The organism is Enterococcus sp. C65, from assembly GCF_040887165.1.
In the GTDB taxonomy this organism is placed as follows: domain Bacteria; phylum Bacillota; class Bacilli; order Lactobacillales; family Enterococcaceae; genus Enterococcus_B; species Enterococcus_B hirae.
Genome location: NZ_JBFOFG010000001.1, coordinates 346,029 through 403,699 on the forward strand (window position 1 = coordinate 346,029; position 57,671 = coordinate 403,699).

General features: G+C 36.9%; 50 protein-coding genes, 1 pseudogene and 1 CRISPR repeat array (1 of these 52 only partly in view). Of the genes and pseudogenes, 15 read left to right on the forward strand and 36 right to left on the reverse strand.

The genetic code is table 11. The features are described from left to right. The first annotated feature begins 124 nt into the window (after positions 1 to 124). Positions 125 to 1,774, forward strand: coding sequence for an alpha-glucosidase (locus AB3I12_RS01480; RefSeq protein WP_063627114.1), 1,650 nt, complete (start codon positions 125 to 127; stop codon positions 1,772 to 1,774). Positions 1,775 to 1,942: 168 nt separating this feature from the next. Here the strand turns inward: AB3I12_RS01480 and AB3I12_RS01485 are convergent, their stop codons facing one another. From AB3I12_RS01485 to AB3I12_RS01505, 5 genes are all read right to left on the reverse strand, one after another. Continuing rightward, complete coding sequence (locus AB3I12_RS01485; protein ID WP_063627113.1) at positions 1,943 to 2,497, reverse strand: TIGR01440 family protein; 555 nt, start codon at positions 2,495 to 2,497, stop codon at positions 1,943 to 1,945. 16 nt (positions 2,498 to 2,513) lie between these two features. Beyond that, complete coding sequence (locus tag AB3I12_RS01490) at positions 2,514 to 3,002, reverse strand: ECF transporter S component (RefSeq protein WP_063627112.1); 489 nt, start codon at positions 3,000 to 3,002, stop codon at positions 2,514 to 2,516. A 3-nt stretch (positions 3,003 to 3,005) separates the two neighbouring features. Beyond that, positions 3,006 to 3,806 carry a hydroxymethylpyrimidine/phosphomethylpyrimidine kinase gene (locus AB3I12_RS01495; protein ID WP_063627111.1) on the reverse strand — a complete coding sequence of 267 codons (801 nt, stop codon included), beginning with the start codon at positions 3,804 to 3,806 and terminating at the stop codon, positions 3,006 to 3,008. Positions 3,807 to 4,143: 337 nt separating this feature from the next. Beyond that, entirely contained in the window at positions 4,144 to 5,664 is a 1,521-nt protein-coding gene (locus AB3I12_RS01500) for an acyl-CoA synthetase (protein WP_034866587.1), read from the reverse strand. Positions 5,665 to 5,823: 159 nt separating this feature from the next. Beyond that, a complete protein-coding gene (locus AB3I12_RS01505; protein ID WP_063627110.1) occupies positions 5,824 to 6,843 on the reverse strand; it encodes a tyrosine-type recombinase/integrase in 1,020 nt (339 codons plus the stop codon). Positions 6,844 to 7,147: 304 nt separating this feature from the next. Here AB3I12_RS01505 and AB3I12_RS01510 point away from each other — a divergent pair, with 304 nt between their 5' ends. The 4 genes from AB3I12_RS01510 to AB3I12_RS01525 all read left to right on the forward strand — a co-directional run bounded on the left by AB3I12_RS01510 (position 7,148) and on the right by AB3I12_RS01525 (position 10,308). Continuing rightward, on the forward strand, positions 7,148 to 8,221 hold the full coding sequence (locus AB3I12_RS01510; protein WP_063627109.1) for an ABC transporter permease: 1,074 nt from the start codon (positions 7,148 to 7,150) through the stop codon (positions 8,219 to 8,221). 3 nt (positions 8,222 to 8,224) lie between these two features. After that, the gene (locus AB3I12_RS01515; RefSeq protein WP_010737568.1) at positions 8,225 to 8,914 is read left to right on the forward strand and encodes an ABC transporter ATP-binding protein; all 690 of its coding nucleotides are present in this window, start codon (positions 8,225 to 8,227) and stop codon (positions 8,912 to 8,914) included. Continuing rightward, positions 8,907 to 9,521 carry a TetR/AcrR family transcriptional regulator gene (locus AB3I12_RS01520; RefSeq protein WP_010719171.1) on the forward strand — a complete coding sequence of 205 codons (615 nt, stop codon included), beginning with the start codon at positions 8,907 to 8,909 and terminating at the stop codon, positions 9,519 to 9,521. The genes AB3I12_RS01515 and AB3I12_RS01520 overlap by 8 nt, the downstream gene beginning before the upstream one ends. Before the next feature lie 208 nt (positions 9,522 to 9,729). Next, on the forward strand, positions 9,730 to 10,308 hold the full coding sequence (locus AB3I12_RS01525) for an SGNH/GDSL hydrolase family protein (RefSeq protein WP_063627108.1): 579 nt from the start codon (positions 9,730 to 9,732) through the stop codon (positions 10,306 to 10,308). Positions 10,309 to 10,435: 127 nt separating this feature from the next. Here the strand turns inward: AB3I12_RS01525 and AB3I12_RS01530 are convergent, their stop codons facing one another. Beyond that, positions 10,436 to 11,308, reverse strand: a complete 873-nt coding sequence (locus AB3I12_RS01530) for a MurR/RpiR family transcriptional regulator (RefSeq protein WP_025480187.1) — start codon at positions 11,306 to 11,308, stop codon at positions 10,436 to 10,438. 201 nt (positions 11,309 to 11,509) lie between these two features. On the opposite strand from AB3I12_RS01530, the gene AB3I12_RS01535 reads away from it, so the two are divergent. The 9 genes from AB3I12_RS01535 to AB3I12_RS01575 all read left to right on the forward strand — a co-directional run bounded on the left by AB3I12_RS01535 (position 11,510) and on the right by AB3I12_RS01575 (position 19,340). Next, on the forward strand, positions 11,510 to 12,547 hold the full coding sequence (locus tag AB3I12_RS01535) for a Gfo/Idh/MocA family oxidoreductase (protein ID WP_063627107.1): 1,038 nt from the start codon (positions 11,510 to 11,512) through the stop codon (positions 12,545 to 12,547). Positions 12,548 to 12,705: 158 nt separating this feature from the next. Then, positions 12,706 to 12,999 carry a hypothetical protein gene (locus tag AB3I12_RS01540; protein ID WP_034697939.1) on the forward strand — a complete coding sequence of 98 codons (294 nt, stop codon included), beginning with the start codon at positions 12,706 to 12,708 and terminating at the stop codon, positions 12,997 to 12,999. 171 nt (positions 13,000 to 13,170) lie between these two features. Next, positions 13,171 to 13,401, forward strand: coding sequence for a hypothetical protein (locus tag AB3I12_RS01545; protein WP_010719176.1), 231 nt, complete (start codon positions 13,171 to 13,173; stop codon positions 13,399 to 13,401). 170 nt (positions 13,402 to 13,571) lie between these two features. Further along, on the forward strand, positions 13,572 to 14,516 hold the full coding sequence (locus AB3I12_RS01550; protein ID WP_063627106.1) for an L-lactate dehydrogenase: 945 nt from the start codon (positions 13,572 to 13,574) through the stop codon (positions 14,514 to 14,516). A 272-nt stretch (positions 14,517 to 14,788) separates the two neighbouring features. After that, positions 14,789 to 15,271 carry a hypothetical protein gene (locus AB3I12_RS01555; protein ID WP_053766033.1) on the forward strand — a complete coding sequence of 161 codons (483 nt, stop codon included), beginning with the start codon at positions 14,789 to 14,791 and terminating at the stop codon, positions 15,269 to 15,271. A 301-nt stretch (positions 15,272 to 15,572) separates the two neighbouring features. After that, the gene (locus tag AB3I12_RS01560; protein ID WP_063627105.1) at positions 15,573 to 16,103 is read left to right on the forward strand and encodes a hypothetical protein; all 531 of its coding nucleotides are present in this window, start codon (positions 15,573 to 15,575) and stop codon (positions 16,101 to 16,103) included. 1,050 nt (positions 16,104 to 17,153) lie between these two features. Beyond that, a complete protein-coding gene (locus AB3I12_RS01565) occupies positions 17,154 to 17,675 on the forward strand; it encodes a hypothetical protein (RefSeq protein ID WP_063627103.1) in 522 nt (173 codons plus the stop codon). 545 nt (positions 17,676 to 18,220) lie between these two features. Continuing rightward, a complete protein-coding gene (locus tag AB3I12_RS01570) occupies positions 18,221 to 18,928 on the forward strand; it encodes a hypothetical protein (RefSeq protein WP_063627102.1) in 708 nt (235 codons plus the stop codon). Between the two features lie 214 nt (positions 18,929 to 19,142). Beyond that, complete coding sequence (locus AB3I12_RS01575; RefSeq protein ID WP_155727568.1) at positions 19,143 to 19,340, forward strand: hypothetical protein; 198 nt, start codon at positions 19,143 to 19,145, stop codon at positions 19,338 to 19,340. Between the two features lie 825 nt (positions 19,341 to 20,165). On the opposite strand, the gene AB3I12_RS01580 is transcribed toward AB3I12_RS01575, so the two are convergent. The 12 genes from AB3I12_RS01580 to AB3I12_RS01635 all read right to left on the reverse strand — a co-directional run bounded on the left by AB3I12_RS01580 (position 20,166) and on the right by AB3I12_RS01635 (position 36,535). Next, complete coding sequence (locus tag AB3I12_RS01580; RefSeq protein ID WP_063627100.1) at positions 20,166 to 21,182, reverse strand: hypothetical protein; 1,017 nt, start codon at positions 21,180 to 21,182, stop codon at positions 20,166 to 20,168. A 510-nt stretch (positions 21,183 to 21,692) separates the two neighbouring features. Then, entirely contained in the window at positions 21,693 to 23,423 is a 1,731-nt protein-coding gene (locus tag AB3I12_RS01585) for a hypothetical protein (protein WP_368015460.1), read from the reverse strand. Positions 23,424 to 23,511: 88 nt separating this feature from the next. After that, positions 23,512 to 25,185, reverse strand: coding sequence for a hypothetical protein (locus tag AB3I12_RS01590; protein ID WP_063627098.1), 1,674 nt, complete (start codon positions 25,183 to 25,185; stop codon positions 23,512 to 23,514). Positions 25,186 to 25,290: 105 nt separating this feature from the next. Then, positions 25,291 to 27,003, reverse strand: a complete 1,713-nt coding sequence (locus AB3I12_RS01595) for a hypothetical protein (protein ID WP_063627097.1) — start codon at positions 27,001 to 27,003, stop codon at positions 25,291 to 25,293. Between the two features lie 555 nt (positions 27,004 to 27,558). Further along, positions 27,559 to 27,843 carry a hypothetical protein gene (locus tag AB3I12_RS01600; RefSeq protein WP_174270245.1) on the reverse strand — a complete coding sequence of 95 codons (285 nt, stop codon included), beginning with the start codon at positions 27,841 to 27,843 and terminating at the stop codon, positions 27,559 to 27,561. 102 nt (positions 27,844 to 27,945) lie between these two features. Beyond that, the gene (topB, locus tag AB3I12_RS01605) at positions 27,946 to 30,135 is read right to left on the reverse strand and encodes a type IA DNA topoisomerase (protein WP_063627096.1); all 2,190 of its coding nucleotides are present in this window, start codon (positions 30,133 to 30,135) and stop codon (positions 27,946 to 27,948) included. Between the two features lie 264 nt (positions 30,136 to 30,399). Then, entirely contained in the window at positions 30,400 to 31,587 is a 1,188-nt protein-coding gene (locus tag AB3I12_RS01610; protein ID WP_063627094.1) for an LCP family protein, read from the reverse strand. Between the two features lie 127 nt (positions 31,588 to 31,714). Continuing rightward, positions 31,715 to 32,578 carry a shikimate dehydrogenase gene (locus AB3I12_RS01615; RefSeq protein WP_063627093.1) on the reverse strand — a complete coding sequence of 288 codons (864 nt, stop codon included), beginning with the start codon at positions 32,576 to 32,578 and terminating at the stop codon, positions 31,715 to 31,717. 265 nt (positions 32,579 to 32,843) lie between these two features. Further along, positions 32,844 to 33,614, reverse strand: a complete 771-nt coding sequence (locus AB3I12_RS01620; RefSeq protein ID WP_010719188.1) for an ABC transporter ATP-binding protein — start codon at positions 33,612 to 33,614, stop codon at positions 32,844 to 32,846. A gap of 2 nt (positions 33,615 to 33,616) precedes the next feature. Then, on the reverse strand, positions 33,617 to 34,498 hold the full coding sequence (locus AB3I12_RS01625; RefSeq protein ID WP_010737553.1) for an ABC transporter permease: 882 nt from the start codon (positions 34,496 to 34,498) through the stop codon (positions 33,617 to 33,619). Continuing rightward, a complete protein-coding gene (gene trpX, locus AB3I12_RS01630) occupies positions 34,495 to 35,535 on the reverse strand; it encodes a tryptophan ABC transporter substrate-binding protein (RefSeq protein ID WP_063627092.1) in 1,041 nt (346 codons plus the stop codon). The genes AB3I12_RS01625 and trpX overlap by 4 nt, the downstream gene beginning before the upstream one ends. A 355-nt stretch (positions 35,536 to 35,890) precedes the next feature. Then, positions 35,891 to 36,535, reverse strand: coding sequence for a hypothetical protein (locus tag AB3I12_RS01635; RefSeq protein WP_063627091.1), 645 nt, complete (start codon positions 36,533 to 36,535; stop codon positions 35,891 to 35,893). Between the two features lie 202 nt (positions 36,536 to 36,737). Here AB3I12_RS01635 and efbA point away from each other — a divergent pair, with 202 nt between their 5' ends. Beyond that, on the forward strand, positions 36,738 to 38,447 hold the full coding sequence (gene efbA, locus AB3I12_RS01640) for a fibronectin-binding protein EfbA (RefSeq protein ID WP_010737550.1): 1,710 nt from the start codon (positions 36,738 to 36,740) through the stop codon (positions 38,445 to 38,447). 296 nt (positions 38,448 to 38,743) lie between these two features. On the opposite strand, the gene AB3I12_RS01645 is transcribed toward efbA, so the two are convergent. The 18 genes and pseudogenes from AB3I12_RS01645 to AB3I12_RS01730 all read right to left on the reverse strand — a co-directional run. Next, complete coding sequence (locus AB3I12_RS01645) at positions 38,744 to 39,556, reverse strand: MetQ/NlpA family ABC transporter substrate-binding protein (protein WP_063627090.1); 813 nt, start codon at positions 39,554 to 39,556, stop codon at positions 38,744 to 38,746. A gap of 11 nt (positions 39,557 to 39,567) precedes the next feature. After that, positions 39,568 to 40,239 carry a methionine ABC transporter permease gene (locus AB3I12_RS01650; RefSeq protein WP_063627089.1) on the reverse strand — a complete coding sequence of 224 codons (672 nt, stop codon included), beginning with the start codon at positions 40,237 to 40,239 and terminating at the stop codon, positions 39,568 to 39,570. Further along, complete coding sequence (locus AB3I12_RS01655) at positions 40,236 to 40,958, reverse strand: ATP-binding cassette domain-containing protein (protein WP_063627088.1); 723 nt, start codon at positions 40,956 to 40,958, stop codon at positions 40,236 to 40,238. Before AB3I12_RS01655 ends, AB3I12_RS01650 begins: the two co-directional genes overlap by 4 nt. A gap of 405 nt (positions 40,959 to 41,363) precedes the next feature. Continuing rightward, positions 41,364 to 41,923: pseudogene (locus AB3I12_RS01660) on the reverse strand (transposase); the annotation flags it as partial. Positions 41,924 to 42,069: 146 nt separating this feature from the next. Further along, the gene (locus AB3I12_RS01665; protein ID WP_063627086.1) at positions 42,070 to 43,302 is read right to left on the reverse strand and encodes a hypothetical protein; all 1,233 of its coding nucleotides are present in this window, start codon (positions 43,300 to 43,302) and stop codon (positions 42,070 to 42,072) included. A 243-nt stretch (positions 43,303 to 43,545) separates the two neighbouring features. Continuing rightward, a complete protein-coding gene (locus AB3I12_RS01670; protein WP_179133717.1) occupies positions 43,546 to 43,719 on the reverse strand; it encodes a hypothetical protein in 174 nt (57 codons plus the stop codon). Positions 43,720 to 44,440: 721 nt separating this feature from the next. Then, positions 44,441 to 45,349, reverse strand: a complete 909-nt coding sequence (locus AB3I12_RS01675) for a LysR family transcriptional regulator (protein ID WP_063627085.1) — start codon at positions 45,347 to 45,349, stop codon at positions 44,441 to 44,443. After that, positions 45,346 to 46,050: a carbonic anhydrase family protein gene (locus AB3I12_RS01680; protein ID WP_063627084.1), complete on the reverse strand. Its 705-nt coding sequence runs from the start codon at positions 46,048 to 46,050 to the stop codon at positions 45,346 to 45,348. The genes AB3I12_RS01675 and AB3I12_RS01680 overlap by 4 nt, the downstream gene beginning before the upstream one ends. A gap of 31 nt (positions 46,051 to 46,081) precedes the next feature. Continuing rightward, complete coding sequence (locus tag AB3I12_RS01685) at positions 46,082 to 46,723, reverse strand: YfbR-like 5'-deoxynucleotidase (protein WP_010719207.1); 642 nt, start codon at positions 46,721 to 46,723, stop codon at positions 46,082 to 46,084. Between the two features lie 237 nt (positions 46,724 to 46,960). Beyond that, a CRISPR array of direct repeats spans positions 46,961 to 47,196; the repeat unit is 36 nt; unit sequence GTTTTGGAAGCATTCAAAACAACATAGCTCTAAAAC. Between the two features lie 184 nt (positions 47,197 to 47,380). Continuing rightward, a complete protein-coding gene (gene pyrE / locus AB3I12_RS01690; RefSeq protein WP_063627083.1) occupies positions 47,381 to 48,016 on the reverse strand; it encodes an orotate phosphoribosyltransferase in 636 nt (211 codons plus the stop codon). After that, complete coding sequence (gene pyrF, locus AB3I12_RS01695; protein WP_063627082.1) at positions 48,013 to 48,729, reverse strand: orotidine-5'-phosphate decarboxylase; 717 nt, start codon at positions 48,727 to 48,729, stop codon at positions 48,013 to 48,015. The genes pyrE and pyrF overlap by 4 nt, the downstream gene beginning before the upstream one ends. Continuing rightward, the gene (locus AB3I12_RS01700; protein WP_063627081.1) at positions 48,726 to 49,655 is read right to left on the reverse strand and encodes a dihydroorotate dehydrogenase; all 930 of its coding nucleotides are present in this window, start codon (positions 49,653 to 49,655) and stop codon (positions 48,726 to 48,728) included. The genes pyrF and AB3I12_RS01700 overlap by 4 nt, the downstream gene beginning before the upstream one ends. Further along, a complete protein-coding gene (locus AB3I12_RS01705; RefSeq protein WP_063627080.1) occupies positions 49,652 to 50,428 on the reverse strand; it encodes a dihydroorotate dehydrogenase electron transfer subunit in 777 nt (258 codons plus the stop codon). The genes AB3I12_RS01700 and AB3I12_RS01705 overlap by 4 nt, the downstream gene beginning before the upstream one ends. A gap of 178 nt (positions 50,429 to 50,606) precedes the next feature. After that, positions 50,607 to 53,792, reverse strand: coding sequence for a carbamoyl-phosphate synthase large subunit (gene carB / locus AB3I12_RS01710; protein ID WP_063627079.1), 3,186 nt, complete (start codon positions 53,790 to 53,792; stop codon positions 50,607 to 50,609). Between the two features lie 2 nt (positions 53,793 to 53,794). After that, a complete protein-coding gene (locus AB3I12_RS01715) occupies positions 53,795 to 54,871 on the reverse strand; it encodes a carbamoyl phosphate synthase small subunit (protein WP_034697869.1) in 1,077 nt (358 codons plus the stop codon). 5 nt (positions 54,872 to 54,876) lie between these two features. After that, on the reverse strand, positions 54,877 to 56,157 hold the full coding sequence (locus tag AB3I12_RS01720) for a dihydroorotase (RefSeq protein ID WP_063627078.1): 1,281 nt from the start codon (positions 56,155 to 56,157) through the stop codon (positions 54,877 to 54,879). 18 nt (positions 56,158 to 56,175) lie between these two features. Further along, positions 56,176 to 57,102, reverse strand: a complete 927-nt coding sequence (locus AB3I12_RS01725) for an aspartate carbamoyltransferase catalytic subunit (protein ID WP_010719215.1) — start codon at positions 57,100 to 57,102, stop codon at positions 56,176 to 56,178. Positions 57,103 to 57,114: 12 nt separating this feature from the next. Next, positions 57,115 to 57,671, reverse strand: the final stretch of a protein-coding gene (locus AB3I12_RS01730; RefSeq protein ID WP_010719216.1) for a solute carrier family 23 protein. Its footprint extends 727 nt past the window's final position; only the last 557 of its 1,284 coding nucleotides appear in the window; its start codon lies off the right edge, out of view — the gene reads right to left on this strand; its stop codon occupies positions 57,115 to 57,117.

Here is a 57,671-nt window from a genome sequence, read left to right on the forward strand (position 1 = left end):
ATTCTGCAAACCAGATAACGAAACAAAAAAGGAAACTGTTAAAGAGAAAACGATGTTATCGGTAACATCAACAAAAAATAGTGGCATTGTTTTATAATAGAGAAAAAGAGAAGGGAAGAAGACAATGACTCAAACAAAAGCTTGGTGGAAAGAAGCGGTCGGATACCAGATTTATCCTGCCAGTTTTATGGATAGTAATGGAGACGGCATTGGGGATCTCAATGGGATTCGTGAAAAGCTTTCTTATTTAAAACAATTAGGGATTGATTTTATTTGGATCAATCCAGTTTATTCTTCGCCTTTTATTGATAACGGTTACGATATTAGTGACTACCAAAATATTTTAGAAAAATTTGGAACAATGGCCGAATTTGATCAATTACTGGCAGAAGCACATCAACAAGGGATCAAAATCATTATGGATCTTGTGATCAATCATACCTCTGATCAACACGAATGGTTTATTGAATCAAAGAAATCACTGGATAATCCTTACCGAGATTACTATATCTGGGTAGATGGAACACCTGAAAACGCTCCGAATGACTGGCAATCGATTTTTGGTGGCTCAGCTTGGGCATATGATGAACAGACGAAACAATATTATCTGCATGTCTTTGCTAAAGAGCAACCTGATTTAAATTGGGAAAGCGACAAGTTAAAAAATGAACTTTTTTCTATGATTCGCTGGTGGTTAGATAAAGGGATCGATGGGTTTCGTTTAGATGCGATTTCCCATGTGAAAAAAGATGAATATTCTGTTAAAGCAACTGAAAACCCCTTTTCTCCTTTTCAAAATGTTTCCGGGATCGACGAACATTTAAATGAATTAAAAGATGTTTTTGATGACTATGACATTATGACTGTTGGCGAAGCTAGCGGGGTGTCGGCTGAAGAAGGTCCAGAATGGGTCGGCGCTGATGGTTATTTTGACATGATCTTTGAATTTGACCATATCTCGATTTGGAAGCACGAAAAAGAAGGAAAACTTGATGTTATCAATTTAAAAAGAGCGTTAAGTGCCTGGCAAACCGCTTTAGACGGTAAGGGTTGGAATGCACTTTATATGGAAAATCATGATACACCTCGTTCAGTTTCTGTTTTTGGTGATCCTGAACATTATTGGCAAAAATCAGCAAAAGCAGTCGCAATGATGTACTTTTTCCTGCAAGGAACGCCATTTATTTATCAAGGACAAGAAATCGGTATGACGAATATGCCGTTTACTGCCATCGAACAAATCGATGCCGTCGATTCAAGACGTCTTTATAACCAATTGCTAGAAGAAGGAAAATCTCCTGAGGAAGCTATAGATATCGTTGCTGATACAACAAGAGACAATAGCCGAACACCTATGCAGTGGGGATCAGAAAAATATGCCGGATTCTCAACAAACGAACCTTGGCTGATGGTAAATCCCAACTATCATACACTTAACGTAGAAGAACAAGAAAACGATCCTTCGTCGATCTTATCTTTCTACAAACAAATGATCCGCATCCGTCGTGAAAATCAAGGATTGATCTATGGTTCATTCAAAGAATATCTCGCTGAACACGACCAACTCTATGTTTATGAACGATCATTTACCGATAAAAACTATCTGATTATGGTCAATCTTACGAGTGAAGTAGCGGAATATTCATTACCGAATGAAGTTGATGTTCCTTGGGAATTACTTCTCACGAATCAAGAAGAACGTGTATTTAAACGAGTGGGTAAGCTTGATTCTTATGAAGCGAAATTATTTGTAAACAGTAAAAAAAGAAACTAAAAAAAGTTTGTCTTGAGCTTTCTAATGAAGTCCAAGGCAAACTTTTTTGACATACTGTATGAAGTTGGGTGACTGTACCTTTATAGAAATTAGATAATAAGTGAATATTTTATAATAAAGAATAACATTTACATAAATATTAGGTAGGTTATCAGTTAATTGATTCTTTTAAATCACTTCATACTCAGCTCGCGGACCACCAATGTATTTAGGACGTGAACGCAGAGCTGTAACATGCGCGGCTCCTAATGTTTGACTGCTTGGTCGAACAGGTACTTGAACGTGTTTGACATGCATACCGATGGAAGTATCACCGATATCGATCCCAGCTTGCGCTACCACATGTTCCACTTCTACTGGATCATCGAATTGGTCAAACGCTGCTACTGAACAAGCGCCACCAGCGTGTAAGGCTGGTACAACAGAAACAATTTCAAATTGTTTTTGCTCTGCTACGGAGCGTTCGACGACAAGGGCTCGATTAATGTGTTCACATCCTTGAACAGCTAAAGCGACTCCTAAAGGTTGCAATATTTCTCTAATCGTTTGGATAATCCACTGTCCAACTGAAGCACTTGAGTTTTTACCAATTTGTCCACCGACCACTTCACTGGTACTACATCCTAATACAAATAAATCGCCAGATTTTAAATTTGCTTCTGCTAATACCTCGTTGACCATTTTGGTTAATTCTTGTTTTAAAGATTCTTCTGTGATGCTCATTTTATTCTTCCTTTCATTACTTACTTTCTTTTTGTACTCTCGTTCGTTTTAGAGCTTGAGTGAGTGGTAAAGCCAATCCAACCCCTATAATATTTTGAAAAATATTTCCAGGAATAGAAGCTACCCCCGCAGGCCAATCATATAAAAACCAACCTGCTAAAAAATAGCCACTAATCATCAGACAACTACCGATAAAAAGACCGACAAATCGACCTTTGCTTGTTTTTTCGGCAAAATAGCCACTGACCAATCCTTGCAAACCATGGATCAATAATGAAAAAAGGGCCCATTGCGGATAACCTGACAGTAAATCGATGAATAAACCACTTGAGGCACCGACAACGAACCCACCAAATGGACCAAATAATAAAGCAGTGGTGTAGATGCCAGCTTCGCAGAGCGTGACAAAGCCGTTAGTTGCTGGTATTGGAACTAAAATTGTTAAAGATAATGCTACTGTTAAAGCGATCAGCATGGCATATATTGTTATTCGTTTCGTATTCAACGATTAAATCCCTCCTTTGATGTTACCGCCAGACCAGACACTGCCCGTTTGATCATTCATTTCAACACCGTTTAAAATACATTGATAAACGTAATTTTTACTTCGTTGAATGGCTTGTGGGAGCGTATAGCCATGGACGAGATTCGCTGTAATAGCAGAAGAAAAGGTACATCCTGCGCCATTCACCGTTGATCGTGTTAATTTTTCCATTGTAAAAGTGGTTAGTCCGTCATGACTATACAAAACATCGATTGCTTCATCGCCATGGATCCCAGAGCCACCTTTAACAACGACCGCTTTGCTTCCTAAAGTATGAATAAATTTGGTTGTCTCTATCACTTCATTGATGCTTGAAATTTTTTTCTTTCCAGAAAGGAGAGCCGCTTCTTTAAGATTGGGCGTGACAAGATCAACAAGGGGGAAGAGTTCTTTCACTAAGCACTCAATATACTGTTGATTCGCTAATGAAGTAGTTTCTTTAAAAGCTAAAACCGGATCAAGAACGGTTGGGATTTGAGGGTGCTTTTTTAAAAAATCTCGGACGATCATGATTGCTTCAAGAGAATGCAATAAGCCAATTTTGATACCCGCTAAGTCTGTCATCTTCTGGATCGAAGCAAGTTGCTGTTCCAACCACTTAGCAGGTAGATTTTCTAAGAGGAATGCGTTGTTTTCGTCTAACATGCCTACACAGGTGAGCGCGCTCATTCCAAAAAGTTGAAAATTCTCAAAAGTTTTCAAATCGGATTGAATTCCTCCACCGGCAAAAGGGTCAGAACCACCAATTGTAAGTATTTTTCTCATTGTTTTCCCTCCACGAAAAGAGTATAACGAAAGTTGTTAGAAAAGAAAACAGCCAATTGGCATATTTTTATGTCATCCAATTTTGCGTATTCTTTAGATCACCAAAATTTATCTATCATCTGAATGAAACAAGTACACTGTATTGTTGGCAACTTAACAGCTAGAAGAAAACATAAGCTATGCATACTCAAAAGAACAACTTCATTAGATATTATTATCAATAAATTGAATCTTTTTTTGTCATTCCTACAATTTTAACAACTGAAAAATGGTTAAACAAAAGAGAACACTGACGTTATACCTGCTAGGTAAGGGGATAACGTCAGTGTTCTGTTTATTATGCTTTTAGTTCTTTTTCAATTTGTAGTCGACGGACTTTCATTGTCGCAGTCCGTGGGATATCTTCATAATCTCTGATAATCGGCGTATTCAATCGAGGTAACTCATGCACTTGTTTCCACCAACGATCCCAATCCATTTCGTGATTAGGAGCAAGAGCGATCAATGGTTGTGGTGCATTGTTTTTATCACGAACGATGACCACTTCCGATAGAAATTCTAATGAGTCTAACAAGAAATCTTCGATCGCTAAATTGCTATTGATTGTATCGATCAAATCCACTTGACGATCCTTTAAGAACAAATGCCCCTGTTCATCCATGCTGCCGTAATCACCACTGTCCCACCAAGCACCATAAACATTTTCTTGGAAACGAGCATCTTCTTTATAATAAGTTAATGCACGACCTTTTGATAATAAATGGATGTGTCCATCTGTATTAGCAGGTAAGACGTTCCCATTTTCATCTGCGATCCGCGCTTTGGTTAAGTCGCCAAGTCCCACACCCATGTCTCTCGCATTACTCGTTTTTAAACTCTCTAATGTATGAGCTTTTAAAATCATCGGTCCGCATTCGCTTTGGCCATAAACTTGTAAGAAAACAGCTTCTTGATTAGGAGAAGTCCGTAAGAATGTTTCCATAGTAGAGTTGTTGATCGCATCAAAAGTGGAATGGTAATAACGAATACCAGCAAAAGCTTCTGGATATTCTTTCGCTGTAAAGCTCCACTGAACAAAGTTGTTTGGATGTGTTTCAAGTGCAATCGGTGGATTTTCTTTTAACATGGCCACAACGTTTTCCCCTTGAGCATCCGCTAACGGCATCATTGGAAAGCCCATCGCCATTAACGAAGAAATACCAATATTGAAGCGAGAATGAACAGGAGAGATATGGAAAGCCACAAGTTTTTTCTCTGCGATCTTAGTAAAGACAGTTTTTTGCCATTTGGTGCGCCAGCCCATTGAATGAGCAGAATGACAAATCAATTTAGGAATACCTGTGGTTCCTGAAGTATGGGTCATATAAGAAATTTCATCGTTCCCCAATTGATTTTGTGCCACTGGTTCTGCTGGTTGAGTCAATAGTTTAGAAACAGCAATTTGTTTTTCTTTTGATCCATTTGAAATGCCAGCCACTCGTTCAGCCGTTTCATCATCAAAAAGGATAAATGGATCTTCTAAACGGTCGACAAAGACTTCTAAAGTGGGGGTAGGGAAGTGATAAGAGATCATTGCTGGTACCGCCCCAAGATAAGCTGTTGCTACAGCTAATAAATAAGTATCAAAAGCTGAACTTTTGTAGATCATGACCTTATCACCAAGTCCGACACCCAAATGAGCTAATTGATAGGCACGAGTCAAAACGAGTTGACAAGTATCTTTGTAAGTGCTTTTAAAACCAAGTTCCGGAAAAGCTGCTAAGGGTTGGTCAAAGATGATTGGTACATCTGGTGTAGCATTCGCTGCTTCTTGAAAATTAGAAAAAAGATTTAGTGGGGAATAAGCGATTGTTTCCATAAGTCACACTCCGATTTCATTTAATAAACAAGTTGGTAAGCAAAGTAAGAAAAACTTGTGAATTAAATCATTTACTTTGCAAATTCAGCTATAATCTTAGCACAAACCCTAAATAAAAAACAGCTTTCTTTGTGAAAAAATGAATTATATTTCGTTATTTCATTTTTTGATACTTGTTATTTCCTTGTAAGAGAACTCTAACATCTTTTGATGGACTTCTTCAAATGAATGTTCATTGATATAACGATTACCATAAAGGAAATTGACGATATCCAGATCATCAAAATAAAGGGAAACGTAGTACCCGTAAGTTTTACGACATAATTCTGGCGAAATATTTTTATATACAGTGATTTTACTTAGTATTTGGCGAATCGTCCGTGGAGAGATTTGCTGGTCATGAGATGAACGAAAAGCAAAAGAATCAGGTCCTGTCCCAGTATCAGTTATTGCTAAATAGTTTTTAATGAATGGCAGTGCTTCATTGGGAATTGGCAACTGATTAAGACGATTTTTTTTACGGCTAAGATGAATGATTTGTTTATTTAAGTCAATATCTTTTCTTTTTAATTCAACGACTTCATGGATCTTTAACCCGCAATATAAAAGAATAGCTGCAATCGCTAAATTTCTTGGTCGGTTCCTTATTTCAAAGCGTGCTTCTCGTGAAGAGTTAAAGCCATTCATAGGAATAAACAGATGCTCAAAGTCTTGAAACAAAGAAGCGTCTATGAATCGAGGCGCTGCAGCAGTAGTTTCAGGGAGCGTTTTTCCTAATAGAGATATTTCTTCAGTCAATAACCCTTTTTGATACAAAAACCGTAGAAAATGATTTAACGAATATTGTTTTCGCGAAAGACCATAATAGCTATTTTTAAATAACTGGTTTGTTTGTTGATCAGCTGTGGTCTGAAACGAACGAGTATGCTGATAGACTTTATCTAAAAAATTTAAATAGTCTTGTTTTTCAAGACGAAGAATAACTTCATCCGTGATCTCTTGATCTAAAGCTTCGTGAAGATAATCCGTGAATAAATGAAAATCTTTTGCATATTCATAACGACTGCTTAATGAAAGCTTTTTTTGATTTTCTTTTAAAAATTCTTGGAAAATAGGAGGAAGCTGTGCGATGCGTTGTTTTAACTTTTCTTGAATGTGTTTTCGTGTTTTTTGATCCATAAAAGAACCTCCTTTTTGTTCAAACTGGTGTTCTATTTTATTATTGTAGCTTATTTTTCGTTTTTCTTCTATTTCCTTTTACTGATATCTATTTATACCAACGTTTATTTGCTCATGATTCATATATAGTAACATCGCCAACTATAAGAAAAACTGTAACCAATAAACGGAAAGACAATGATCTTGTAGTATTAGCGAATTGTTTCATGAGTTTTGTTGAGTGACATTTTGTCACTGTTGCGCTATACTTTTCTACAGTGACAAAATGTCACTATCGAAAAAGGAAAATGTAGGAGGGAAAGTAATGTTTTTAGCAATGAAAGAAATGAAATACGCAAAACTACGATACGGACTCATTATCGGTATCATGTTCTTGATTGCTTATGTCGTTTTCATGCTATCAGGTCTAGCAAGTGGATTAGCAGAAGAATTTAAAAAAGCGATTGATGATTGGGGTGCTCAAGAAATCGTTTTGTCCGAAGATGCTAATCAAGTCTTTGCAGCATCTCAATTGACAAGAGGCGATCTTAATCAAGTAGATGCAAAAGATAAAGCCCCAATTGGCTTGTTCAGTGGAGCAATCAAGGGCAAAAACAAAGAAAATGTGACAGTCTTTGGTACGACTAACGATGCCTTTTTATTACCTAAAATCACAGATGGTCGGATGTTTGATAAGAAAAATGAAATAATTATCTCCCAAAATCTGGCACAAGATCAATATAAGTTGGGAGATCAAATCAAAATCGGTAGCGATGACCAAGCATTTACGATCGTTGGAATTTTTCCTGCCACTTATTATACGGTCTCACCAGTCATCTATACAGATCTAGAAACTTGGACACAATTAAAATATGGAGCCCAACCGTTTGCTTCAGATGACAAAAAGCCGATCAATGCGATCGTGACCAAACAATCAGCTGTAATTGATAAAGATGGCGCATCAAAAGATTTACAAAAACTGACGATTCCTGATTTTATTGAAAGTCTTCCAGGTTATTCTGCACAAAATATGACACTAAATGCAATGGTTTACTTCTTGTTTCTTGTCGTAGCAGCAGTAGTTGGCATTTTTATGTATGTCATCACTTTACAAAAAACGGCGATCTTTGGCGTAATGAAAGCTCAAGGGATTCGCAATTCATTTATTGCTAAATCGTTGATTGCACAGTCATTTGTTATTGGAGTCATTGGTGTCGCCTTAGCAGTTCTAGCTGCTTATCTAACTAGCTTGTTTTTACCAAGTGCGATGCCATTCGCTATTTTTTGGACACAATGGTTGCTATATAGTGGGGTCTTACTCGTTGTAGCAGTTGTAGGCGGCGTCTTCTCAATACGCACGATCACAAAAGTGGACCCAATCACCGCCATAGGAGGGTAAAAAATGAAGAATATTTTAACGATGAAAAATATCGTCAAGACTTTTGGTAGTGGACATACCGAAGTGACTGCACTAAAAGGAATTAATTTTAATGTCAAACAGGGAGAATTTGTCAGCATCATCGGTCCCTCTGGTTCTGGAAAGAGTACTTTCTTAACCATTTCCGGTGGGCTACAAACACCTACTTCTGGAGAAATCGCCATTAATGGTCAGTCTTTTTCCGATTTATCTGAGAAAAAAAGAGCCGATTTACGTTTTAAAGAAATTGGGTTTATTTTACAAAGTTCTAATTTGATTCCATTTTTAAAGGTCAAAGAACAATTTTATTTAGTTGATCGAGTCAGCCATCAGAAACAAAACGAAACAGTGATTGATGACTTATTGAAATCATTAGATATTTATGATCTAAAAGAAAGCTATCCTCGAGATTTATCTGGTGGAGAAAGACAACGTGTAGCGATTGCTCGCGCGTTGTTCAATGACCCTAGTTTGATCTTAGCAGATGAGCCTACCGCTAGCTTAGATACAGATCATGCCTTTGAAGTAGTCAAGTTACTTGTCAAAGAAGCACATGAAAAACAAAAAGCAACAGTCATGGTTACACATGATGCTCGGATGATCAAATGGAGCGATCGTGTCTACCGAATGAAAGATGGTGATTTGATCGAAGAAACGGAGGGATGGGATGCCTAAATCGACATTTCTTAATCTGCCGAATGAGAAGAAACAACGGCTTATTGAAATTTTACTTGAAAATTTTTCAGCTCGACATATTAGCCAAGTAAAAGTTGCAGATATTGTCGAAGATATGGCTATGTCAAGAGGGGCCTTTTATAAGTACTTCGAAGACTTGGAAGATGCCTATACCTACACGATCCAGTATTATTCGATTCAAATCCATCGAGATATTTTGAAATATATCAGTCAAAACAAGCAAGACTTTTTTCAAGGAATTGAAAATTACCTTGCGTGGTGTAGTGAACTGGAACAAAAAAGTAGTTATTGGCAGGCCATCCGCTTTTTAACGAGAAGTGATGATTTTACCAATCACCAAAGAACCAAGCCTTCTGCTGAATCAGGAAGATTAAAGGAATGGTTTAAGTTACTGAAGGCAAATGGTTTTCACATTACTTCGGAAGAAGAAGCAATTAGCTTTTTATATTTCGTCATGGATCTTGTGATCAATTCATTGACGGATTACATTGCGAATGACTGGACTACTGATGAGTTGTTGCAAGATTATCGTTACAAGGTAAAATGGCTGCAAAGAGGTTTGAAAACCGAACGAAGTGAATCTTGAATCCACTCGATTCATTTGTTAGCCGTTTCTTTTTAACTGGTAAGTAGTGTCCGTATTCAGAAAAACACTTCGATACTTCTTTGTGTCATCATCGATAACCAAATAAAAACCTTCGATAGAAAGTTCTTATAGTTGAGAGCAACGATTTTTCCTTTTTGATTCTCCGTGATAGAATTTTTATTGTAAGAAAAGAAAAGGGATGACACAGATGAAGAAAATTATACTATTTGGTGATAGCATTGCTGCTGGATTGTACCAGGGGGAGGTCGTCCATGCATTGGACCATGCGTTATCAACGACCTTAAATGCTTTAGGACAAGCTGATTTTAAGATCATTAACTTAGGAAAAAGAGGCGATTCAACGACAAGCAGCCTTGAACGATTGTCTCAACTTCCCCAAGATGAACGTACAGCTGACTACGTCGTTCTTAATGTTGGCGTTAATGATGCAATCAATCAAAGAGATAACCAAGAAACCTATCGAAAAAACTTGGAACAATTGATCAACTTTTTTAAACATAGCCAAGTGATTTTGATAGGGCCTAGTTACGTTGATGAAAAGATCAAAACCCAAACAATTCCTGAGATCTTAGTAGAGTATACTCAGATCGCAAAAGAAGTAGCAGATGAGAACAAAGTAAGTTTTATTGATTTTTATCATTATGAAAAATCTTTTGAGGACCCAACACTTTACTTGCAAGACGATGGGTTACATCCTTCGAGGTTAGGCTATCACTTGCTAGGTGCTTTGATTGCACAATGTATCCAGCAAAAAGAACAAAAATAATCTACAGACCGAGTACCTCAATCTTTGCAGTACTCGGTCTGTAGATTTTTAGTTTCAAGTTTTATCATGACAAAAAGAATGAAGCGCGCTCTATTGGCTTTGACATACGGTAATAAACAACTGTTTTCTAATGGCGATATTCCTTCAACAAACCTTTTTGGATCAAGTCTTGTTTTTGTTTGAGATTCTGGATGTTTTCTTGATAGTTTTGTGCATACATCACGGAATAAAGAGTGTTTAAAACATAGTCGAAGGCAATTTGTGAGGAAAATGTTGCCACTTTAGCAAAATCTAATTCATCTTGCGTAACGATGAGTTTCATCGTTGCTTGTTTTGCCATTTCTGAATGTTCATTTCCAGTGATCAATACAGTTTTAGCACCCACATGGTTTAAATGCATCATAATTTTTTCATAATGGTGAATCCTTCCACTATAAGTTAGAAAGATGGCACAATCCTTTTCCGTTAAATTAGCTGCATTCCAAGAAGAATCACTATACTCTTCAGCTAATATCAAAAATTTATTGATCTTGATTAGTTTATTTTGAAATTTGCGTGCTGTGATTTGAGAATCCCCTTTGGCAAAAATAAACATGCGATTCGCTTGATTCAATGCTGTGGCAATCGCATCAATTGACTGTTTCTCCAATTGAAGCTGTGCTTTTTTGATAGATTGGATCGACAAATCGGCCATTTTTTTAGCGATCGATTGACTATCATCTTTATCAGTAAAAGGAAAGTTTGGATCAATGATTTGATTGAACTGGGCTTTCATCTGATGGACTTCACGACCGAATTCAAAACGAAATTCTCTAAAACCAGAAAAACTCAATTTTTTACATAAGCGAATTATGGCTGAATGCGAAGTATACGTCGCTTTTGCCAATTCCTCGATCGTCATATAAACAGCTGTTTCTCTGTTTGCTTTGAGATAATCAGCAATTCTTTTTTCTGTTGTTGTAAATGCTTCTTGTCGTATCAATTGGTCTTCGATTAACATATGCTCACCTTCCTCATCCATCTTACTGAATATCCCTCTTTTTGACTACTATTTTTTGTGTAGGTTAAACATACCTGTCGATTATTCACTTAAAAAGATCACTTTCTTGAACATTTTTTTCTAACTGCGCTCAAATTAACTTTTAAAGGGACCAGTCATTTATACTGATAGTAGTTAAAAACAAAAATTGGAGGAAAACGTATGTTAACAATTGCCTATCTAGGAAATGGAAAAAGTACCAACCGCTATCATTTACCTTTTTCACGAAAACTAAAAGATAAGATCAAAATCAAAACGATCTTTTCACGTTCAGAACCCACTTGGGAAACATTTGAGGATATCCATTACACCAATCAATTGGAAGATCTATGGAACGATCCAGAAATCCAACTAGTTGTCATTACGACTCCGAGCCAATTTCATTATGAATATGCTAAATTAGCCTTAGAGCATGGAAAAAATGTCCTGGTTGAAAAACCGTTTGCTGAAACTTCCGAAGAAGCAAAAGAGTTATTTGAGCTAGCGAAACAAAAAGATTTATTTATCCAGTGTTATCAAAATCGTCGTTTTGATTCTGATTTCTTGACCGTACAAAAAGTGTTGGAAAGTGGAAAATTAGGCGATATTTTAGAAATTGAGATGCATTATGATTATTTCAGACCTGAAGTTCCTGAATCGGCAACGGAATTTTCAACAGTCAATAGTTATCTCTATGGTCATGCTTGTCACACAGTAGATCAAGTAATTTCTTACTTTGGCGAACCAGATGACATCCACTATGATGTGCGCCAATTATTAGGAATGGGACGAATGAATGATTATTTCGATTTAGATTTTTATTATGGAACAATGAAAATCTCTGTCAAATCAAGCTATTTTCGTATTAAGGAACGCCCAAGCTTTGTGGTTTATGGGAAGAAAGGGATGTTTGTAAAACAGACAAAAGATCGCCAAGAAGAGCATCTTAAACTATTTTATTTCCCAGACCATCAAGATTTTGGTATTGATTTACCAGAACACTACGGCACACTTACCTATATGGACCAAAATGGAAACTACCATGAGGAAAAAGTGATTTCTGAAGTAGGGGACTATAGTCGGGTCTATGAGGGCGTCTATGAAACACTCATAAACGGAGCCGAAAAAGTAGTGAAAGACGAAGAAACACTTCTACAAATGAACATTTTAGAAACAGGGATCAAAGAGATCCAGGAAAAAGAAGCGCAAGCAAACAAATAAACCATTCGCTGTTTATGATCATTCTGAAGGATTAAGCAAAGATTGATGAGAAACAAAAAAACAAAACCATTAAAATATGATGGGGAGGACACCTCATGTTTTGACAGTTATTTTGTTCTTATGTACTATAAAATAAATAACTGTAAGGAGGAATTCTCATGACAAATTATAACGGCGAAAAAGGCAAACGTTTAAGAGGTTCGATGGCGCCTAAAACCGATGATGAAGTAGCATTAGCAGGGACAAATTCTGGTGAAACAGAAAACAAACAAGAATCGTTATCTGGCACAAACTCTGGCGAAGCCAAAGATGTCGCTTTATCTGGTTCTAATTCGGTTGAAGAGGAAGAACCAAAGAAACCGAATGCTTTTGAAAAAGAAGTGGAAAAATTAGCGGAAGAAGTAAAAGAAAAATTTGAAGAATTGACATCTAAAAAAGATACTAAAAAATAGATTTGTCAGTTGCTAGTGACTCTATGAAAAAGACAGCTTTTACGCTGTCTTTTTTTATCCAAAAACTATTTTTCCGATTTTAGAAAAAAATGGTGCCTGCGCTTACCTTCTTTGTATTATGCTTTATTTATGAGAATAATTTTTTCTCAGCTAAACATTAGGAGGTAATATATGGAAAATTTTGGGTTACAGTTAATCAATTCGAGTGTGCTTGGACAAACCGATTTCATAAGTCTATTTACGACTTATTTATCAGATTATATGTATTTGTTCTTAGGTGGAGCCGTTCTATTTGTTATTTTGATGTTGTTATTAAGTAAAAAAATGTCCGATAAGCCTGCAAATAAAAGCGGATCTTCAAAAGGTGCTTCTAAGCAAAGCCAATATAAACGAATGAAATAGATCTTAGTTTACTTTGAACAGATTGTTAGTTTACTAATAATCTGTTTTTTTGTTATAACTATAAAAAAATATTATAGTAACTATAAATATCATTATATTGAAAAATGTTTCTATCAGAACTATAATTTTCATGAAAATAACATATGAGATGAAAAGGAGCGTGTATCAACATGAGAAAAACCAGTAGAAAAGTAGTGATCGTTGGAACAGGCTTTGTGGGAACAAGTATTGCTTATGCCATGATCAATCAAGGAATTGCGAATGAATTAGTCTTGATCGATGTCAACCAAGAAAAAGCGGAAGGGGAAGCTTTAGACCTTTTAGATGGTATGGCATGGGGTGAAGAGAATGTTGCTGTTTGGTCAGGTGATTATAGCGAATGCAGCGATGCCGATCTAGTAGTAATCACAGCAGGTATCAACCAAAAACCAGGACAAACTCGTTTAGATTTAGTGAAAACAAATGCTGGAATCATGAAGGATATTGTTCGACAAATCATGGGAGCAGGATTCAACGGAATATTAGTTGTTGCTTCTAATCCAGTAGATATTTTGACTTGCATTGCGTGGAAAGAATCAGGGTTACCTTCTTCTCGAGTAATCGGAACAGGAACAACATTAGATACAACTCGTTTTAGAAAAGAAATTGCCTTGAAACTTTCTGTCGATCCTCGTAGCGTTCACGGCTATATTTTAGGTGAACACGGCGATTCTGAAGTAGCAGCTTGGTCCCATACAACAGTTGGCGGAAAACCAATCATGGAATTTGTCGAAAAAGATCATCGAATCGAAGAAAAAGACTTAGATATCATTGCTGATAAAGTTAAAAATGCTGCCTATGAAATCATCGATCGAAAAAAAGCGACTTATTATGGAATCGGTATGAGTACAGCACGAATTGTCAAGGCTGTATTAAACAATGAACAAGCTGTATTACCAGTTTCTGCTTATTTATCTGGTCAATATGGAGTGAAAGATATCTTTACAGGTGTTCCATCCATCGTTGATGAAAAGGGTGTAAGAGAAGTTATTGAATTATCAATTACACCAGAAGAAGAACAAATGTTTAAACAATCTGTCAATGAATTAAGAAACGTATTAAACACCGTGAGATAATTGAATGAAAATAAAAAGGAGAACGAGCAAAATGCTCATTCTCCTTTTTATTTTTGTTTTAGAAAAAATAGTTCTCTAGGAGAAAGTGAATTGTAATAAAATGGTAGCATATTAGGTAACGTTTTTGGGAAATGCATTTGAAACAACAAGAAAAAAATGAAGGAGGTGATTGATTTAAAACAGAATAAGATTATTTTTTTAAATTAGATGCAATAAATATTCTTTCTTTACTTATGATTATTTTATTCTAGAAAAAGGAGATAAGTACTATAATGCCTAAAGATAATGCTGAGTTGATAAAAAAAGAAATTGAATTACGTTCAAAAATTGCTGGGGCAAGTGCTAAAGAAAATTTTTATAGTACCATGAGAGTGAGGGTTGAGCCACTAAAAGGTATGGATAGATTTAATCTTTCTAAACGAAAAGAATACCGAGATATAAAAAAATTTATAAAAACTATAGAAAAACATACTAAAGAAGCATCGTCAAACAAGGAGGGTTATATACAACAATTGCAAGAGTTAGATAAACAACTTAAACAAGGAACTCTTCGGAATTTTGAACAAATAAGAGGAAAATCTAAAGAAGAAATTACTATATTACCAGGTTCTACTCATAATATGAATAGAACGCCTACTAGTCCACCTCGGGCATTTGAACAAATAAAGGGAGGCTCAAAATCACCTGCTCCATTGCCGCATTCAACCCCTAATATGGATAGACCACCATCTTTGCCACCTAGAGTTGGAAGATAGACTTCATACATAAATAAGAAAAAAGAAACGTATTAAACACTGTGATATAATTAAATAAAAAATAAAAAGGAGAATGAGCGTTTTGCTGCTCGTTGTCCTTTTTATTTTTGTTTTAGAAAAAATAATTCTCTAGTAGAAAGTGAATTGTAATAAAATGGTAGAATATTAGGTAAATTTTTTTGGAAATTCAATTGAAACAACAAGAAAAAAATGAAGGAGGTAATTGATTAAAAGCGTGATCAGCTTAAAAAGAATAAAAGACGACTGGTAAAATTACTAAATAAACGAAAGGAGATAGTATATGGAAAAGCAGAATACTCAGGAGTCAAAAAGCGGATTAGAAGAATCTGCAGTTCAACAAGATATTCACTCTATACATACAGAGCAAACCGTATCTGATAGACAACAAAAAGATCAATCGGAGATGATGTATGTAAAATTAGTAGGTTTGCCTAAAGCGGATGTCAACCAGATTTCAGTAACTCCAGGAAAAAGAGTTCAGCCTGTGTACAAAACTCCAGAGCAGTTTAAAGCTTTTTTGAGTGAGCTTATAAAGCCATCAACAACATCGTCACATTCTTATGAACATCTGCTTCCAACACAAGGAGCACCTGCTTCGCTACATCAGGATATGGATCCAGCTCCACCTTTATCGCTTCGAAGTAAGAAGCCAGCTCAGAAATTCAATAAAATAATAGATAGAAGTAAAAATGTAGCCACAAATAAAATGAATGGACAAGCAGGAATTTTTAAAAATATCACGTCCGAGATAGTAAAAAATGAGCATTTTCGCAGTCAGAATTCCATGAGTGACCTATTTACCTATGGCTAAAGGACAATCTGCTGAGCATTCCCGGGAAGTAACATCCAGACAGGGTAGAGAGAGGCCTGAAATGCAATTAGGAGGAACTATGGGAGAAAAGAACGCACAGATTATGAAAAGGGTGAAAAATCAAGTAAATGAGGTAATAAGTACTATAGGTAATAGGTGAGAGCTTCTTAAAAATTAGATTGAAGATGAAAAGAGGTGAGTTGGATAATATATAGTTTGTTTATAATTTAAGACATAAAGAGGAAAGGAAGAAATTTAATGCCAAGAGAAAATATCTATACAGAAGATCCAACAATAAAAAAGAAAAATGCACAGTCTAAACAAGGAGTACCTGCTTCACTACATCAGGATATGGAGCCAGCTCCACCTTCACCAGTTCCACCTTCGCCGTTTCGAAGTAGTGTACTTCGAAATATGAAGCCAGCTCCAACTTTACCACCTCGGGCGTTTGAACAAATAAAAGATAGCGCTATGGGAGTCCCAAAACCACCTGCTCCATTGCCGCGTTCTACCCCTAATATGGATAGACAGCCCACTAGTCCATCTCGGGCATTTGAACAAATAAAAGATAGCACTATGGGAGGCTCAAAACCACCTGTTCCATCGCCGCGTTCTACCCCTAATATGGATAGACCACCTGTTTTGCCACCTAGAGCTGAAAGATAGACTTCATACATAAATAAGAAAAAAAGAAACTACTTAGCATAATATATAGAAGAGAAGTCATTGAATTATCAATTACACCAGAAGAAGAAATGTTTAAACAGTCTGTCAATGATTTAAGAAACGTATTAAACACCGTGAGATAATTGAATGAAAAAAAGGAGAATGAGTGTTTTGCTCGTTGTCCTTTTTATTTTTGTTTTAGAAAAAATAATTCTCTAGTAGAAAGTGAATTGTAATAAAATGGTAGCATATTAGGTAAAGTTTTCGGGAAATGCATTTGAAACAACAAAAAAATGAAGGAGGTGATTGATTTAGAGCGTGATCAGCTTAAAAAGAATAAAAGATGACTGGTAAAATTACTAAATAAATGAAAGGAGATAGTATATGGAAAAGCAGAATTCTCAGGAGTTAAGAAGCGTATCTGATGGGCAGAAAAATACTTTAGACAAAGATCAATCGAAGATGATAGATGCAGAGCTAGTAGGCTTGCCTGAAGGAAGAGTTAAACAGAAACCGATAAATAATATAGGGGAGTCCCTTAAAAAGAATAAGTTAGACATGGATGAAAATACGGGATGGGGCACCACAGAGAGATACTCTGAAAAAACACAACCTAATCCGCAAACTAACAGCCATTACAAGTCTTTTTTAAATGAACTTATCCGCAAATCAGCGGAAAGAAAGAGTGTACAAAATTCAGCAAATGGGGTAGAGACTGACAATATCTTGAGCAGTGGGAATTCTCAGTCCGTTATGATAAATAAATCTCTGTATCATTTGAATGGACGAGCAGGCATTATTACAAATGTCACGCCCGAGACAAGACACAATATTGATAAAACTACTGGATCTGACACCAATATAGCTTCTCCCGTTTCACAGACTTCTTATAATATCAATAGGTAACCTGCATGGTCGGTTGATGAGATAAACAATTGAAAAAATAATGTAAAAATTTAAGGAGATGATTTAAATTTAAACGTCATCAGCGCCGTATGAATCAACTAAACGCACTTGCAGGGCGTAGGCCGGATCTGTATCACGTTGATCATGTATATTTGATTTTATATGAGGGGATATTACATAGAGCTGCGATAGGCATATTTCTGGAAAACACGAGTATGAAAAAATTATAGATGAAAATGATTCTCAAAAAAGACAGAACGTGGACGAACAACAGAGTGAATTTTTATTATGTTAAGGATCTACTTGGCATAATGTATACAATGTAATCAATTTTTAGTGACTCGCTACTTGTATAATAGTGGTGCACTGATCCCTACAGTGTATAATAGAGAAATGCTATATCAGAAATACGATACATTTTTTGTTTCATTTAGATCGGCAGGGATTTAATTTTATGTTAATTTTTCTAATTCAGGGGAAAACAAGAAACACCATTATTGGTTTTTCTTATTTATAATTACAAATAAAAATAAAGGAAGAAAAAAATGAAAGAATTACAACCTACAAATCCTGTTAGCGAACAAGAATCACAAACTACAAATCCTGTTAACGAACAAGATATCGAAGATCGTATAAATCAAGTTTTGCAACAAAATGGTGGGAATCGTCCAATAGTATCAAGAAATATTTTTTCTAGAAGTAAAAAAACATACTTAGATTTCTTAAACAAGATAGAATCGCTTGGAGATGACCCACACAGTCAACGTTTAATAATGTTGCTTGAAGAAATGAACGAAGTTAACAAAAATTTAAACAAAAATGACTTTAAAGGCCTGTACCTTAGAGATCGACAAGAAATTTACGAAAACTTTATTAAAGAAGCAGGATCAGATGTTTCAGAAATATTATCCTCTCAAAAAAAATTTCGATATAATGACGCTCTTAAAATAGCACTAGCCGGACTGTCTGCCCAAGATAACTCAAGCCCAAAAGAAGAATTGTCTAAAGAAAATAAAGCATGGGTAAAATTTTTTTCTCTATTCAATGAAACGCAACGTGTTTGGATAAATGGACCTGCTCCAATACAACCTGATCATGACGACAACATTAAAAAATTACAAAATCAATCAAAAAAATTTGACGAAATCAGAGCTATGAGGAAAGTCAAGAAACTTTCCGAAAACGAACAAAATAAAGCAATCAATAAAAACCCTTCCAAAGAAAAATCAGAAGGTTCTTTCGTAGAAAGATAGAATTCATACATAAACAATAAAAAATAAAGAAAGAGCGACTAATCTGTATGTCTAGTTGCTCTTTCTTTATTTTTTATTTTACTCTTTTTATTATTTCTTCGGTAAAACTGTCAAATTAGATTTATTCTCTAAATTAAAGTTGTCAGATGGATTTTGTTTAATAATTCTTCATTGTACAGTTCAAAATCAAAGAAATCTCTCATTGAAATTCCTAATGTCGCTTTATAGAACTAAAAAGTGGGTAGAAAAACAAGTATCGGTATCATTAGCGGTCTTAGACGAGTGTTGGAATGATTCAGGTTGTTATGTCGCTGGTTTGATTGCTAACGGACGTAAACGTATGACAAAACAACACAAACAAATGATCGAGAATTATAAGAACGCTGTTGATATGATCTTTAGTAAGGAGTGACTTGTATGAAATTGAAATGTAAAGATTGTGATTGTAGTATGGAAAAATGTATCTCTTTGTGGAAAGATCAAAAAAGTGTTGTCCAGATTATGATTGTTTTATTGTAGAGAATGTCACATGTGAATATTGTGGAGTTTTTGTTTCTAATTTTGTAAATTATGGATATGGACTTTTGCAAATCATACTATATAGGCAGATAAAAAATTAAATCGTATTTAAATCTTGTCAAACACGATTTAATTGATATTTTATAATACAAAATAATTTTAAAATTTTGCAATGGTTCGAAAGAGTCATTTTTTTATCTTTTTAGTTTGATTTCGGTTTGATAGGGGTTTAATTCACTTTGAATCTACTTTGTATAATATATATTATGTAAACTAAAATATAAAATTTTTATTTCCTTCCTTTAAAAAGCCACAAACCCTCTCTTCTTGCTATTTATTCTATTTCTTTTTACCAGATAGTATAAAAACGATTCTTTTCTTGTTCAACTAATCAGTTATATATATACGCATGCATAAACCATTTAGAATTAAAGCTATCTAGAAATCATTCACACCAAAAATAGATTTTGATGTGAATTTATCTATCCATATTTTGTTAGAGCAATGATTGATAGATGTATCCTAGAAAGTAGTGTTTTATCAGTTGATTAATATACCTTTAAAGTGTAAGAACGATTATATGGGGTTATAGACTGTTAAATAAGACTATGATTTATAGCAATCATTCATGCTATTTTAAGAATCCATTTGCATCATTATTGTGCAACAATTCAACTTAATTTTTAAAGAGATACTATAATTGAGGAACATTAGTTTTTTATCTGTCTATATTAGTATAATTTAGTGATGTCAAAGTCAAACTAGGAGATGTTTGTGCATTTCTTGCTTTAGTAGCTTTAGTAGCTTTAGCAGCTAAAGAGCCCTGTGTAAGATTGTTTTCTGGTTTGTTTTCCAAAATTTGTTTTCTTTTAACTATATCAACTACTTTTCGAATCGATTCTAAACATTTTTCATCGACTCTTACGGCTTGATTTTCCCCACATTCTTTCGGTAAATTTTTCAGAAGTGCCACATCGTTCCATACAAAACTTCGATTAATTTCCTGCACTCCTTCAGCAATTAAGGTCGCCCGCCCCTTTTCATGGTCAACCTTATATAGGTTATTGTTCCCAAAATATAGTAATGGCTCGTCTTTGTCATAACCGCTCTTGTTTTTAGCATCTAATGGATAATATACTACCGGTTCATTTTTACTCAGCCATTCCTGAAGTTTACGTTTTGAGTGATCAGTATGTTGTACCTCTCCATCATTTTGGTGATGTTCCTGGTCTTTATCGTTTAAAGAACCAACTATATTTATTAGTTCATTTTCTTTTTCTGTTGTCACCCATATAAACCGTGATTTTTTTCTATTAAACAGTTCGTCCAGACCAAATTTAATTAAGGTTGTTTCTTGATTCTGTTGTTTATTGTCTATGACTAGTTTTGTTGAACCGTCACTAAATTTAACGTTACTCGTAATCAATTTTCCATGACAATTTAAGTAGGACTTTTTTTTATTAACAATTTCCTGGCTTGAAATGATCTTATAAAGCTTCTCCTCTTTATGATCATAATATAATAACTGATTTTTCTCGGTATTTTTCGATTTTTTGGGCAGTTTCATGTGTAGTTGTTCATGAAAGTCGTTCTCGTCTCTCTGATCAAATTGCTGATGAAACCTTAACCCATTCTCCTGTGTTAAATGTTTATGTTCTTGGATTTGATCAGCAGAAAATGCCAGAGATAAATATCGTTCCTCTGGTGATAATTTGTCGCTTTTCCTCATCGTCATATTCCCTCTCCTTTTATGGCCTTGTATAAAAGTTCGTTTATTTACAGTCGTACTAGTTTTCTTTGCCTTTTTCAAGTAATTACTGAAACAAACAGCTTTTATCCGCTTTCCATTCTATATCTACACTTCAGCTAAAATAAAACTTTTATTTCAAAATGACAAAACAAAAAGGTCAGTGATTCTAATTTTGTTATCTGAAGATAGTCTATTCACCTACATACAAGACGTAATCACATATTTTTGAACGATCATTCGTTGAATCATTCTATCCAAAAACTAATAAAAAAACATCAAAGATAGTAGCTACTACTGCCTTTGATGTCCTTAAACACGGTTAGAATATTCTATTTTCTAGTAAATAGCTCAGCATAAAAATAGCAAAAATTAAATAATCATGGAAATAAAATTTTTTGTACTAATGTTCCCCACTTTAAGGCTACCACATAACTAGTAAAGCAAATAAAAATCACTCGTTCTTCTTATTCAATAAATCCGAATGCTACAATCATTTTATCTAGTTGGGGCTTCATTACTACCTTTTTGAGGAGGTTGCGGTGCAGGACGCTTTTGAGTGTGTCCAACAGTGTTGCTTTGAGTATTGCTACTAAGTTCGTGTGATGCTTTTGCGTGTGTTGTCAAATCAATCAAATTTCTACCTTGAACGAAGTTGTTTATATTCGCTATGTCTAAGAATTTCGTGGCATTCTCAGCAGAGAGACTCCATATCATGGCATCTTTATTAGACGTCTTTGGTAATTTGTCTGCAATTACTTTATCCCCTAATTTGAGCTTGCCGTCTTGAAAATGTGCATTATCAGTAATCAGGATAGCTTTTTTTCCTTTATGACTAACTAAATATAAATTGTTCTTATTCAACAAAAGTGTACACGAATTTACATTTCTGTTTTCATGCTCTCGGGGTTTATGTAAATCTCTAGGAGAACGCTTTTTAGGAAAATGTTTCTTGGCCTCATTCAAATAATTGATGTTCTTTTCAACTTCTCCTTTATCTATCCATATAAATCCGTTTGACATCTTTGATTTAAGGAATAAATTTATTTTTACATTTGTATCCCAGTCTTGGACTGCAATATGTTTTGCATTTGGTGAATTATAGAGATCCTTATCAGCAAGCAAATAAGCATTTTTGATTTTCACATTCTTACCATCTTGAGATTCAATCTCTAATTTATATAGTTTATCCCTCATGGTCCCTTCTTTATAATAAAATAGATCTTTCTGTTTATTGTGACTTTGATTTTTTGGTATTGATAATGATGAAAATGCTCTAACATCAACCTTAATCCATGGTTTACTCTTTATCTGTTGTCTATCTTCCATCATTTTAAACCCATTTAGCCGCTGATTAATCTCTTCTAAAGTAAGCGAATCTACGTACATCGTTGCCGTTCTATCTCTATTTTTACCCTCCCGAGTCCAACGTCTTTGAATGAAATTATTTGTATCAACCGTTGTCACATTGGAAGGCGAGAACAGATCAACTCTCAACCCTTGACTATTTCTTTTATAATATATCCCTTCTTTCTCTTCTATGTTATCTGCGAGGAGTTTCGACTTGCTGCTCTCAGTGTCCAATTGATAAAGTTTGCCTTTATGTACCATTAATTGAACATTTACACTAAGATCGGATGACGTACGCTGCGGGATTCCTATCTTGAGATTTTTACCAATGTAAGTTTCATCTGGTTCTGTTATTGTACGTGCTGTTCTCTCGGCTTTTTTTGCTTTTTTGTATTCGTTATCCTTTTTGATAATATCGTATACTACGCGTGAATGAACAAATAACGATTGAGCGTCCTTTGAGGGATTATTCTCCATTTCTACAGGTCCAATTAAATTTTGGTAGCTATTCTTTTCTTTACTTCCTTGCGTCAATTCACCATTTATATACTCTACATCTTCAGCAATTACATAAGCTTTTTTTTCTCCTTTTTGTGGGTCCAAATTTTCTATGAAATAAAGTTTCCCTTGGTATAAACATAATAGTTTATCTATTGGATCACCTTGGTGAATATTATCTATTGTTTTGCTTGGTAATTTTACCTTATTGGGCAATTGGGAAAACTTATTTCTATAGGTTGAAATTATATCAACCAAAAATACATGCTCGTTCACCACAATATTTTTATAAGGCTCTTTGTTTTGGTCTTCTGCGATTTGGTCCTTAGAAAAATTCAGATGATTATATAGTTCCTCTTTGCTCATGTTATTTTCTATCATAGAGAGCACACCTTTCTATTTATTGTTTTTCTAAAAAGATCATTTGTTTAATATCTGCAAGAAATAATCCTTCAATAAATTTCAATAATTACCTAGATGTTCCAGGTCTTGCTCCGATTGAAACGCATGAACGAGTTGGCATGTCCTGCTCTTGTACACCATGAGCGTGGTTTTTGATTTCTTTTTTTGCGTGCTCTTGCAAAGCAACTATAGTATTAGACCGAGTAATGTTCTTCGCTTGGATTATCTCCGCTATTTCCCTGATCTCAGAGGCGACATAGGGCGGGATTCTCCATTTCATGTTTTCATTAAATGGTAAGCTGTATACGAGTACTTGACTTCCTGATTTGAGCTTTTCATTTTCATAATACACATTATCAGCAACGATTATAGCCTCCTTTAGTCTATGATTAACTAAATACAAAGTGGCATCTTTCATCAAAAGTGTATGTTTATCCGTATGTCTGTTTTCATGAGTAAAAGTTTTCTGGGCTTCAACAAAATACGCCACTTTCTCTTCTATTACCCCTTTTGGCGCCCACATCATTCCGTGTGACAACTCTGCTTTAGCGAATAAATCTAATTTTAAATCTTTTCCAGAATCCTTCAATGCAAGACGCTTTGCATCTTGCAGATCATAGATGTGTTTATTAATAAGCAAGTGAGCTTTTTTAACTTTCCCATGAACGTTGGTTTCTAATTTATAAAGAGCTCTTTTATTTCGATCGTAATAGATTAGGTCTTTATCATTCTGAGGAGTCGGACTCTCTGGTATTTTTAACGATGAAAAGTCTTCAGGATTCACCTCCAACCATGGTTGACCTGCTATCTGGTCTTTCTTTCCCATAGTTTCAAAATCTTGCAAATTCTGATTAATCTTCCCTAGAGTATGCGATTCCATATGGATTGTTTCAGTTTTATTTCTTTTTTTATTCTTAAAATATTTTTTTAAAATATTATTTTTTTGAGCCTTTTCAACATAACCTTGAAATAGCTCCACTCTCAGACCTTGCTCATTTCTCTTGAAAAAATGAACACCTCGACGTTCTACTTTATCTGCGAGAAATTTTGACTGTTTATTTTTAGGGTCAATTTGATAAAGACTGCCTTTATACAACATTAATTGAACAGTCATTTTGGGATTACTTGATGTATACTTCGGGATCCCGATCTTAAGTCCTTTACCAATGTAAGTTTGATCTGGTTGCGCTATTCTACGATCTACCCCTTTGCTATTTTTTGCTTCTTGGAAAATTTCATTATTTCTGATGATACTACACACTAAATCCGGATGAACAAACATCGTGTGAGCACCATTTGTCTTATTTTTTGTCATCTTTGCATTAGTAACTAAATTTTGGTAGATATTAAACTTTTTGTTTGCTTGGAACAAGCGGTTTTTTCGATAACTTACATCCTCAGCAATTACATAAGCTTTTCCTTTTTCTTTAAATTGGTTCAAATTTTCTATGTAATAGAGTTTGCCTTGGTGTAAGTATAATAGTTTATCCCCTGGCTCACGATGATGAATCCCATAGATTTTTTCGCTTGGTATTTTTATATTATTGGGTAATTCGGAGAAAACATTTTTATGTTTTGAAATAAGATCATCCAAAAATATATGATCGTTTCCCTTAATCCATTCATGCGTTGCTTGTTGTTGGTCTTCTTTGATTTGCTCCTCAGAAAAATTTAGCCGGTTATACAGTTGATTCTCACCTGTTGACGTGGGGTCTTCACTTCGAATATTTATATTATCCATAGTGATTACACCTTCCTATCTAAAAATATACTTTATTTAATGCATTTTTAATAAGAAACTCTCGTTCTTCTTTATAATGCAATAAATCCGAATACTATAATCATTTTATCTAGACGTTCCCACAGGTCTGTCGGAAAGAGTCGGAGCCATACGTGTCTTTTTTGGACTATTTTTAGTAAGGGATTGAGTTTGGTTTTGAACATTTTTTTCAGTTTTAGTGAAGTTTTGTGCGTGCATTGTTAAACCTTCTAAAGAGTTTCTTGTTTGAACGATGTTCCTCGATTGGTTTATTTTTGCTATTTCAAAAATTTTAGAAGCTTTGTATGAAGATATTGGCCATTTCATATTTTCATTATGCGATAAGTTGGATAAGAGTATTTTATTATCTGATTTGATCTTACCATCTTCAAAATTGACATTAGCGGCAACATTCATAGCCACCTTTGATCTATGATCAACTAAATACAAATTGGTATCTTTCAACAAAAGTGTATATACATCTTTGTTTCTATTTTCATGAGTAATCATTTTTTGGAATTCAATAAAATGCGCCACTTTCTTTTCTATTTCCCCTTTTTGTGTCCACACCAATCCGGAAAACAACTTTGGTACAGGAAATAAATTCAATTTTATACTTTTATTGATATCGTTTAATGCAAGTTCGCTTTTATGAAGTTGTTTATCAAGGTGTTTATTAGTAAGCAAATAAGCTTTTTGGACTTTCCCACGATCGTTAATCTCTAACTTATAAAGAGCACTTTTGTCGTAATCATAATAGATTAGGTCTTTATCGTTGTGAAGGTTTGGATCTTTTACTATTGTTAACTTCTTTAACGATGATATGCTATCAACATCCACCTCAGGCCAAGGTTTACTTTCTATCTGTTCCTTCTTCTCCATATTTTTAAAATATTGTAATCGCTGATTGATGTTCTCTAGGGTATCAGCTCTTACATACTTCGTTTGAGTTTTTTCTCTTTTTTCTTTAGTAAAAAATGATTTTATCAAACCTATATTGTGAGACTCTTTAAGAGTATTAGGTCTGAATAGCACCATTCTTAGCCCTTGCTCATTTCTCTTATAGATTGTTCCATCTTGAAATTTTACGTTATCTGCGAGTAGTTTTGACTGTTTATTTTGGCGGTCAATTTGATAGAGCTTATCTTCATGCAACATTAATTGAACTTTCATTTCCGGATCCCTAGTGCCATATTCAGGGGTCCCTATCTTAAGACGCTCACCAATATATGTTGGATCTGGTTGTGCTACTGTACGAGCTATCCCCTGAGTTTCTTTTGCATTTTCGAAAATTTCATTATTCTTGATAATATTGTACACTAAACTTGGACTAGCAAGTAACGTGCGAGTACCATTTTTCTTATTTTTTGTCATCTTAGTAAAATTAATTAAGGTTTGGTTGATGTTATGCTGAATGCTCGCTTGGAACAATCGTTTATCTCCATACCATACTTCCTCAGCAATTACATAAGCTTTTTTTTCTCCTTTTTGTGGGTCCAAATTTTCAATATAATAGAGTTTGCCTTTGTGTAAGCATAGTAGTTTATTCATTGGATTATCATCATGAATATTACGTATTTTTTCGCTTGGTATTTTTATATCATCGGGCAATTTAGAGAACTCATTTTGATGGTTTGAAATCATACCATCCAACAATATATGATCATTCACATCAATACGTTCACCTATTTTTTGTTGTTGATCTGTTTCGATTTCTTCTTCAGAAAAATTCAGATGTTCATACAGCTCCTGATCATTCGTTAACGTTGAACCCTCGATTTGATTATTTGTTTCCGGCATAATGATTGCACCTTCCTATTTATGTTATTTTTTGCATAAAAAAATAATCATTTGTTTAGTTCTTAACCTTATTAAATATCTGGCATATAAGATTTTGTCGAAACAAAAGATTTTTTAATGCGCTTTTATTTTATAATTATTATTAGTGAGAAATAATCCATTAATTTCCATAAATAGAAATAAAAAGCACCACAAGAAATAACTTGTTATTCTCTAATATTTTTGAATTGTCGTACCCACTTCTTCGAGCTTTAGCTGTTAACTTGTCTAAAACGACAATTTTCATTCTTAAACATCTAATGTTCAAATCTTATAATCACTAACAAATCAATAACCGACATATTCACTATTGTTATAAGTAAGTGAGCTTAATTCCTTGATAATAAACGGACTTAACCTAGCATTTCCAATAAAAAAAGATCTTAAAACACAAATGTGTTCTAAGATCTTTAGTTATATATTTTACTAATTTATCATGATACTTTTATGATAAAGAAATTTAAAAGTGAATCATCAAGCTCTATTATAGCTGTGAATGTGGTTTATTTCCGGTAATCAACCAAAATACTGATGCCATAATTGTGTCAATACGGGTAGAAAGTAAATGATTACTAGTGCTGCGATGACCATCAGTAATTGCTTACGTTGTTTCTTTCGTTTCAATAGACTACTTGTTTTGTGTAAAAAGTATGTGGCACTTTTCGCTCCAGCTGTTAGTGTTGATAGTAGCAGTGTAGGTGAGTAAGCCGTAGGGTCTTTCGTGATAGACAATAATTTCGTACCATATTCTGGATATTTCAATAATGCTTGATAAACAGCAACGATCGTGATCGTTCCCATCAAATAATTTAACAATGAATGAACTTTTTTCAAACGTTTAAACTCCTTATTTATAAATCGTATGTTATTTTTGGATAAATAAACCAACACTTTTCGGAATAATTATTTTTCTTCTTTATTTTTTTCTCCTGATTTTTCCATCCACGGAAAAGAAAAACCGATCGAATAATCTGCTTTTAGTTCTAGTACCGCATCAAACTTCCCTTTTTTGCCAGTCAACCCTTTAACTACTTTACTAGTCTTACCTTTAGACAATAATTCCCGCATCATCGTTTTCGTCAGCTTCTTCTTTGCAATCGTTGGCCAAAGTTTAAAATCACAAGAAGCATTGGTACAAGTTGCTACTTTTGGATACAACATGACGATCCCTTGTTTACACTTTGGACATCTGCCTAGTTGATCATTTTTCTTCTCCAGCGCTTTGATTTGGCGCGTTCCAGTGATTTCTTCAGATAAATCGACTGAAGTCAGTTGTTTTGGCACGGATTCGAGTAAATGAAGGATGAATTTTTTGATATTTGCTAAAAAGACTTCGGGTGTGCCCTCATTGTTACCGATCTTTTTGAGGTATCCTTCCCACTGAGCAGTCATTTCCGCACTAGTCAACAAAGGTTCTTGAGCGACCGCTTTACAAAGAGTGATTCCTTTAGCCGTAACAGTGATTTCATTTTTAGTGACCTCGATATAGTGACGTTGCTTTAGATTTTCAATAATATTGGCCCGAGTCGCTTCTGTTCCGATTCCCTCAACTTCTTTTAAGATTTCTTGTGCTTCTTCATCATCCAATGTTTTCCCTGCCGTTTTCATCGCAGTGATCAGTGTTCCCTCATTGTATGGTTTTGGTGGTTGTGTTTCTTTTTGAATACTTTTCAGATCAACGCCGACCACCTGACCTTTTACCACATCTGGTAATACTTGGACTTCTTTCTGTTTGCTTTTGGTTGCCAAGATCATTTGCCACCCTTTTTTGATTGGGATTTTCCCTGTACTTTTTAAGCGAAGTTCTTGGACACCAGTATAAATCGTTGTTTCTTCATATACATAATTTTCGGCAAACATTGCCATAGTCGTTTTCGCTACTTGTAAATAGATGGCTTGTTGCAGACGTGATAATTGCGCAAAACGTTCCTTGGAAGGTATCGTTTTTGTTGGAATAATTGCATGGTGTTCTTGGACTTTTGTCGCATCAACATATCTTTTTTTCGACCATGTTTCAGGAGTCTCTACGCTGCTGATCCCTAAAAAATCTTTATAACGTACTAGGTTTTTCACCAAGTAGTGATGTTCATTTTCAGTAATGTAAGTAGAATCTGTCCGAGGATAGCTTAAAAATTTCTTTTCGTAGAGCCCTTGGGCAGCATCTAATGTCGCTTTGGCACTCACCTTCATCAATTGGTTCATTTTTGTCTGGAGGCTAGATAAAGAAAATAAACGTGGACTACTTAGTTGTTTTTCTTTTTTAATCACCGACAAGATCTGTCCTGATTGCTTCCCTAGATGCGCGCCTGATTTTTCAATTGCTTGATGTAGTGCTTCGAGGGTTTTAAAATTCTGCTTGGGATCGATTTTCCCTGTAAACCGACCATCATCACAACTGATCGTCGCTTCTATTTCATAGTATGGTTCTTTTTTGAAGTTTTTAATCGTTTCTTGTAACTGATAGATCATATATAAGGTTGGCGTTTGGACACGTCCTAAAGAAAAGCTGCCATCGATCCCTTTTTGTTGCAGTAAGAGACTGTATAAGGGGCTCCCGTTCATCCCGATCAACCAATCCGCATTCTGTCTAGCTTTCGCTTCTTTATATTTAGGAAAATAGCTCTCGCCTGGACGAAGGTTTTTAAAGCCTTCATAAATCGCCTCTTTTTCCAGCGAATTGATCCACAAACGCTGATACTTTTTGCTTTTGGAGAAGGCTTGTGCTTGAATGATAATCGACCAAGCAATGGCTTCTCCTTCACGGTCTCCGTCTGTGGCGATAATGATCGTATCTGCTGATTGTAATTCCTTTTTGACGATTGAAAATTGTGCTTGTTTTTCTTTCGGCACTTCATAGCGGAAGGTTTCTGGGAAAATTGGTAAGTTAGCCAAGGACCATTTACTCCAGCGTTCTTCATATGCACCAGGAGGGACCATGTCCACTAAGTGACCGAATCCATAAGTAATCGTTACTTCCCCACTAAACAACGGATCAACGATCTCATAATACCCTTCGTGACGTATTCGTTTCTTAAATGTTTCAGCATAAGCTTTTGCTTGGGAAGGTTTTTCAGCCAGTATAACAGTTTTCATTTTATCCCCTCCATGATTCTCAGTCTTAGAACAGACTTCTTTATTATGGAACAAACATTCGCATATGACAACCCAAAAACTATTTTTTCAAAAGAAAAAAACGACTGAAGACCCTTGTCTAACAGTCGTTTTATGAACTTAGCTTTTACAATTGGTGAAAATCCCAAGTGTTGCATCGTCCACCTATTAAAAATGGAGGGCTTTTACCTAAACGAAGTGAAATAGATGATTACAGAGAGTAACTTCCTATTTCTTTTCTTCCATTTATTTACTTAAAAAATCACTGATTGCTGCACGATTGGCGTCATTGTCGATCACCAAAATACTTCCGGCATAACTACTGTTTCCGAAGTTCCATGAACCTTCAACAGGCACGCTTAAACGATCCACACCACCGACACCTCGAGCAATCGACAAGAGATTTTTGATAATAAAGAATGATGAAACATCCGTTGAGGTATAACCAATGGCTTTTCCGGCAGCGTAAGGGGCACGAATCAAGTTTAGGGGATTTTTTAGCTGACTAAAAATCGTATTCATGACTTGTTGTTGCCGTCTTACTCGACCAAAATCGCCTTCTTCGTCTTTTCTAAAACGTGCATACTGTAAAAGTGTATGACCATCCATTTTTTGGACACCTTTTTTGATATCGACACCATCCAGATTCAAATCTTTCTCTGCATCGATCTTGATACCATTCATAAACAATGCATCGACCACTTTTTCAAACGATTTAAAATCGACTTTTGCGTAATACTGGCAATCAAGTCCAAAATTTTCTTTGATGGTTTGACGGACCAGATCAGCACCGCCATAAGCATAAGCTGCATTGATCTTATTTTGACCAACTCCTGGAATTGTTACAAAACTATCACGCATAAATGAGATCAATTTTGGTTTATGAGCAGGTCCATCTAACTGTAACACCATGATCGTATCTGCACGACCAGCATCCTCACCTCTAGTGTCACTACCTAATATCAGAATATTATGTGCGCCACTCGAAGACTGTACACCATCAAATGATTCCGTTGTAACACTCGGCAAACTGGTATCATGTTCTGCCATGGATTTCCCGACAAAAAAGGAAATGACTGAAAATAAGAATAAAAATAGAATAATGCCTAGAATGATTTTCCCCCACGAACGTTTCTTTTTTGGACGAACTTCTTTTGGCTCTTTCTTCCTCTTAAAAAAGCTTTTCTTCGTTTGATTAAATCCTTTTTTGTTTCCTGCTTTTGCATAGGAATAAGGGGTTTGATAGTCATTAGCTTGTCCTTCTCTGGAAGAATAAGAAGATTCCTGATCAGGTTGATAGATCCGAGTAGCTTCATCTCTTGGATTATTCAACGCTTTGTCCTTTTGACGTTCACGTCTAAAAAAACCGGTTGATTCTTTTTTTAGTGGTTTTGCTTTTTTATGGATGTTCTTATAACGATCCATCCGACTCATTTTGTTTCCTCCCTGCTATCTGTACAAGTAAATAAAGGATACGCTATCTTCTTGATAAAAACAGCTATTTGAAGCACAATTTAATAAAAAATAACGAAATGAGACAAGCCATTACACGTAAAGCGCATCACACTTCTTGTTCTAATCGTTCTCGTATGTTCTGGACTGGCATTTCTCGATGTGTCCACAGTTCAAAAGCAATTGCTCCTTGATGAATCAACATACCTAAACCATTATAGGCTTTGATTCCCATTTTTTTGGCTTCTTGGATCAAACGTGTCTCACTAGGGGAGTAGATCAAGTCAAAGACGGCTAATTGCGAATGCAACAACTTTACATCAGCAATCGGTAATTGGTCTTTCTTGCTTCCCATTCCGATATCAGTTGCGTTGATCAATAGATTCGCCTGACTCAAATCTAATGCCAGTTGACTTTCGTCCGCATAATCATGTAATCGGATGGGACAACCTGTTTTCTCAGAGACTTTCGCAAAATACTCTTTTAGTGGTAAAAAAGTGGCATTCAAACGTTTGTAGATCGTGATTTCTTGTGCGCCTTCTAGTGCCATTTGTACGACAATTGCTTTTGCTGCACCACCTGCTCCCAGAACAACGATTTTTTGATTTTTGATTGGATGCCCCGTTTCGTTGACGGAACGTACAAATCCCATACCATCTGTATTGTAGCCAATCAAACGTTGCTCCTGGTGAACGATCGTGTTGACCGCTCCGATCAATTCCGCTTCAGGGCTTAACTGATCAAGGTATGCCAAGACAGCCGTTTTATTCGGCATTGAAACATTTACGCCCAACATATCTAATGTGCGGATACTCTCAACGGCTTGTCTTAGGTTCGTTTGATCTACCTCAAAAGCTAGATAAACGGCATCAATACCCCAATGTGAAAATGCCAGATTGTGCATCAACGGTGAAAGACTATGAGAAGCAGGCTTTGCAAAAAAGCCTGTGAGTTTTGTTTTACCAGAGATCATCTTTTTCCTCCTTATAAAATAAAACAACCATCCAATCCTCGTAAACATGACACGAGACATCAGATGGTCGATTGTTTAGTTCTGTTTCTTGTGCTTTTTCTTATGTCTATGATTGACGAGTCTTTCTAAGTTTAAAGGAGGTATGAGAAACTTGTCAACATGATTGTCAAACAAGCGGGGCCTCTTTCTCATTCATTTAAAACAAATCAATCTACTATAGGCATACTAGGCATAAGTAAAAGGAAAAGCAGTCAGTAATCAAAAACTAATCTAACACTTCTTCAAAAAATTGTAATAGATCCGCTAGTGACAATTGCTCTTTTTCTTCTTTAGACAAATCTTTCACGATCCGTCCTTTTTGTAAAACGATCAGACGATTCCCATAATTCAAGGCATCTTCCATCCGGTGGGTGATCATCAAGCACGTCAAGTGTTGTTCAGTAATCCTGCGATTGGTTAATTGCATCAATGATTTGGCAGTTTTAGGATCGAGTGCTGCTGTATGTTCATCTAATAGCAGCAACTCAGGCGCTTCAATTGTCGCCATCAACAAACTCAATGCTTGGCGTTGTCCTCCTGATAATTCACCAGCTGGCGTATCTAGATGCTGCTCCAACCCATTTCCAACTTCTTGACACAATTGATAAAATTTTTCTCTTTGGTTCTTTAGGTTACGGAGACGAAGGGGTCTTTTCTTTCCTCTTTTTTGAGCCAAAAGCAAGTTCTCTGCTACTGTCATCCTTGGAGCTGTGCCCATCTTAGGATCTTGGAACACCCGAGAAAGAAAAGAAGCCCGTTTTTCTTCTGTTTCTTTCGTGATATTCCGCTCTTTAAAAGCGATCGACCCTTGACTTAATTGTAATGTTCCTGCGATCGTGTTGAACAGCGTACTTTTTCCCGCACCATTTCCACCAAGGACCGTAATAAAATCGCCTTTATTGATTGTCAAATCAATTCCATCTAATAATACTTTTTCTTCATTCATGCCATTGCTAACGACTTTTTTTCCATTTTTAATTGTAATGATCGCTGTCATGGTCAAACCTCCTTCTCAAAACCGGTTTTAAGTTTCAATGCTTGTTTTAACTGAGGAATCATCAAACAAATGGCTAAAATAATAGCGGAGAAGAGTTTGAGATATGTTGTGTCAAACCCAAGTTTAATGACGATCAGGATCAATAATTGATAGATGATGCTTCCCACGACAATGGCAATCAAGCGTTCTGCTAACGTTAATTCGTGGAAAATCACTTCTCCAATAATGATAGAAGCTAGCCCGATCACGATGACACCAATTCCTTTATTGACATCGGCATACCCATCATTTTGTGCAATCAATGCACCTGATAAAGCAATAACACCATTTGAAAGAGTCAATCCTAAGATTTTCATTCGATCTGTTTTGATCCCTAAGGAACGAGCCATCGTTTCGTTGTCTCCTGTCGCGATATACCCTTGACCTAAATCGGTATTGAAAAAGAACAGTAAGACACCAATCAAGAGACTTAATGCAAGCAAGCCAAGTAACACGGTATCAAAATAGTCAGGTAAATGAAGACCATTGAACGTATCTTGTAAAATCGAATGATTCAATAAAGAAAGATTTGGTGTGCGCATCACGAATAAAATCACCGAGTTTAATCCAGACATGACTAAGATTCCGGCAAGGATCACGGGGATCTTTCCTTTGGTATACAACAGCCCCGTAACTAGTCCGGCAAGCATGCCTGCACCCACGCCAAGCAGTGTTGCTAAAACTGGTGAGATCCCATGAGTGATAGCTGTCACACAAACTGCTCCACCTAATGGAAATGATCCTTCAGTCGTCATATCAGGAAAATCCAAAATCCGATAAGTCATAAAGATTCCTAATCCTAAGATTGCCCATAACATCCCTTGTGAAATTGCTGATACGATCATTGTTCATCCCCCTCGTCTTTCGGTTCTTCTGAAACATTTTTAGCTTCTTGCTTTATAGAATCAGGAATCGTGATCCCTAATTTTTCCGCCTGTTTTTCATTGATGATGACATCGCCTTTATCAAAGACGTAAACAGGTGTCGTTGCTGGTTTTTCTTTTCCTAGTGCAAGCATCGCCGCCATTTTCCCACTTTGAACACCTAAATCATATTGATTGATCCCAATAGTTGCCAAGCCACCTTGTTCGACCATTGAATCAACTGAAGGGATCACTGGGATCTTCGCTTTATCGGCTTCTTTTACCACTGTCTGCATAGCATTAGCAATTGTATTGTCTAAAGGAACATAAATGAAATCCACTTGTTGACTCATCACTTGGACAGTTTGGGCGATTTCATTCGTAGAAGGTACAGCATATTTTACTGAAGTCAAACCTGCTTTTTGAATCGCTTTTTCTGCTTGGCTTACTTGGTATTTTGAATTATCTTCTGAAGAAGCGTATAAAATCCCGACTTTCTTCGCATTCGGCAACAATTCAGCGCCTAACTTGATTTGCGCTTCAACAGGAGGCTGATCAGATACGCCTGTGATGTTTCCACCTGGTTCTTTTAAAGAGTTCACTAAGCCGGCACCAACTGGATCTGTGACCGCACCTAAGACTAATGGGATCGTATTCGTTACATTAGCTAAAGATTGAGCAGCCGGAGTAGCGATCCCTACTAGGACATCTGGGTCAGCTTGTACTAATTGTTGACTCATAGTGGCTAATTTACTTTGATCTGCTTGCCCGTTTTGAAAGGAGATCGTTAAATTTTTTCCTTCCTCAAGCCCTGATTGCTGGAGACCGTCTTTGATCCCACGGTAAATTTCATCTAATGCCGGATGGCTCACATATTGCAAAACCCCAACGGAAACAGTTTGATCCGTTTCTTTTGGTTTCGATTCAGTAGAAGCAGGCGTTATTTTTTCATAAATAAAGGTTCCTACTAAGTAAAGCATAATAAGTGCAACAACTGTGATCAAACGTTTATTTTTCATTTTTCTTCCCCCTCATTCCTTTAATCATCATTATTCAAGTCTGGTTTCTGACACGAACTGACAAAAAAAGACAATCACCCCAACGGTAATTGTCTTCTTACATACAAAAAACCGCATAGATCGAATCTATGCGGTAGTCAAATTTCTTGTCCAGCATAGATACAAATTTTAGATTTGTACTCTAAAAAGTTGTATCTACGGTCAAAGTTCGCCATCAATACAACTTATCTACGCCAGTTACGCCAAGCTTGAGTTGTTCCTGCTAAAAATTGGTTTGATAAGTTCATTGTGGATCACCCTTTCCTTAATAATAATCTAAGTCTAATCGAATTTAGCATGTTCGTCAACTGTTTTTTTATTCCGTCTTATTTCCAGCATTAAGATCTGTTCCCAGTTGAGTATTTGTCGAAGTCGTTTGCGTTTCTTTCCCAAGTTCTTCTTCTAATTTCTTGATATTCGCTAATGGCAAACGATTTAATTCGGGAATCAGCTGCGTAGGGAAATCACTTAACTGATTTGCGTTATAGACTAAGCGATTGGTTTCTTTGCCATTTTGGAAAAAGATTACCGTCAAATGCTCTTGCTTTAAATCGTAGCGTTGTTCTAATTCATTGACCTGATAAACCAATGGGTAAAAATAAATAGGGCGATTCAATTCCGCCATTTTTTTTGGATCATGAAAAATGTCCATTAATGCTTGATACATTTCTCCACTTGGCACACTGAACAAAACTGAAATAGCTTTACTTTCTTCAATCGTTTGCGATGCTTCATTGATATTCAAAGGTTTAAGCTTAAGAGAATTGATTTCTGCATAGACTAAGCTCTCCACCTGTGCTTCTCTAATATCTTTAGGAAAGACAAACATTGTGATCGTAATGACCAGTGAAACAAGGAATACGAACAATAAACGCATAAAATAGCGTTGTGGATGCGTATCGAAATCAGCCAAAAAATGATGGTATTTGACTTTGATGGTCTCACTTATCTCTTTCCACATAGCGATCACCTTCTTTTTCGTTTTCTTTTATTATACCTAAGTTTGAGGTAGATAGAAAAAAATACATTTAAAGAATATCGATTATTTTTCAATCCAGTATCTTTTTATGATTAAATCAGTTGATAACTACCTAGTAAATTGGTCTTTCTACGTTTTTTTCGTTATAATGAAACTACTTATGAAAAGAAATGAGGAATAAACCATGTCCTTTGATGGTGTCTTTACTCATGCAATGATCAATGAATTGCGTGAGACTCTATTATCTGGTCGGATTTCTAAAATCCACCAACCTTACGAAAATGAAGTCGTATTAGTGATTCGCTCACGTGGTAAAAATCAGCGTTTGCTCTTATCTGCACATCCTAGTTATGCTCGAATCCAGATCACTCAGATCGACTATCAAAATCCAGACACACCACCGAACTTTGTGATGATGTTACGCAAGCATCTTGATGGGGCAATTTTGGAGTCGATCGAACAAATCGAAAACGACCGAGTGATCCACTTTCATTTCACGAAACGAGACGAACTAGGAGATCTCCAAAATATCATTTTAATTGTGGAACTCATGGGACGTCATAGCACGATCATCTTAGTGAATAAAGAATCAGGAAAAATCTTAGATGCGATCAAGCATATTGGTAGTTCACAAAATACTTATCGTTCCCTTCTGCCTGGTGTAGACTATATTGCTCCACCTGAACAAAACCAGCTGAATCCCTTTAGTCAGGAAAAAGAAAAAGTCTTCCATCGGCTTTCTCAAATGGACTTGACACCAAAAGGAATCCAACAACAATTTCAAGGAATCGGTTTTGATACTGCGCAAGAATTGGTAGCTCGCTTAACAGAACGCCCCAATGAAAAAATGTTGGTATGGCAAGAATTCTTCACAGCAATCGACACCCAACTCTCCCCTAGCCTTTATGAAGTAGCGGAGAAAGAATATTTTACGCCGATCAACTATCGTTTCTTTGACTCAAATACGCAACAAAAAAAGATGTACCCGACTCTCAGTGCGTTATTAGATGCGTTTTATCAAGAAAAAGCAGAAAAAGACCGTGCCAAACAACAAGGTGGCGAGCTCATCCGCAAGATTGAAAACGAGCTTAAGCGAAACAGAAATAAACTGAAAAAACGGGAGCAGACCTTAAAAGATTCGGAAAATGCCGAAGATTATCGTCGAGATGGCGAACTATTAACTACTTTTATGGCTCAAGTACCTCGGGGCGCAAATGAAGTAACATTGCCTAATTATTATGAAGAAGATCGGCCGATCACAATCAAGCTTGATCCAGCATTAACGCCCAATCAAAATGCCCAAAAATATTTCCATCGCTACCAAAAACTAAAAAATGCCGTCAAGTTGATTGGTAAACAGATCGAAGAAGCTAAAAACGAGATCGATTATTTAGAATCTGTCTTGTCCCAATTAGAGATTGCTGGACCTATGGATATCGAAGTGATCAAAGAAGAATTGACAGCAGAAGGTTATTTAAAAAAGAAATCTTCGAAAAAACAAAAACGCAAGAAACCTTCACAGCCAGATCAATATCTTTCTACTGATGGTACGTTGATCTTGGTAGGGAAAAACAATCTTCAAAATGATCAACTTTCCTTAAAAACGGCGAAGAAAACAGACTATTGGCTCCACGCCAAAAATATCCCTGGCTCTCATGTCATTATCAAAAGTGACCAGCCATCTGATGAAACGATAACTGAAGCCGCTGAATTAGCTGCTTATTTCTCAAAATACCGTCATTCTGCCCAAGTGCCCGTGGACTTGGTTCAAGTCAAGCATTTGCGCAAACCGAATGGCGCAAAACCAGGCTATGTGATTTATGAAAATCAAAAAACGATCATTGTTACTCCAGAAGAAGAAAAGATCAACAAGATGAAACAGATGACTAACTGATGTAATGCAATTTAATCTAGTCAACAGTATCGCATCTGGCCATCATCGATGAGTAAGCACTCCCCTTTTTATTCGCTAACATGACAAGTGCCCCTTCCAGAAAATATCGGATGATTTTTCTGGAACAGGCACTTGTTTCTATTATCTAGTCTATTGCTATCTTTGAACGGGTTCATCCAAGCACTTCACTCTTGTCTTTCATGACAGCAAAAAAACGAGTAGGATGTCGAATGCCACCCTTACTCGTTTGTTAAAAACAGGCGTTTTGTTGATTCCTTCTCACTTACTTCGTTCTTTTAAAAAGCTGGAATATTTGCGCCTTTCGAATTTTTCTTAATATACTCAGCGACTTCTTTCGTCGTCATTGCTTTTTTCAATACGTTGATTTTCTCGCTGTCTTTTTCCCCTTCTCTCGTTACCAATTGCAAAGCGTAATGTTTGCTGGCAGCTTCATCTTCCAGTAAGATCGCATCTTTGGTCGATAAGCCCGCTGGTTCTAAGTAAGCAGGGTAACAAAAGACCATCGCAATGTCTTTTTCATCATAGGCTTTTACTAGATTCAATAAATCGATTCGTTCAAATTGAAGATTTTTAGGATTGTCAACGATATCCGCCACTGTACCGTTGAACCCCATGTTATCCTTTAATTTGATAACACCATTTTTATTTAAGATCGCTAATGCCCGACCTTCATTTGTTGGATCGCTTGGAATACCGACTTTAGCATTTTTGGGCAATTGATCAGCATTCTTATAGTTTTTGGAATAAAAGCCCCCCGCAAAATAATAAATGGGTTGAACGGCGACTAAATCTGCTTTTTTTTCTTGATTGAACATTGCCATAAACGGTTCATGCTGTGCAAAATTGGCATCTGCTTCATCATGTTGAACGGCATCATTATAAGCTACATTGTCACTTACTTCCATAATATCAATGGTGTAACCCTGTTTCTCCGCTTCTTTTTTGGCAATCTCCAAAATATCTTTTGATGACTCTAACTGAACAGCCACTTTGATTTCCTTTTTGTCTTTATCCGCTGAATGACCTTCACAAGCTGCTAAAGTTAAGATCGCAATCATTGCGAAACCAATCAAATAAAACTTCTTCATTCTTCTTCCTCCTATTTTCGTTTATCCAGTGTCTGAGCAACAAAGTTTCCCAGCATTTGTAAAATAAAGACTAAGACGATCATGATTACAATGGCGACATACATGACCCCATATTCATAGCGTTGATAACCGACACGAACAGCAAAATCACCAATTCCGCCACCACCAATGACTCCCATGACTGTCGAATAGGAAACCATACTGACAGTCGTCGTCGTATACGCCAAGACTAAACCACTTCTCGCTTCTACTAGTAAAAAATGCCAGATATATTGGAAGCGATTCGTCCCTAATGAATTAGCCAATGCATAAGTTTCGTCAGAAACATCCAGCAAGACCTGTTCAACTAGCCGGGCAAAGATAGTGATCGCAATGATACTAAGTGGTACAGAAGCTGGTATAGGACCAAAGGCTTTGCCTAATACCGCGCGAGTTACTGGGATCAACGCAATCACAAATAATAGATATGGAAAAGAGCGGATCACTGTGACTAAAAAATTCAAAGTCCAATAAATCCAAGGATAATGACCTCGAACTTTAGGATTCGTCAAAAACAACCCTAAACCTAGTGGCAATCCGCCAACCACACACACGCCCATCGAAATAGCCATCATGATGCCCGTTTCTTCGAGACTGGTCAGTAGCGCTGGCCAATACTCCATCATGCTTTGTGAATGAATCATTGCGCTAAGCTCCTTTTTATTTTTTTAAAATACGTCAAGTTTTCTTCCGTATAACGTTGTGGGTGATTTCTTAATTCGCCAATCAACTCGCCATTTTCCATGACCAAAATTCGTTGGCATAAGCTTTTCACGGTTTCTAATTCGTGACTAACAAAGAAAATTGTCGGCTGGAATTCTTCATGGACTTTATGCAATAAACGAATCACACTTTCCGTATTTTCTTCATCTAGTGAGCTGGTGGCTTCATCACACAATAAAATTTCTGGGTCACGTGTCAACGCCCGAGCAATCGACACTCGTTGCTTTTCACCGCCAGATAGTTTTACTGGATATACAGCAGCTTTATGAGCCATCCCAACAAAATTTAATAAATAATCGATTTTTTCACGATTCTTTTTCTTTTGCAGCTTCAATGGTAATTCTACGTTTTCATAGACCTTCAAGTTATCTAATAGATTATGGTTTTGGAAAATCATCCCCATTTTTTGTTTTTGCTGCCTTTTTTCTTTTTTGTTCAACTTTTGAACGGCCACACTATCGATTAAGATTTCCCCACTACTAGGTTCTTCCATTAAGTTCAACAAACGAAGTAACGTGGATTTACCAGAACCGCTTTTTCCCACGATTCCGATGATCTCGCCTGGTTCGATTGTCAAATGAATATTCTTTACCGCTTGCGTGCCTTCATAGCTTTTAGTTACATTGATCAATTCAATCATCTGTTCCTCCAATGAAAAATAGTACACCTTATCAAACTGTTTGATAAAAATAGATAAATCAGCTTATTGATTTTCTATTTGAATAAAAAACGCTTCCTAAATACTAACTGTTTCTATAATGGCGGAGTATTCGTAAAAAAGCAACTTTTTTACTCATCTTCTATCTGTTTTTTAACTGTATTAATAATGGTGTTTTATAAACCGATTTATCTGTATCTTTTAAGAACCCTCACTGTAACAAGCATGTATTCTATCTATTGCCATTAATCACCATAAGCTAACAACGTTGTTATTTCTTTTTTCAACAAATTCAGTTTATTTTTCATAAAAACGAAAAATAGGAGGAAAAGAAAAAGCGGTCAAACGATCGCTGTTGTCGATCGTTCAACCACTTTTTCAATGGCTCTATAATTTGAGAGTGGGACAATAGTTCTTTCTCAAAAAGAAAATAAGTTCGACTTTGATGGCTAGTGTCAAAATCGAACTTATTTTTTCTATTATGTACATTTTCCTCTCCATATATTTTCCTAATTTTCTTAAATTTAATGCCATCAGTGCCAAACCAATATTAATCGTTGCTCCTTGTTTCCCACGCAAATGGAAACGATGGAACGCCAAGTGAGTCTTTAGATGCCCGAACACTGGTTCGACCTCGATTTTCTCCTCTAAAAGCTTTTTTCTGCATTCTGCTTTGAAATAGCGCCAATTATTATTTACTTGAATTTTTCGCTTTTGTTCACTTTTCGCACGCGTACATTAACGACTGACTGGACAGTTCCGACAATCCTCACATTCATAGATTTTGAAATCTTGAATAAAGCCACCTTTATCTTTCGACTATCATTTTTGAACGGTATCGGACGATTCGCTGGGCAAATGTATTCATCTTGTTCTTCAAGGTAGTGCCAGTTTTCCACGTTAAATGGATTCTCCTTGTATTTCTTTTTGTTTTCTTTGTGATAACTTAGGGTTTTTTTGATTAATCAATTAATCAACATGAAATAACAAAAAAATCTGAGACAGAATGAGGTTCATTCTGACCCAGATTTGATTTTACACCACTCATCAGTCCTTATTGACAAAGAGCCAAGGTTTACACACTTTTTGTAGACTATCTTGTCATAGATATAGTTGTATTTTGTGCAATAGGTTTCTCTGAATTATTTAAAACTATACTTTCTAGTTTTTTTGAAAGGTTCTGTTTCAATGATATGTCTCTTTTGTTTCTTTCTTTAGCAAAGTTAATATTGAGTTTATTATACTCATTAAGAAACTTTTTTGCTTCAAAAGGACTTATTTTCCCTTGGCCTTCAAGCGAATTTATATGATTTACCTCCTTAATTATTTCAGCTTTAATATGAAATTTTTCCGACTCTAATTTTGGAATTATGTTACGATTTATCTCATTAAGGTCTACTTTTACGTCACTAATATTACGAGGATTTTCAAATTGAGTCCTATTCTGATTCTGTAATAGTAAAAGTAACTCTTTTTCTTGCCTACGGAAAGCATTGATTTGTTGAGTTCCCTCGTTGAACTGGGATATAAGTTTTTTACTTCTTATTAGAATACGTTCTGTTTCTTGTAGAGAAATAGTAGGTTGCTCTGTGCGTGATGTTGTCGTAGGTTGCTCTGTGTGTGATGTTGTCGTAGGTTGCTCTGTGTGTGATGTTGTCATAGTTGATTTACTTGTGCTCACAGAATGGGTTTTCTTTGATTCTATAGACTCTTGTAATTGATTTACCATGTCTTTACAATTGGATATAAGATAGTCGATATGCTTTTTATTTGTACTTAAAACTTTTATTTCTTTATAGCATTCTTTAAGCATTTTTTTGTTCTTTATTTTATGCTTTCTTAAATTTACCTTTTGCTGTGTCATTTTACCATATTCAATTACTATATCATTTCTTAGTTTACGGAATTTCGAGCAAAAATTTTGAACCCGCCGGAGATTCGTTTGTAATTGATTAACTTCTATAGAACTTTCAGTAGAAATTCCCTCTTTTAATTTTTTAAAATCTGTCTCTTCTTGCTTAATAAGATTCTTTATTTTTTTATGTAAAAATTTTTTAGCAGAATATGGCTGTCTTGAAACATCATCTTGTATTTTATCTAAATGTTTTAAGTTCCCCTTATTTCTGTGTTTTGAGTGTAGTTTTTTGTGTGAATAAGTTTTATCAGATAAGCGGGTGGTTTCATTCCTGTTTTCTAAATCTAGTACTTTTCCTAATCCCCTCCCTTGATTTTGGTTGTCTAAACTAGGCAGTGCCCTTGCTCCGCCTATTCCACTTGCTATGCTTAAAGCATTAATAAAAGTAACTATCATTTTGTCTAATCTCATATGCCATCAATCTCCTTTTCATTTAATGATTTTCACTTATCCTACGGAAAATAAAAACTTATACAGAAAAAATTCTGTTTCAAAAGCCATAATGCACCGATCATCAAAAGTTAGACCAAAAATCTAACGTCTGAAACTTTAATTTGCCCAAAGTCTGTTCGAGTCTTTCTAATCAAACCAACTAGTCCTTCACGTTCCTATTTTTGTACCCAACGATAGAGTGCACATAGAGACGCTTCACTTTTAATAGATATTTACCTTAGCTACTACATTTTTATCTAAAAGAGTTAATTCTTGGCTACTATCTGCCACAGTAGATGGTTCATTTATTGTAGAAGCATATCCAGAGATTTTGCTTTCAGATACGCAAATTCCAATAGTTAAAATATCTAAAGATAAGATAAACTTATTTTTCATTTTCTATTACCTCGAAACCCAAAAACAGAAAGCGCTTTCTGAATAAATCATAACAGAGAAATCAAATTATATATATAAAAGTCATAAAAAATAGTTTTCATGTCATAATCGTTCATTTTTTCTGTATTGTCCTTTATTTATAAAAAATTATTTCCACATCCACAGTCAATAAGAGCAACGAAATTCAATTCATTTTAGGATATAGATTAAGGTTTTGATATAAAAATTCGAAATTTTTTGCATACAAATAATTTACAATTGTTATTATATTTTATAAAGGTAATTTATAAATTTATTCATTGTTCATTTGTACAGGTTGATCGTATTTTACAAATCAATCAACTAGATAAATTACTATAAGGAGTAGCGAGAGATAATTTAGTGATAGATATCTAAAAAAATACCATGAAAAATTGGTTTAGTTAAACAATTACGGAGGAGTAAATATTAGCGATTATGACGTAAAACACATATTTTATGAAATTTTTTTACATAACTTAAAGTATATAATATATCAGAATAAGAAAGCGTTTTTTTGTTGAAAGTGCTATCTAACACCTTTTAAGGAGACTTAAATAATGTGAAGAAAAAAATATTACTTGGTATTTATTTTGTCTCATTGTCTTTCAAAACACAAAAAATATCTGAGGCAGAATGAGGTTCATTCTGACCCAGATTTGATTTTACACCACTCATCAGCCCTTATTGACAAAGAGCTTTTTCAATTTGTTTTGATCTGACTTAGTAAAACGGTTAGACTTTCCATGAATTTTTGTGCAATTTCGCTTAATTGGCGCTTAGCTGAATAAATCACGTACAATTCATTTTGGGGACTATTTGCCAATGGAATCAAACGTAAATACTCTTTGATCTCACCAATGACCAGCCCAGAACCTGAAGCATAAGCATCTGTTTCTAACACGATATTCATCAATGTTCCCCGATCACTCGTATAGATAACCGTTTCTTGATCAGGACTTTCAATCAAGTCTTCATAAAAATAAGGAAAATTATTGCCATCTTGTGTAAATCTCACTTGGGGATAAGGAAGTAATTCTTCTTTAAAAATTTCTTTCTTCTCACTGAGCGGATGTCCCTGACGTAAAAAAATGTGCGTTTGAAATTCTCCTAATGAATGGGCAACTAGCTCCCCTTGCTCTAAGTAGCGCTTGATCCCTGCTTGATTGTGTTCATTCATATAAAGAATCCCAATCTCACTATGCTGATCCTTCACTTCTTCAATCACATTAGCAGTCGTTGTTTCAATGATACGAAACTGTTTGATCTCACTTTTGAAAGAAGAGATCAACTTTGCTGTTAAAGGACCTAAGAAATCATAATGTTGCGAAGCAATTGAAAAGCTTTCACGCTTCTCATTCGTCAAATAATAATTTTCTAAAGACTCTAACTGTAAGAGAATCCGTTCCGCTCTTTTTATAAACTCTTGTCCTTCCTCGGTCAGATACGCCCCTCGATTCGTTCGAGTGAACAGCGTGATCCCTAACTCGGTTTCTAATTCTTTGATTCCTGCGGAAAGACTTGGTTGTGCGACATAGAGTTTTTTAGCTGCTTCTCTGAAACTCCCATTGTTCGCTACAGCAATTACATATTTTAATTGTTGGAAGTTCACTGATGATCCCTCACAAAATAACTGATTGGACGATTTTTCAACGGTTGGAGCGGACGGTTGTTTGGTTGTGCATACTGTCCTTTAAAAGGAATCAAGAAATCTTTATTTAGTTTTTGCACTTGATCCATGACAAACCATTGGATTGGTCCACTCGTTGGTGGCGTAGTTAAAGAGCCGACATAATGGTAATGGCTTTTTTGTTCAGGAAAAAGAACCATTGGATTGGTCCAATGTTCATGTTTTTCTACATCCCAACTATCGCCATTGTCTCGATCATACAACCAACCTTCATCCGTCGTTAGCTGAAACATCACACCAACAACTAAATTTTCTTTTTTGGCATTCATATGAACAAAGTGGAACTCGATATCTTCTTGATTCCCATTGATCAGATGTTCAGAAGGCATATGAAAATGGATATCTGTGAGATAATATTTCTGACCTTTAAATTCGACATAACTAAGCTGATCATAAGGAACCAAGTGGATCGTATTTTTAAATTCTTTATCTGTAAACCGTTGCTTCTGATAATGAAAAGCAATGGTATCTGATTGATCCTTCGCTGGTTCACAAGTGGTCAATGGAATGGGCGACTGCAATTCAAACGCCGCACCTTTAGCAAACCAGTCGCATAATTCAGCCCAATGTTCTGGTCCTCTTTCTCCCGTATATCCCCATTCAACATCCATATTCTTTTTCACTTTTATTCCTCCTGCATCTTTGCAAAATTTTCTATTGTTGACTATTTTTAACGATCGTGGAAACAGTCGCTAAAAAGTCTTCTTTTCCATAAAATTCTTGATTCAGTAATTCAGGGAAAATCTCGTTGAAGAAATACTTGACAGAAGGACGATGCTCAAACCCTTTGATCGTAGTTACCGCTTCAATAAACATCTCTTTATATACTTTTTCTGGATTGTTCTTGATGATCTCTTCAAATGATTCATACAATAGATCGACTTTATCAGAGATTGCTAATAACTCACCTTCCACTGTGTCATCTTTTCCTTCAAACAATCGCCGGCGGTATACTTCTTGAAACTCTTCCGGAATCTCTTGGTTGATGAACTCATCCGTCATCTTTTCTTCAACTGTTTGTAACATTCCCCGTAACTCTTTATTTGCATACTTGACCGGTGTTTTGATATCCCCGATAAAACGTTCTGTGTAATCGTGATTTAACGCTTTTTCATAAAGTAATTTCCAATCGATCGCTTGACCATGAACCTCTTCAATGTCACCTAAGACTTGAGCAATCGAAGCCACTCGATAAGAATGAGCGGCTACCGTATGTTCAGTAAATTTAAAGAACCCTGGCGCTCGTGTAATTTTTTCCAAATTATTCAAACCTAAAATAAATTCATTCAATCCCATAAAATAGCCTCCCCTTTACTTTTCCGATGATTTTATCATTAAATAACTATCTTTCGCAAACATCCCGTTTGTAAATCAACGAAAAATTAATCTTTTTACTGAGAATCACGCAATTTTACTATAAAAAAATAGAAACCAGAAAAACAACTCTAGTTTCCATCAAAATAATCATAAGATTCAAAACCAACTCTGTGTAAGCTCCTCGCCTTAAAAACGACAAGCGAAGCACAGCAACTATTAGTTCAGAAACATTCAAAACAACATAGCTCTAAAACTGTAGCGCATTTTTCCGTCTCATTCATTTTGTTTTGGAAGCATTCAAAACAACATAGCTCTAAAACTCAAGAGGATACTTATCCCAGTAAGTCCCTGTTTTGGAAGCATTCAAAACAACATAGCTCTAAAACAGGATCAAAGCCACGCCCTACACAAGTTTAGTTTTGGAAGCATTCAAAACAACATAGCTCTAAAACCTCGCAGAAATTTTTTTTCTTACGAAATTCCGTAATCGCGCTACTCGTCCATAGCAAAACTTTCGCCTTGGATGCTTCCTTTGTTTCATTCAGTTGTTTTGTTTGATCCTAGTATACCATGGATTTTGTTCAACGAAAGCCCTTTTTTGAGTCTTTTGTTTTTGTTCCATCTTCGTTTTCTTCGTTACTGTTTTAACCAGTCCGCTGGATTCTTTTTCCATTCTTTTAACAAGGCTAATTCCGCTTCATCAATATATTTTTCGGCTAACGCTGTTTCGATCAAGACAGAATAATTCGTGAGAGTAAATAGTGGTAACTCTGCTTTGGCAAAATTTTCTTCACCTGCTGGTAGTTCATACATAAAGATCGCTGCTACACCTAATACATTAGCGCCTTCTCTTTTGGCTGCTTCCGTTGCTTCTAAAACGCTTTGGCCTGTCGAAATCAAGTCTTCGATCACAACCATTTTTTGACCTTCAAAAATCCGTCCTTCGATTTGATTGCCTTTACCGTGATCTTTCGCTTTACTACGGATATAAACCATAGGCAAGTCCAAGATTTCTGCCACCCATGCAGCGTGAGGGATTCCTGCTGTTGCTGTACCAGCAATGACCTCCACGTCAGGGAATGCTTGCTTGATTTTTTCTGCTAACCCTTGAGCAATTGCTTTTCTGACTTTTGGATAACTCATCGTGATGCGGTTGTCACAATAAATCGGGCTTTTTAGTCCACTTGCCCACGTGAATGGTTCATTTGGGCTTAAGAAAACCGCTTCAATAGCTAACAAATCTTTGGCAATGTTCTTTTCAATCGTATTCAAATTGATCGACTCCATTCTTCTTTGATTGTTTGATAGGCTTGGTAGGGATCTTTCGCTTGAGTGATTGGTCGTCCAACCACGATGAAAGTTGAACCAATTCCTCGAGCTTGGGCAGGCGTGACGATCCTCGTTTGATCACCTGCAACGCTTCCTTCTGGTCTGATACCCGGAGAAAGACAAATGAAATCTTGGCGGGTGGCTGTTTTGATGCCACTCACTTCTAAGGCAGAAGAAACAACGCCATCCAGTCCAGCAGCTTCGGCACATTTCGCATAATGGATCACACTTTCTTCTAAGGGAACTTGGATCAATTGATCATGATGCATATCCGCTTCACTCGTTGAAGTAAGCTGAGTGATCGCTAACAACAATGGGCGTTTTTTGCCAGCAGGTGTTCCTTCTTCTAACCCACGTAGTGCCGCTTGCATCATTTTGATTCCGCCAGCTGCATGGACACAAGTGATATCCACGCCTAGTTTTGCTAACCCACGCATGGCTTTTTCCACCGTATTAGGGATATCATGAAGTTTCAAGTCTAAAAATACTTCATGTCCGGCATCTTTCAACCAACGAACAATAATCGGTCCTTCCTGATAAAATAATTCCATTCCGATTTTTACAAATAATTTTTCCTCTTCAGGGAATAGTTGCATAAATTGTTCCACTTCTTGCCACGTCGAAAAGTCTAAAGCAATAATTGGTCGTTGGTTCATTTCATTCGTTCCTCTCTTACTTCTTTGATTAGTTGTTGGAGGGATTCGATCCCTAATTCTGCCATTCGTACAGGTAGTTCTTCAATCAGTTTCGGACAAATGTACGGATCCGTAAAATTAGCTGTTCCTACTGCCACGGCACTGGCTCCTGCCATGAACATCTCTAAGACATCGTCAACGGTTTGGACACCACCCATACCAATGATCGGCAACTCGGAAACAGCGGCGACTTGATGGATCAAACGAATCGCCACTGGTTTGATCGCAGGACCAGAAAGACCGCCTGTCTGGTTGGCTAAAATAGGTTGACGTGTTTTCAGATCAATACGCATACCAAGTAGTGTATTGATCATCGTAAAGCCATCTGCCCCACCGCTTTCGATTGCTTGTGCAATGGGCACGATATCCGTCACATTAGGGGAAAGTTTCACATAAACTGGTACACTTGCAACCTTTTTGACAGCTTGTGTCAATTGAAAGGCAACGTCTGGGTCTGTCCCAAAGGCAATGCCGCCATGTTTGACATTCGGGCAAGAAATATTCAACTCGATCGCTTTGACATTTGGCGCTTCACCAATTTTACGACAAACCTCGACATAGTCTTCTTCACAGGCACCAGCGACATTCGCAATGATAGGTAAATCTGGATAGACAGCTAATTCTGGTAACAGTTCATTCATGACAACTTCCAGACCGGGATTTTGCAATCCGATCGCATTCAACATACCGGAGGGTGTTTCTGCCACACGTGGGGTGGGATTACCAAACCTTGCATGCGGCGTTGTCGCCTTGACCATGATCGACCCTAATTGATTCAAATCGTAATATTTCCCATATTCTTTTCCAAATCCAAAGCATCCACTGGCTGGCATGATCGGATTTTTCAATTCCAAACCTGGGAGCTTAATTGCTAAGGGATTACTCATAAAACAACCTCTCCTACTTTAAAAATTGGCCCTTCATCACAAACCTTGACACTTTTTGTTCCAGTTTCATCATCCGGTCGATGACAAACGCACGCATAACAAGCACCGATACCGCAAGCCATTCGTGATTCTAAGGACAATTGGACATTTGGGTGAGCCACAAAAAGTTGTTCGACTGTTTTTAAGAGACCATTTGCACCACAAGCAAAGACAGCTTTTGGTTGCTTATGAGTACTCATTAGCAGATTCCCGACGTTTCCATGGATCCCATAAGTACCATCATCCGTCGCTACTCTGGTTTCACCTAATTCATGAAACTTTGCTTCATGGTACATGACTTCTTTTGATGCAAATCCTAAAAAATTGGTGACTTTTACGCCCCGCATATTCAGTTGTTTGGCTAATTCATATAAAGGCGGAATACCAATACCTCCCCCTACGATGAACACTTCATCTCCTGTGGACAACCCAGATAGATCAAAGCCATTGCCTAATGGTCCTAAAACGTCTAAAGAATCGCCAGCTTTCAACGTAGAAAATTCTTTCGTTCCTTCACCTTCGATTCGATAGATGATCTGGCAAGTGTGGTTTTGTTGATCAATCGAATGGATACTGATGGGGCGGCGTAAAAGTAAATCTGCTCTAGGCACTCGAATGTGCAAAAACTGCCCAGGTATTGACATTTCTTTGACCAATTCTCCTTTTAAAGTCAATTCATAAATACGTGGTGCTAGTTGTGTTTGTTGAATGATTGTCATGACTTCTTGCTTCATATCTGCTCTCCTCTTTGGGATTTTTTCATTGCCAAACATCTCGACAAAAGTAATCCTTTCAGCCAATGTCAGTAACAAGGCGAACGAAAATGATCACTTTTATCTCTGTTTAGGTGCCTACAAGCTATTTTAACTATTACTTAATCGTTATAGGAACTGTCACTTTAGAATATGCTGATCAAATCGCTTGTGTCGAAAAAGCTCGAGACTCCATTACCCGAATGATCGCATCCGCTGTATCTAATGAAGTAAATAAAGGAATACCATGTTCAACTGCTTCTCGGCGAATGATAAATCCGTCTTTCGAGGCATTTCCTCGATCTTTATCGATGGTATTAACAACGACCTGTGCTTTTCCTTCTCGAATCAACTCAACAACATTTTTCTCCGTTGCTTTTTCAGAGATTTTAGCAACAGGCGTGACGATCAGCCCATTTTTTTCAAAATAAGCTGCCGTATGCTTAGTTGCTAATAGGCTATAACCAATTTCTGAAAAACGTTTGGCTAGTGCTAACGCTTCTTCTTTAGTTTCATCAGCAATCGTGAACAAGACGGCACCATAATCTGGTAGGCGTAGACCTGATGCTTCAAATGCTTTGTATAATGCTTTATCTAAGTTTTGATCAGAGCCCATGACTTCTCCAGTAGATTTCATTTCAGGACCTAAGTAGGTATCCACTTGTTGCAATTTAGTAAACGAGAATACAGGAGCTTTCACATGGACAGCGTTTGATTCTGGATATAAGCCATTCGTAAAGCCTAAGTCACTTAACTTTTCACCTAAGATCGCTTTTGTGGCGATTTGAGCCATTGGTATTCCTGTAACTTTACTTAAAAACGGAACCGTTCGACTTGCACGAGGATTGACTTCGATCACGTAAACTTGATTGTCGTGGATCACGAATTGGATATTCATCATACCGATACAGTTTAAACCACGAGCTAAGCGAATCGTATAGTCTTCAATGGTTTGTTTGATCTCTGCTGAGAGTGCTTGTGGCGGATAAACAGCCATGGAATCCCCCGAATGGACCCCTGCACGTTCAATGTGTTCCATGATTCCAGGGATTAGAACTGTTTCCCCATCACAAATGGCATCTACTTCACATTCACTTCCAAGCAAATAACGGTCAATCAAAACAGGATGTTCTGGGGAAGCTTTCACTGCATGTTCCATATAATCTTCCAAATCTTGTTGATTTTCAACGATTTCCATTGCTCGACCGCCCAAGACATAACTTGGTCTGACAAGAACAGGATAACCGATTTTTGAAGCGATCCCTACTGCTTCTTCTTTACTAGTTGCAGTATCACCTAGTGGCTGAGGTACTTCCAGGCTTCTTAACGCTTGTTCAAATAAATCACGGTTTTCAGCTCGATCTAAATCTTCAATTGTAGTTCCTAAAATTTTGACGCCCGCTTGAACTAACGGTTCTGCTAAATTGATAGCTGTCTGACCACCAAACTGGACGATTACCCCAATCGGTTGTTCAAGTTCAATGACATTCATCACATCTTCAAAAGTCAGTGGTTCAAAGTACAGTTTATCAGAGATCGAGAAATCGGTTGAAACTGTTTCTGGATTGCTATTCATGATAATGGCTTCATAACCTGCTTGTTGGATCGCTTTAACTGAATGGACCGTCGCATAATCAAACTCGACCCCTTGACCGATCCGAATGGGTCCAGAGCCTAAGACAAGGACAGAATCTTTTGCGGATCGTTCACTTTCATTTTCAACTTCGTATGAGCTATAAAAATAAGGCGTCTGTGAAGCAAATTCAGCCGCGCACGTATCGACCATTTTGTATACGGGTTTGATGTCGGATTTTTCACGCAGCTCTCTGATTTGCTTTGCTTCAGTTTTCCACAGTTCAGCAATCTTTTGATCCGTAAACCCGTTTTGTTTCACAGTACGTAAGACGTTTGCATCCTGTGGGTGTTCCAACAGTTCAGTTTCTAGTTCAACGATATGGAGCAACTTGTCTAAAAAGAACAAATCGATCTTTGTCAACTCCGCCAGTTCTTCAATTGGATAGCCACGGCGGATCGCCTCTGCGACATAAAATAAGCGATCGTCTTGGGCACGGACGACTTTTTCGATCAGTTCACTATCATCGATCATGTTGAGTTCTGGTAGTTCCAAATGGTGTGTCCCGATCTCTAAAGAGCGGACAGCTTTTAATAGGGATTCTTCAATATTACGACCAATCGCCATTACTTCGCCAGTTGCTTTCATTTGAGTTCCTAAAACTCGTTCCCCATTCTCAAATTTATCGAATGGCCAACGAGGAATCTTAGCAACGACGTAGTCCAAAGCTGGTTCAAATTCTGCATAAGTCGTTCCAGTTACCGGATTCTTCATTTCATCAAGTGTTAAACCTAAAGCGATCTTAGCCGCTAATTTTGCAATCGGGTAACCAGTTGCTTTACTTGCTAAAGCAGAAGAGCGTGAAACACGTGGGTTAACTTCGATCACATAATAATTGAAGCTATGTGGATCAAGTGCAAGTTGGACATTGCAGCCGCCTTCGATTTTCAATGCACGAATAATCGCTAATGATGCATCACGCAACAGCTGGTATTCATGATCTGAAAGGGTCTGACTTGGGGCGAAGACGATCGAATCGCCTGTGTGGATACCCACTGGGTCAAAATTTTCCATGTTACAAACAACAATGGCATTATCAGCCGAGTCACGCATAACTTCGTATTCAATTTCTTTGAATCCTGCAATACTGCGTTCGATCAAACATTGGGTCACTGGAGAAAGGCTCAGACCATTTTCTGCGATCACTCGAAGTTCTTCTTCATTTTTACACATTCCACCACCCGTTCCACCTAATGTGAAAGCGGGACGAACGATGATTGGATAGCCAATTTTATTAGCAAATTCGACTGCTTCTTCAACAGTTGTGACGATTTCAGATTCGGGGATTGGTTGATTCAGTTCTTCCATCAACTTTTTAAATAAATCACGATCCTCTGCTTGATCGATAGCAGATAATTTTGTCCCTAACAGCTCAATGCCTAGTTCATCTAAAATACCAGATTCTGCTAGTTCCATTGCCATGTTCAAGCCTGTTTGTCCGCCTAATGTCGGTAACAAAGCATCAGGACGTTCTTTTCGCAAGATCCTTGAAACAAATTCTAGTGTGATCGGTTCGATATACACTTGATCGGCAATTTCTTGATCAGTCATGATCGTTGCGGGATTGGAATTTACTAAAACGACCTCATATCCTTCTTCTTTCAAAGCAAGGCAAGCTTGGGTTCCGGCATAGTCAAATTCCGCCGCTTGACCAATGATGATTGGACCTGATCCAATCACCATAATTTTTTTGATATCTGTACGTTTTGGCATGTTTATTTCTCCTCTCCTGCATCCATCATTTCCATAAATTCATCAAATAAATGAAGCGCATCATGTGGACCGGGAGCTGCATCAGGATGGAATTGGACGCTAAACGCTGGATAATGGCGATGTCTAATTCCTTCCACAGTCCCATCATTTACTTCTACATGGGTGATCAGCAACTGATCTGGGTCAACTGTTTTTTCATCCACAGCATAGCCGTGATTTTGAGAAGTAAAATCGATCCTTCCAGTCGCGATTTCTCGGACAGGATGATTCAAGCCACGATGACCAAATTTCATTTTATAGGTATCCGCACCATTAGCTAAGGCAAACAATTGATGCCCTAAACAGATCCCGAAAATTGGTATTTTCCCTTGGATTTCTCGAATCATTTCAATAGCTTCTGGTACGTCTTTTGGATCTCCTGGTCCATTCGTCAGCATGACGCCATCTGGTGCTAGGGAAAGAATTGTTTTTGCATCCGTATTATAAGGTAATACGGTTAAATTGCAGTTTCTTTTACTTAGTTCACGCAAAATACTATGTTTCAAACCAAAATCAATGACAGCCACATTTTTTCCAGTTCCAGGACTTGGATATGGTTTACTCGTTGAGACTTGTTGCACTTGGTTTGTAGCTAAAACGGTCGCTTTCAATTGATCAAAAGCATGTTCAAAGGAATCACCAGCATCCACGATACTCGCTTTCATCGTTCCAACTTGACGAATTTTTCGTGTCAATGCCCGAGTATCAACCCCTGAAATTCCAGGGATACCTTTTCGTTTCAAAAACTCGTCCAATGTCATTTGACTCCGCCAATTAGAAGCCACTCTCGCATGTTCTTTGACGACTACGCCCTTGCAAGTTGGTGCGATAGATTCATAATCATCACGGTTGACACCGTAATTTCCCACCATCGGATACGTAAAGGTAATGATTTGCCCATTGAAACTTTGGTCTGTGATCGTTTCTTGATAGCCTGTCATGCTGGTAGTAAACACGATCTCGCCAAACACATTATTATTCGCTCCGAATGCTTTTCCTTTAAAAACTGTCCCATCTTCTAAAATCAATAATCGTTCCATTTGCTTCACTCCCCTTTGTGCCACACCAATTTTCCATCAACGAATGTTCCTAATGTTTCGCCCTTGACGTTCCATCCAACAAAAGGTGTGTTTTCGCCTTTTGATAAGAAATCTTTCTTATCGATTGTACTTGAGTGTTCAATATCGAAAACAGCTACGTCAGCAGGTGCACCAACTGTCAATGTCCCAGCCTCTAACTGGAAGATTTCCGCTGGCTTGGTAGCCATCCAGTTGATCACTTGTTCGAGTGTGAAACGATTGGTTTCAACAAAGTGCGTATAAATGAGTTGGAAAGCTGTCTCACTTCCTACGATCCCAAATGGTGATTCTAAGAAACTTTTGCTTTTTTCTTCTAATCCGTGTGGCGCGTGGTCAGTCGCAATACAATCAATCGTTCCATCAAGAAGTCCTTCGATCAACGCTTCTCGATCTTCCTTTCCTCTTAATGGTGGGTTCATTTTCCAAAAGCCGAAGTCTTCGGGGATATCTTCATCAATCAAGATCAAATGATGGGGAGAAACCTCTGCTGTAACGTGGATACCCGCTTTTTTGGCATCACGAATGACCCGCACGCTTTCCTTGGTAGAAACGTGACAGACGTGATAGTGCACACCTGTTGCTTCAGCTAAAAGGAGATCCCGTGCGATTTGTGAGGATTCAGTTACACTTAAAATACCTGGCAAACCTAGTTCTTTTGCTTTATCACCAGCATGCATCACTCCACCGAATAGTAATGATTCATCTTCCGTATGTGCTACCAGTGCTTTGTTATTTTTTGCTGCTTCTTTCATGGCTTGATACATCGTTCCTGCGGTCTGAACACCCACGCCATCATTCGTAAATGCAAATGCTCCTGCTTTAATCATCGCTTCTTGATCCACTAAGACTTCACTTCGAAGATTTTCAGTGATCGGTGCATATTGCAAGACTTTGACCACTGCATCTCGTTTGATCAAGTCATAGACCTGTTTTAATTTTTCCGGGGTATCAGGTACAGGGTTCAGATTAGGCATGGCACAAACAGTTGTAAAGCCGCCTCTTGCTGCTGCTTTAGTACCAGCTGCAATCGTCTCCTTGTATGTAAATCCTGGCTCTCTTAAATGGACATGGACGTCCACTAAACCAGGTGTGATCAGTTGTCCTTTGGCATCAAACACTTCATCAAATTCAGCCTCGGAAAATCCTTCGCCGATTGCTTTGATTTTTCCGTTTTCGATCCAAATTTCTGCAGGTGTTGTTTCATTCTTTCGTGTATTGATTTGACCGTTTTTAATGAGTGTTTTCATCTTTTCTTCCTCCTAGCTTTACGCTTTTCCGTTTAGTACTGCTTCTAAGATCGCCATTCTAACAAAGACGCCATTGCTCATTTGCTGTACGATTCGTGATTGTAGTCCTTCCACAAGGGAGTCAGCTAATTCGACATCACGATTGACTGGCGCTGGGTGCATGATGATCGCATGCTTTTGTAATTTCTTCGCACGTTCGACTGTTAATCCATACTCTTGGTGATAGGCTTCTTTTGAAAAACTTTCTTTCCCATCATGACGTTCATGTTGTACGCGAAGCATCATCATGACATCCACTTGTTCTAATAATTCATCTAATGGCAGGTAGTGCCCATAGACTTCAAATTCTTCATCGTACCATTCGCGTGGACCTGAAAAGAAGACTTGTGCTCCTAATCGTTTCAGCATTTGCATGTTTGATTTTGCTACTCGTGAGTGTGTGATATCCCCGACGATCGCTACTTTCAATCCCTCAAAGTAACCAAATTCTTCGTAGATCGTCATCAAATCAAGTAAGCATTGTGTTGGATGTTGGCCACTTCCGTCACCACCATTGATAATCGAGCATTGGATCGTTTTACTTTGGATCAATTCATCATAGTAATTTTCATCTCCATGACGGATTACTGCAACATCCACACCGAGCGCAGACATCGTCAAGACCGTATCATAAAGGGTTTCCCCTTTTTGTACAGAACTCGTACTCGCTTCAAATTCAATCACTTCTAAGCCTAGTTTCTTTTCGGCTACATCGAAGCTCTTATGCGTACGAGTACTATTTTCAAAAAACAGATTCGTCGCAAAGTATTGCGGTTTTTGTGGTGTCCAGTTTGCTCCTTGTTTAAACTCTTGACCTCGTCGGATCAAGCCCATGACTTCTTGATCCGTTAAAGCTTCCACTGTCAATAAATGTTTTAAACTAATGCGTTCTGATTTGATGATCATGATAGTTCCTCCTTATTTTTCTTCGCTACGTGAAGTTTCGGGTAAGATAAGATTCAGAATGATACCAAGTACAGTTGCTAAAGCCATTGCTGATAACGTGAAGGTGCCTACTTCAAAAACCAAGCCGCCGATTCCGACCACTAAGATCACTGAAGCAATCAACAGATTTTTCTTTTTATCAAAATCGATTTTATTTTCGATCAAAATCTTCATTCCACTCGCTGCGATCACTCCGAACAAGATAAAGCTGATTCCGGAAATTACGGGTCCGGGGATACTTAAGATCAAAGCGCTTAATTTGCCCACAAATCCTAAAATCACAGCGAAGACTGCTGCACCACCGATGACGAATACGCTGTGTACACGAGTGATTGCTAACACACCGATATTTTCCCCATAACTTGTAACTGGAGGACCACCGACGAAAGCTGCGACGATCTGCGCTAAGCCATCTCCCATCAATGTTTTGTGTAAACCTGGCTCTTCAAAGAAATTACGTTTTGTTAATTTATTCAAGACCATCAAGTGTCCAATGTGTTCCGTCATCGTAACGAAAGCGATAGGTGCCA

Bases quoted from the DNA above. Each gene is read 5' to 3' on its own strand.
- AB3I12_RS01480 (WP_063627114.1), top strand. From the start codon at position 125: ATGACTCAAACAAAAGCTTGGTGGAAAGAAGCGGTCGGATACCAGATT.
- AB3I12_RS01485 (WP_063627113.1), bottom strand. From the start codon at position 2,497: ATGAGCATCACAGAAGAATCTTTAAAACAAGAATTAACCAAAATGGTC.
- AB3I12_RS01495 (WP_063627111.1), bottom strand. From the start codon at position 3,806: ATGAGAAAAATACTTACAATTGGTGGTTCTGACCCTTTTGCCGGTGGA.
- AB3I12_RS01500 (WP_034866587.1), bottom strand. From the start codon at position 5,664: ATGGAAACAATCGCTTATTCCCCACTAAATCTTTTTTCTAATTTTCAA.
- AB3I12_RS01505 (WP_063627110.1), bottom strand. From the start codon at position 6,843: ATGGATCAAAAAACACGAAAACACATTCAAGAAAAGTTAAAACAACGC.
- AB3I12_RS01510 (WP_063627109.1), top strand. From the start codon at position 7,148: ATGTTTTTAGCAATGAAAGAAATGAAATACGCAAAACTACGATACGGA.
- AB3I12_RS01515 (WP_010737568.1), top strand. From the start codon at position 8,225: ATGAAGAATATTTTAACGATGAAAAATATCGTCAAGACTTTTGGTAGT.
- AB3I12_RS01520 (WP_010719171.1), top strand. From the start codon at position 8,907: ATGCCTAAATCGACATTTCTTAATCTGCCGAATGAGAAGAAACAACGG.
- AB3I12_RS01525 (WP_063627108.1), top strand. From the start codon at position 9,730: ATGAAGAAAATTATACTATTTGGTGATAGCATTGCTGCTGGATTGTAC.
- AB3I12_RS01530 (WP_025480187.1), bottom strand. From the start codon at position 11,308: ATGTTAATCGAAGACCAATTGATACGACAAGAAGCATTTACAACAACA.
- AB3I12_RS01535 (WP_063627107.1), top strand. From the start codon at position 11,510: ATGTTAACAATTGCCTATCTAGGAAATGGAAAAAGTACCAACCGCTAT.
- AB3I12_RS01540 (WP_034697939.1), top strand. From the start codon at position 12,706: ATGACAAATTATAACGGCGAAAAAGGCAAACGTTTAAGAGGTTCGATG.
- AB3I12_RS01545 (WP_010719176.1), top strand. From the start codon at position 13,171: ATGGAAAATTTTGGGTTACAGTTAATCAATTCGAGTGTGCTTGGACAA.
- AB3I12_RS01550 (WP_063627106.1), top strand. From the start codon at position 13,572: ATGAGAAAAACCAGTAGAAAAGTAGTGATCGTTGGAACAGGCTTTGTG.
- AB3I12_RS01555 (WP_053766033.1), top strand. From the start codon at position 14,789: ATGCCTAAAGATAATGCTGAGTTGATAAAAAAAGAAATTGAATTACGT.
- AB3I12_RS01560 (WP_063627105.1), top strand. From the start codon at position 15,573: ATGGAAAAGCAGAATACTCAGGAGTCAAAAAGCGGATTAGAAGAATCT.
- AB3I12_RS01565 (WP_063627103.1), top strand. From the start codon at position 17,154: ATGGAAAAGCAGAATTCTCAGGAGTTAAGAAGCGTATCTGATGGGCAG.
- AB3I12_RS01570 (WP_063627102.1), top strand. From the start codon at position 18,221: ATGAAAGAATTACAACCTACAAATCCTGTTAGCGAACAAGAATCACAA.
- AB3I12_RS01575 (WP_155727568.1), top strand. From the start codon at position 19,143: ATGTCGCTTTATAGAACTAAAAAGTGGGTAGAAAAACAAGTATCGGTA.
- AB3I12_RS01580 (WP_063627100.1), bottom strand. From the start codon at position 21,182: ATGACGATGAGGAAAAGCGACAAATTATCACCAGAGGAACGATATTTA.
- AB3I12_RS01585 (WP_368015460.1), bottom strand. From the start codon at position 23,423: ATGATAGAAAATAACATGAGCAAAGAGGAACTATATAATCATCTGAAT.
- AB3I12_RS01590 (WP_063627098.1), bottom strand. From the start codon at position 25,185: ATGGATAATATAAATATTCGAAGTGAAGACCCCACGTCAACAGGTGAG.
- AB3I12_RS01595 (WP_063627097.1), bottom strand. From the start codon at position 27,003: ATGCCGGAAACAAATAATCAAATCGAGGGTTCAACGTTAACGAATGAT.
- AB3I12_RS01600 (WP_174270245.1), bottom strand. From the start codon at position 27,843: ATGGGAACGATCACGATCGTTGCTGTTTATCAAGCATTATTGAAATAT.
- topB (WP_063627096.1), bottom strand. From the start codon at position 30,135: ATGAAAACTGTTATACTGGCTGAAAAACCTTCCCAAGCAAAAGCTTAT.
- AB3I12_RS01610 (WP_063627094.1), bottom strand. From the start codon at position 31,587: ATGAGTCGGATGGATCGTTATAAGAACATCCATAAAAAAGCAAAACCA.
- AB3I12_RS01615 (WP_063627093.1), bottom strand. From the start codon at position 32,578: ATGATCTCTGGTAAAACAAAACTCACAGGCTTTTTTGCAAAGCCTGCT.
- AB3I12_RS01620 (WP_010719188.1), bottom strand. From the start codon at position 33,614: ATGACAGCGATCATTACAATTAAAAATGGAAAAAAAGTCGTTAGCAAT.
- AB3I12_RS01625 (WP_010737553.1), bottom strand. From the start codon at position 34,498: ATGATCGTATCAGCAATTTCACAAGGGATGTTATGGGCAATCTTAGGA.
- trpX (WP_063627092.1), bottom strand. From the start codon at position 35,535: ATGAAAAATAAACGTTTGATCACAGTTGTTGCACTTATTATGCTTTAC.
- AB3I12_RS01635 (WP_063627091.1), bottom strand. From the start codon at position 36,535: ATGTGGAAAGAGATAAGTGAGACCATCAAAGTCAAATACCATCATTTT.
- efbA (WP_010737550.1), top strand. From the start codon at position 36,738: ATGTCCTTTGATGGTGTCTTTACTCATGCAATGATCAATGAATTGCGT.
- AB3I12_RS01645 (WP_063627090.1), bottom strand. From the start codon at position 39,556: ATGAAGAAGTTTTATTTGATTGGTTTCGCAATGATTGCGATCTTAACT.
- AB3I12_RS01650 (WP_063627089.1), bottom strand. From the start codon at position 40,239: ATGATTCATTCACAAAGCATGATGGAGTATTGGCCAGCGCTACTGACC.
- AB3I12_RS01655 (WP_063627088.1), bottom strand. From the start codon at position 40,958: ATGATTGAATTGATCAATGTAACTAAAAGCTATGAAGGCACGCAAGCG.
- AB3I12_RS01665 (WP_063627086.1), bottom strand. From the start codon at position 43,302: ATGAGATTAGACAAAATGATAGTTACTTTTATTAATGCTTTAAGCATA.
- AB3I12_RS01670 (WP_179133717.1), bottom strand. From the start codon at position 43,719: ATGAAAAATAAGTTTATCTTATCTTTAGATATTTTAACTATTGGAATT.
- AB3I12_RS01685 (WP_010719207.1), bottom strand. From the start codon at position 46,723: ATGGGATTGAATGAATTTATTTTAGGTTTGAATAATTTGGAAAAAATT.
- pyrF (WP_063627082.1), bottom strand. From the start codon at position 48,729: ATGAACCAACGACCAATTATTGCTTTAGACTTTTCGACGTGGCAAGAA.
- AB3I12_RS01700 (WP_063627081.1), bottom strand. From the start codon at position 49,655: ATGAGTAATCCCTTAGCAATTAAGCTCCCAGGTTTGGAATTGAAAAAT.
- AB3I12_RS01705 (WP_063627080.1), bottom strand. From the start codon at position 50,428: ATGAAGCAAGAAGTCATGACAATCATTCAACAAACACAACTAGCACCA.
- carB (WP_063627079.1), bottom strand. From the start codon at position 53,792: ATGCCAAAACGTACAGATATCAAAAAAATTATGGTGATTGGATCAGGT.
- AB3I12_RS01715 (WP_034697869.1), bottom strand. From the start codon at position 54,871: ATGGAACGATTATTGATTTTAGAAGATGGGACAGTTTTTAAAGGAAAA.
- AB3I12_RS01720 (WP_063627078.1), bottom strand. From the start codon at position 56,157: ATGAAAACACTCATTAAAAACGGTCAAATCAATACACGAAAGAATGAA.
- AB3I12_RS01725 (WP_010719215.1), bottom strand. From the start codon at position 57,102: ATGATCATCAAATCAGAACGCATTAGTTTAAAACATTTATTGACAGTG.